At 68.8% G+C, this 57,062-nt stretch carries 51 protein-coding genes and 1 tRNA gene (1 of these 52 running past the window's edge); 29 read left to right on the top strand and 23 right to left on the bottom strand.

Features of this window, described 5'->3' with window-relative positions; translation table 11 throughout:
* Positions 1–1,003: the 5' portion of a Re/Si-specific NAD(P)(+) transhydrogenase subunit alpha gene (locus tag ABZ803_RS31980; RefSeq protein WP_357045068.1), read on the bottom strand. The gene continues 203 nt to the left of window position 1, outside the view; the window shows 1,003 of its 1,206 coding nt (coding positions 1–1,003); the start codon lies at positions 1,001–1,003; the stop codon falls past the left edge of the window.
* 407 nt (positions 1,004–1,410) lie between these two features.
* Here ABZ803_RS31980 and ABZ803_RS31975 point away from each other — a divergent pair, with 407 nt between their 5' ends.
* The 3 genes from ABZ803_RS31975 to ABZ803_RS31965 are packed head-to-tail and all read left to right on the top strand — an operon-like array spanning position 1,411 to position 3,365.
* Positions 1,411–1,872 (top strand): HIT family protein, encoded by a 462-nt coding sequence (locus ABZ803_RS31975; RefSeq protein ID WP_157114050.1) that lies wholly within the window; start codon positions 1,411–1,413, stop codon positions 1,870–1,872.
* A complete protein-coding gene (locus ABZ803_RS31970) occupies positions 1,869–2,705 on the top strand; it encodes a maleylpyruvate isomerase family mycothiol-dependent enzyme (RefSeq protein WP_357045066.1) in 837 nt (278 codons plus the stop codon). Before ABZ803_RS31975 ends, ABZ803_RS31970 begins: the two co-directional genes overlap by 4 nt.
* A gap of 6 nt (positions 2,706–2,711) precedes the next feature.
* On the top strand, positions 2,712–3,365 hold the full coding sequence (locus ABZ803_RS31965) for a Type 1 glutamine amidotransferase-like domain-containing protein (RefSeq protein ID WP_357045064.1): 654 nt from the start codon (positions 2,712–2,714) through the stop codon (positions 3,363–3,365).
* Between the two features lie 9 nt (positions 3,366–3,374).
* Here the strand turns inward: ABZ803_RS31965 and ABZ803_RS31960 are convergent, their stop codons facing one another.
* Together ABZ803_RS31960 and ABZ803_RS31955 are read right to left on the bottom strand one after the other, a co-directional pair.
* Entirely contained in the window at positions 3,375–3,857 is a 483-nt protein-coding gene (locus ABZ803_RS31960; RefSeq protein WP_357045173.1) for a GtrA family protein, read from the bottom strand.
* A gap of 87 nt (positions 3,858–3,944) precedes the next feature.
* Positions 3,945–4,274: a hypothetical protein gene (locus tag ABZ803_RS31955; protein ID WP_357045062.1), complete on the bottom strand. Its 330-nt coding sequence runs from the start codon at positions 4,272–4,274 to the stop codon at positions 3,945–3,947.
* Between the two features lie 224 nt (positions 4,275–4,498).
* Between ABZ803_RS31955 and ABZ803_RS31950 the strand changes: the two genes are divergently transcribed.
* Both ABZ803_RS31950 and ABZ803_RS31945 read left to right on the top strand, forming a co-directional pair.
* Positions 4,499–5,857, top strand: a complete 1,359-nt coding sequence (locus ABZ803_RS31950; protein ID WP_357045060.1) for an FAD-linked oxidase C-terminal domain-containing protein — start codon at positions 4,499–4,501, stop codon at positions 5,855–5,857.
* Positions 5,858–5,903: 46 nt separating this feature from the next.
* The gene (locus tag ABZ803_RS31945) at positions 5,904–6,188 is read left to right on the top strand and encodes a GNAT family N-acetyltransferase (RefSeq protein ID WP_062971064.1); all 285 of its coding nucleotides are present in this window, start codon (positions 5,904–5,906) and stop codon (positions 6,186–6,188) included.
* Between the two features lie 15 nt (positions 6,189–6,203).
* Here ABZ803_RS31945 and ABZ803_RS31940 read toward each other — a convergent pair whose 3' ends face one another.
* The 3 genes from ABZ803_RS31940 to ABZ803_RS31930 all read right to left on the bottom strand — a co-directional run bounded on the left by ABZ803_RS31940 (position 6,204) and on the right by ABZ803_RS31930 (position 8,190).
* Positions 6,204–6,344, bottom strand: a complete 141-nt coding sequence (locus ABZ803_RS31940) for a hypothetical protein (RefSeq protein WP_357045058.1) — start codon at positions 6,342–6,344, stop codon at positions 6,204–6,206.
* A 75-nt stretch (positions 6,345–6,419) separates the two neighbouring features.
* On the bottom strand, positions 6,420–6,986 hold the full coding sequence (locus ABZ803_RS31935) for a flavoprotein (protein ID WP_357045056.1): 567 nt from the start codon (positions 6,984–6,986) through the stop codon (positions 6,420–6,422).
* Positions 6,987–6,990: 4 nt separating this feature from the next.
* Entirely contained in the window at positions 6,991–8,190 is a 1,200-nt protein-coding gene (locus ABZ803_RS31930) for a helix-turn-helix domain-containing protein (RefSeq protein ID WP_357045054.1), read from the bottom strand.
* Between the two features lie 777 nt (positions 8,191–8,967).
* Between ABZ803_RS31930 and ABZ803_RS31925 the strand changes: the two genes are divergently transcribed.
* From ABZ803_RS31925 to ABZ803_RS31910, 4 genes are all read left to right on the top strand, one after another.
* Positions 8,968–9,282 (top strand): hypothetical protein, encoded by a 315-nt coding sequence (locus tag ABZ803_RS31925; RefSeq protein ID WP_357045052.1) that lies wholly within the window; start codon positions 8,968–8,970, stop codon positions 9,280–9,282.
* 557 nt (positions 9,283–9,839) lie between these two features.
* A complete protein-coding gene (locus ABZ803_RS31920; RefSeq protein WP_357045050.1) occupies positions 9,840–10,319 on the top strand; it encodes a hypothetical protein in 480 nt (159 codons plus the stop codon).
* Between the two features lie 23 nt (positions 10,320–10,342).
* On the top strand, positions 10,343–11,425 hold the full coding sequence (locus ABZ803_RS31915; protein ID WP_357045048.1) for a hypothetical protein: 1,083 nt from the start codon (positions 10,343–10,345) through the stop codon (positions 11,423–11,425).
* A 204-nt stretch (positions 11,426–11,629) separates the two neighbouring features.
* Positions 11,630–12,766, top strand: coding sequence for an epoxide hydrolase family protein (locus ABZ803_RS31910; RefSeq protein WP_357045046.1), 1,137 nt, complete (start codon positions 11,630–11,632; stop codon positions 12,764–12,766).
* A 215-nt stretch (positions 12,767–12,981) separates the two neighbouring features.
* Here ABZ803_RS31910 and ABZ803_RS31905 read toward each other — a convergent pair whose 3' ends face one another.
* The 4 genes from ABZ803_RS31905 to ABZ803_RS31890 all read right to left on the bottom strand — a co-directional run bounded on the left by ABZ803_RS31905 (position 12,982) and on the right by ABZ803_RS31890 (position 16,981).
* Entirely contained in the window at positions 12,982–14,139 is a 1,158-nt protein-coding gene (locus tag ABZ803_RS31905) for an acyl-CoA dehydrogenase (RefSeq protein ID WP_040865087.1), read from the bottom strand.
* A 163-nt stretch (positions 14,140–14,302) separates the two neighbouring features.
* Positions 14,303–14,965, bottom strand: a complete 663-nt coding sequence (locus tag ABZ803_RS31900) for a TetR family transcriptional regulator (protein ID WP_063051737.1) — start codon at positions 14,963–14,965, stop codon at positions 14,303–14,305.
* A gap of 335 nt (positions 14,966–15,300) precedes the next feature.
* The gene (purE, locus tag ABZ803_RS31895; RefSeq protein ID WP_357045044.1) at positions 15,301–15,816 is read right to left on the bottom strand and encodes a 5-(carboxyamino)imidazole ribonucleotide mutase; all 516 of its coding nucleotides are present in this window, start codon (positions 15,814–15,816) and stop codon (positions 15,301–15,303) included.
* Positions 15,809–16,981, bottom strand: coding sequence for a 5-(carboxyamino)imidazole ribonucleotide synthase (locus tag ABZ803_RS31890; protein WP_357045171.1), 1,173 nt, complete (start codon positions 16,979–16,981; stop codon positions 15,809–15,811). Before ABZ803_RS31890 ends, purE begins: the two co-directional genes overlap by 8 nt.
* A gap of 87 nt (positions 16,982–17,068) precedes the next feature.
* Between ABZ803_RS31890 and ABZ803_RS31885 the strand changes: the two genes are divergently transcribed.
* Positions 17,069–17,608: a GtrA family protein gene (locus tag ABZ803_RS31885; RefSeq protein WP_040865084.1), complete on the top strand. Its 540-nt coding sequence runs from the start codon at positions 17,069–17,071 to the stop codon at positions 17,606–17,608.
* Between the two features lies 1 nt (position 17,609).
* Here the strand turns inward: ABZ803_RS31885 and ABZ803_RS31880 are convergent, their stop codons facing one another.
* From ABZ803_RS31880 to ABZ803_RS31870, 3 genes are read right to left on the bottom strand one after another with little or no spacing between them, the layout of a single operon-like run.
* On the bottom strand, positions 17,610–18,914 hold the full coding sequence (locus ABZ803_RS31880) for a HAMP domain-containing sensor histidine kinase (protein ID WP_357045042.1): 1,305 nt from the start codon (positions 18,912–18,914) through the stop codon (positions 17,610–17,612).
* 1 nt (position 18,915) lies between these two features.
* Positions 18,916–19,593, bottom strand: a complete 678-nt coding sequence (locus ABZ803_RS31875; protein ID WP_357045040.1) for a response regulator transcription factor — start codon at positions 19,591–19,593, stop codon at positions 18,916–18,918.
* 17 nt (positions 19,594–19,610) lie between these two features.
* Positions 19,611–20,156, bottom strand: a complete 546-nt coding sequence (locus ABZ803_RS31870; RefSeq protein ID WP_357045038.1) for a PH domain-containing protein — start codon at positions 20,154–20,156, stop codon at positions 19,611–19,613.
* A gap of 159 nt (positions 20,157–20,315) precedes the next feature.
* Here ABZ803_RS31870 and ABZ803_RS31865 point away from each other — a divergent pair, with 159 nt between their 5' ends.
* Entirely contained in the window at positions 20,316–21,269 is a 954-nt protein-coding gene (locus ABZ803_RS31865; protein WP_357045036.1) for an acyl-ACP desaturase, read from the top strand.
* A gap of 61 nt (positions 21,270–21,330) precedes the next feature.
* Here ABZ803_RS31865 and ABZ803_RS31860 read toward each other — a convergent pair whose 3' ends face one another.
* Positions 21,331–22,137, bottom strand: coding sequence for a biotin--[acetyl-CoA-carboxylase] ligase (locus tag ABZ803_RS31860; protein ID WP_357045034.1), 807 nt, complete (start codon positions 22,135–22,137; stop codon positions 21,331–21,333).
* Positions 22,138–22,165: 28 nt separating this feature from the next.
* On the bottom strand, positions 22,166–22,357 hold the full coding sequence (locus ABZ803_RS31855) for a hypothetical protein (RefSeq protein WP_357045032.1): 192 nt from the start codon (positions 22,355–22,357) through the stop codon (positions 22,166–22,168).
* 204 nt (positions 22,358–22,561) lie between these two features.
* On the opposite strand from ABZ803_RS31855, the gene ABZ803_RS31850 reads away from it, so the two are divergent.
* The 3 genes from ABZ803_RS31850 to ABZ803_RS31840 all read left to right on the top strand — a co-directional run bounded on the left by ABZ803_RS31850 (position 22,562) and on the right by ABZ803_RS31840 (position 25,358).
* Positions 22,562–24,202 carry an acyl-CoA carboxylase subunit beta gene (locus tag ABZ803_RS31850; protein ID WP_357045030.1) on the top strand — a complete coding sequence of 547 codons (1,641 nt, stop codon included), beginning with the start codon at positions 22,562–22,564 and terminating at the stop codon, positions 24,200–24,202.
* A gap of 191 nt (positions 24,203–24,393) precedes the next feature.
* Positions 24,394–24,729 (top strand): acyl-CoA carboxylase subunit epsilon, encoded by a 336-nt coding sequence (locus ABZ803_RS31845; protein ID WP_062971085.1) that lies wholly within the window; start codon positions 24,394–24,396, stop codon positions 24,727–24,729.
* Positions 24,726–25,358: a Maf family nucleotide pyrophosphatase gene (locus tag ABZ803_RS31840; RefSeq protein ID WP_357045028.1), complete on the top strand. Its 633-nt coding sequence runs from the start codon at positions 24,726–24,728 to the stop codon at positions 25,356–25,358. Before ABZ803_RS31845 ends, ABZ803_RS31840 begins: the two co-directional genes overlap by 4 nt.
* On the opposite strand, the gene ABZ803_RS31835 is transcribed toward ABZ803_RS31840, so the two are convergent.
* Complete coding sequence (locus tag ABZ803_RS31835) at positions 25,287–26,063, bottom strand: transcriptional regulator (RefSeq protein WP_357045026.1); 777 nt, start codon at positions 26,061–26,063, stop codon at positions 25,287–25,289. The genes ABZ803_RS31840 and ABZ803_RS31835 overlap by 72 nt on opposite strands.
* Before the next feature lie 169 nt (positions 26,064–26,232).
* Here ABZ803_RS31835 and ABZ803_RS31830 point away from each other — a divergent pair, with 169 nt between their 5' ends.
* The 3 genes from ABZ803_RS31830 (at position 26,233) to ABZ803_RS31820 (ending at position 30,227) form a co-directional block, all read left to right on the top strand.
* Positions 26,233–27,153, top strand: coding sequence for a sulfurtransferase (locus tag ABZ803_RS31830; RefSeq protein ID WP_357045024.1), 921 nt, complete (start codon positions 26,233–26,235; stop codon positions 27,151–27,153).
* 197 nt (positions 27,154–27,350) lie between these two features.
* Positions 27,351–29,156, top strand: coding sequence for an acetyl/propionyl/methylcrotonyl-CoA carboxylase subunit alpha (locus ABZ803_RS31825; protein ID WP_357045022.1), 1,806 nt, complete (start codon positions 27,351–27,353; stop codon positions 29,154–29,156).
* Between the two features lie 132 nt (positions 29,157–29,288).
* A complete protein-coding gene (locus ABZ803_RS31820; protein ID WP_357045021.1) occupies positions 29,289–30,227 on the top strand; it encodes a patatin family protein in 939 nt (312 codons plus the stop codon).
* Between the two features lie 150 nt (positions 30,228–30,377).
* Here ABZ803_RS31820 and ABZ803_RS31815 read toward each other — a convergent pair whose 3' ends face one another.
* Positions 30,378–32,405: a protein kinase gene (locus ABZ803_RS31815; RefSeq protein WP_357045019.1), complete on the bottom strand. Its 2,028-nt coding sequence runs from the start codon at positions 32,403–32,405 to the stop codon at positions 30,378–30,380.
* Positions 32,406–32,579: 174 nt separating this feature from the next.
* Positions 32,580–33,971 (bottom strand): protein kinase, encoded by a 1,392-nt coding sequence (locus tag ABZ803_RS31810; protein ID WP_357045017.1) that lies wholly within the window; start codon positions 33,969–33,971, stop codon positions 32,580–32,582.
* A gap of 30 nt (positions 33,972–34,001) precedes the next feature.
* On the opposite strand from ABZ803_RS31810, the gene ABZ803_RS31805 reads away from it, so the two are divergent.
* Together ABZ803_RS31805 and ABZ803_RS31800 are read left to right on the top strand one after the other, a co-directional pair.
* Positions 34,002–34,175: a hypothetical protein gene (locus ABZ803_RS31805; RefSeq protein ID WP_357045015.1), complete on the top strand. Its 174-nt coding sequence runs from the start codon at positions 34,002–34,004 to the stop codon at positions 34,173–34,175.
* Positions 34,175–34,519: a hypothetical protein gene (locus ABZ803_RS31800; RefSeq protein WP_357045013.1), complete on the top strand. Its 345-nt coding sequence runs from the start codon at positions 34,175–34,177 to the stop codon at positions 34,517–34,519. The genes ABZ803_RS31805 and ABZ803_RS31800 overlap by 1 nt, the downstream gene beginning before the upstream one ends.
* 290 nt (positions 34,520–34,809) lie before the next feature.
* Here the strand turns inward: ABZ803_RS31800 and lat are convergent, their stop codons facing one another.
* Positions 34,810–36,144, bottom strand: coding sequence for an L-lysine 6-transaminase (gene lat, locus ABZ803_RS31795; protein WP_357045011.1), 1,335 nt, complete (start codon positions 36,142–36,144; stop codon positions 34,810–34,812).
* 64 nt (positions 36,145–36,208) lie between these two features.
* The gene (locus ABZ803_RS31790; protein ID WP_039796222.1) at positions 36,209–36,661 is read right to left on the bottom strand and encodes an Lrp/AsnC family transcriptional regulator; all 453 of its coding nucleotides are present in this window, start codon (positions 36,659–36,661) and stop codon (positions 36,209–36,211) included.
* A gap of 112 nt (positions 36,662–36,773) precedes the next feature.
* On the opposite strand from ABZ803_RS31790, the gene ABZ803_RS31785 reads away from it, so the two are divergent.
* The 4 genes from ABZ803_RS31785 to ABZ803_RS31770 all read left to right on the top strand — a co-directional run bounded on the left by ABZ803_RS31785 (position 36,774) and on the right by ABZ803_RS31770 (position 40,156).
* Positions 36,774–38,303 carry an aldehyde dehydrogenase family protein gene (locus ABZ803_RS31785; protein WP_357045009.1) on the top strand — a complete coding sequence of 510 codons (1,530 nt, stop codon included), beginning with the start codon at positions 36,774–36,776 and terminating at the stop codon, positions 38,301–38,303.
* Positions 38,304–38,377: 74 nt separating this feature from the next.
* Positions 38,378–38,451: transfer RNA gene (locus ABZ803_RS31780), tRNA-Met, on the top strand.
* A gap of 162 nt (positions 38,452–38,613) precedes the next feature.
* On the top strand, positions 38,614–39,135 hold the full coding sequence (locus ABZ803_RS31775) for a hypothetical protein (RefSeq protein ID WP_357045007.1): 522 nt from the start codon (positions 38,614–38,616) through the stop codon (positions 39,133–39,135).
* Positions 39,122–40,156, top strand: a complete 1,035-nt coding sequence (locus ABZ803_RS31770; protein WP_357045005.1) for a subtype B tannase — start codon at positions 39,122–39,124, stop codon at positions 40,154–40,156. The genes ABZ803_RS31775 and ABZ803_RS31770 overlap by 14 nt, the downstream gene beginning before the upstream one ends.
* Before the next feature lie 165 nt (positions 40,157–40,321).
* Here ABZ803_RS31770 and ABZ803_RS31765 read toward each other — a convergent pair whose 3' ends face one another.
* Complete coding sequence (locus ABZ803_RS31765; RefSeq protein ID WP_357045003.1) at positions 40,322–43,795, bottom strand: indolepyruvate ferredoxin oxidoreductase family protein; 3,474 nt, start codon at positions 43,793–43,795, stop codon at positions 40,322–40,324.
* 288 nt (positions 43,796–44,083) lie between these two features.
* Between ABZ803_RS31765 and ABZ803_RS31760 the strand changes: the two genes are divergently transcribed.
* Entirely contained in the window at positions 44,084–44,563 is a 480-nt protein-coding gene (locus ABZ803_RS31760) for a hypothetical protein (RefSeq protein ID WP_157114054.1), read from the top strand.
* A gap of 403 nt (positions 44,564–44,966) precedes the next feature.
* Complete coding sequence (locus ABZ803_RS31755; protein WP_357045169.1) at positions 44,967–46,121, top strand: lipase family protein; 1,155 nt, start codon at positions 44,967–44,969, stop codon at positions 46,119–46,121.
* A gap of 108 nt (positions 46,122–46,229) precedes the next feature.
* On the opposite strand, the gene ABZ803_RS31750 is transcribed toward ABZ803_RS31755, so the two are convergent.
* Positions 46,230–46,775 carry a histidine phosphatase family protein gene (locus ABZ803_RS31750; protein ID WP_040865068.1) on the bottom strand — a complete coding sequence of 182 codons (546 nt, stop codon included), beginning with the start codon at positions 46,773–46,775 and terminating at the stop codon, positions 46,230–46,232.
* Between the two features lie 107 nt (positions 46,776–46,882).
* On the opposite strand from ABZ803_RS31750, the gene ABZ803_RS31745 reads away from it, so the two are divergent.
* The 4 genes from ABZ803_RS31745 (at position 46,883) to ABZ803_RS31730 (ending at position 54,792) form a co-directional block, all read left to right on the top strand.
* Positions 46,883–51,805 carry an ATP-dependent helicase gene (locus ABZ803_RS31745; RefSeq protein WP_357045001.1) on the top strand — a complete coding sequence of 1,641 codons (4,923 nt, stop codon included), beginning with the start codon at positions 46,883–46,885 and terminating at the stop codon, positions 51,803–51,805.
* Positions 51,806–51,925: 120 nt separating this feature from the next.
* Positions 51,926–52,720: a DNA-formamidopyrimidine glycosylase family protein gene (locus ABZ803_RS31740; RefSeq protein WP_357044999.1), complete on the top strand. Its 795-nt coding sequence runs from the start codon at positions 51,926–51,928 to the stop codon at positions 52,718–52,720.
* A 75-nt stretch (positions 52,721–52,795) separates the two neighbouring features.
* Positions 52,796–54,157, top strand: coding sequence for a hydroxysqualene dehydroxylase HpnE (gene hpnE, locus ABZ803_RS31735; RefSeq protein ID WP_357044997.1), 1,362 nt, complete (start codon positions 52,796–52,798; stop codon positions 54,155–54,157).
* 59 nt (positions 54,158–54,216) lie between these two features.
* Entirely contained in the window at positions 54,217–54,792 is a 576-nt protein-coding gene (locus ABZ803_RS31730; protein ID WP_357045167.1) for a TetR family transcriptional regulator, read from the top strand.
* A 43-nt stretch (positions 54,793–54,835) separates the two neighbouring features.
* On the opposite strand, the gene ABZ803_RS31725 is transcribed toward ABZ803_RS31730, so the two are convergent.
* Positions 54,836–56,569, bottom strand: a complete 1,734-nt coding sequence (locus ABZ803_RS31725; RefSeq protein WP_357044995.1) for a glycerol-3-phosphate dehydrogenase/oxidase — start codon at positions 56,567–56,569, stop codon at positions 54,836–54,838.
* Between the last annotated feature and the right edge of the window lie 493 nt (positions 56,570–57,062).

The following is a 57,062-nucleotide window of genomic DNA, read 5'->3' as shown; positions in this document are numbered from 1 at the left end:
ACAGCTCCGAGGCGTGCTCGGGCATGGTGGCGGGCAGGTTCAACGGCGAGGCGATGGTCACCTCGTGCTTGACGACCGTCTGTCCGGGCTCGGTCAACTCGCAGTTGCCGCCGGTCTCCCCGGCCAGATCGACGATCACGCTACCGGGCTTCATGCCCTCGACCGCGGCGGCCGTCACCAAGCGCGGCGCGGGACGCCCCGGCACCAGCGCGGTGGTGATCACCACGTCGAAGCCCTTGATCGCGTCCTCCAAAGCCCGCTGCTGCTCGGCCTTCTCCTCGTCGGTGAGTTCGCGGGCGTATCCGCCCTCACCAGCGGCGTCGATCCCCAGATCCAGCCACTGCGCACCGACCGACCGCACCTGATCGGCGACCTCGGGCCGCACGTCGTACCCGGTGGTCCGGCCACCGAGGCGCTTCGCGGTCGCCAGCGCCTGCAAACCCGCCACGCCCACACCCAGCACCAGCACGGTCGCGGGCTTCACTGTGCCTGCGGCAGTGGTCAACATCGGGAAGAACCGAGTCGACTCCGACGCCGCCAGCAACACCGCCTTGTACCCCGCCACATTCGCCTGCGAGGACAACGCGTCCATCACCTGCGCGCGCGAGATCCGCGGAATCGCCTCCACCGCGAACGCTTGCACCCCCGCCGACTTCAGCGCGCCGATCTGATTCTCGGCGTTGCGCGGCGCGAGGAAACCGATCAGCGTCTGCCCCGACGACAGCTTGCCCACCTCGGCGTCACTGGGCGGGGCGACCTTCACCACCACATCCGCCGACCAGGGATCACCGATCGTCGCGCCCGCCTCCACATACGCTTCGTCGGGAATGAGCGCGCCCTGTCCGGCCCCGGACTCGACGACGACCTCCACGCCCTGCTTCACCAGGCTGGGGATGATCTTCGGCACCAATGCGACACGTCGCTCGCCCGCGTTCGATTCGCGAACGACACCGACACGCGCGCCGCGCGGCGATGGATCGCCTACGCTCTGCGTTGTCTCCACTTGTCAGACTTCCTTCTCTTACCGAGCTTCAGGCAACGGGTAGACGACCGGACGATGTTACCGTCGAGTAAGTTCGCCCAAATCCTCGCAACTGTACCCGGCCCGCCGTGAGCGTAGCTGAGATGCCCGTCACACACGCCGGGCGATTCGCGCCGGTGCGCCGGGGGTTCCCCGGTCGCCACGGAGCGAGCCGTCTTCCATCGAAGCCGTGGTCCACCGTTTTTCCTTCTCGCTCTGTGATCGTGGTCGCCGCAGGTGAACACGGCAAGACCGTACGTAAAAGTCTGTTACCAACCTCGAGGTGGGGGCTGATCGGAGGCCGGGCGTCCCGGTGAGCGGACGTGCGCGTCCTGCCGAACGACGCTCCGGGGTGTTCCGCTCGGCTCGTACGCCGTATGGTCCAGCGTGTGAACGACTGCGTCTTCTGTCGCATAGTGGCAGGCGAGGCGCCGGCGGCGAAGGTGTACGAGGACGACGCGCTCTGCGCGTTCCTCGACATCCGGCCGGTCGCCCGCGGGCACACGCTGGTCATACCGAAGCGGCACGCCGCCGAGTTGGAGGACCTCGACGCCGAACTCGGCGCGCGGATCTTCCGGGCCGGGCACCGGCTCGCACTGGCCGTCCGGCGCAGCAGCCTCGCCGCCGACGGCGCCAACCTGGTGCTCAACGACGGAACCGCCGCGTTCCAGACCGTGCCGCACGTCCACCTGCACGTGATCCCGCGCAGGCACGGCGACAAGCTACGGTTCGCCAAGGGATTCCTGCTGCGGCGCCCGCACGATCCGGTGACCACCGCCGCCGCCATCCGGGACGGCATCGCCGCATTGGACAACGAGGGCGAACGCCCGGAAAAGGAAATCGACGGATGACCGAGACGTTCGATCGGGCCACGCTGATCGACCTGCTGGCACAGCAATGGGACGCGATCGACGCGCTGGTCGCTCCGCTGGACGAGGACCGCTGGCGCACCCCGTCGTCGCTGCCCGGCTGGACCGTGTTCGACGTCCTCGCCCATATGGTCGGCACCGAGTCCTGGCTGCTGGGTGACCGCCCGCCCGCGCACGACCCCACCACCGCGAAGACCGATGTGCGCACGCTTCCCTACGTGCGCAACGAGACCGCGGTGCTCAACGAGATCTGGGTGGACCGGTTGCGTCCGCTGTCCGGCGCCCGGCTGCTCGAGTTCTATCGCGACGTCATCGCGCGCAGACGCGCCGCGCTCGCGGCCATGGGCGACGCCGAGTGGGAGAAGGAAACCATCTCGCCGATCGGGCAGGTGACCTACGGCAGGTTCATGCGGGTGCGGTTGTTCGACTGCTGGATGCACGAACTCGACATCGCCGACGCGCTCGGCGTGCCGGTGGAAGAGGGCGGGCCACGCGGCCGGCTCGCGTTCGCGGAGTTCGCGGGCAGCATTCCGCGCGTGGTGGCGAAGAAGGGCGAGGCGCCGGACGGCGCGCGGATCACCTTCGCGCTGACCGGCCCCCTGGCCAGGACCTTGCACATCGAGGTGGCGGGCCGGGCGCGCTACGTGGACGCGTTCGACGAACCCGCCACGGTAGAGATCGGCCTGGACTCGAGGCTTTTCGTGCGGCTCGGCGGCGGTCGGACGGACGCCGGGGAGCACCTGGACGAGATCACCATCCAGGGCGACGCCGAACTCGGGCAACGCATCGTGCGCCACCTGGCCTTCACCATCTGATCCGCGATGCGGCTGTTCCTGTCCAGCTATCGCTTCGGGGCGCACTACGACCGGCTCGCCGCGCTCGCGGGCCCACCCGGCCGGGTGGCGCTGATTCCGAATGCCTGCGACGCCTGGCCGCAGGTGTGGGCGGGCGCGGTGACCAGTGACATGGCGCCGCTGCGCAAGCTCGGCTACCGGCCCGAGGTGCTCGACCTGCGCGAGTACGCCGGTCGGGAAGCCGAGCTGGAACGGAAGTTGGCCGAATTCCCGCTGGTGTGGGTGCGCGGCGGCAACACCTTCGTGCTGCGCGCCCAGTTCGCCCGCAGCGGCGCGGACCGAGCGCTTCTCCGGCTGCTCGCCTCCGACGCGCTCGTCTACGCCGGTTACAGCGCCGGGGCCTGCGTGATGACACCGGACCTGCACGGCCTGGAGTCGGTGGACGATCCCGGCGAGGTCGCCCCGGCGTGCGGCATCGAACCGCGATGGGACGGATTGGGATTGGTCGACCGCCGGATCGTGCCGCACATCGCTTCGGCCACCGACCCCGACGGTGAGTGCACTCGGCTCGCCGCCCGCTACCGCGCCGGAGGCGTCGAGCACTGGGCCCTGACCGACGAGGACGCGATCGTCGTCGACGGCGCGCGCACCGAGGTGCTCATCGCTCCGGTGGTGTCGTGAGCGTCGTCTTCACCTCGCGTCCGGCGCGAGTTCGGGTTCCGGCTCGGCAACCCGGCGGAAGACCACCCAGCGCATCGCGCTGTACATGTAGACGGCTTCGCACGCGCCCGCCAGCAACCGGGACAGGTGGTACTCCAGCCCCAGCGCGGTGAGTCCGCTGCCGACGCCGAGGATGAACGCGAGGTAGTTGACCACGACCACCCCCACGTACACCGTGGCCTGCCTGCCGACCGGCGCGTGGGAATGGAAGTTGAACCTACGGTTCAGCACGAAGGCGAGTCCGAACGCGCACACGTACGCCACGGTCACCGACAACCACACCGGCAGATCGAACGAGCCGTGCAAGACGGTGAGCAGCGCCAAATCGACGGCGAAGGTGCCGCTGTTGATCAGCGCGAAGCCCAGGAAGGTCGGCGGGACGAGACGGTCCAGCCCCAACGGCAGCCGCTGCACGACCGCCTCGCACCAGCGGGTGAACCGGTCGGCGATCATATCGGCGGTCTCGGACAGCTCGTGCACGCGACCAGGCTGCCAGCGGCAGATGTCCGGCAGATGAGCGGGCGGCGACCACCCGGTGGATCAGCTGATCTGCGCCCGGCCGGGACCGTCCTCGGCCTGGTCCAAGCCGGCCCAAGCCGCCAGGCACCGCCGCCGCGCGACATCGTCCGCGTCCGCCAGCAGCGCCTCCAGCAACTCGCGGGGCTCGCGGCGCCAGAGGTCGGCCAGCTCGGCGAGGGCCTCCTTGCCGAAGACACCGGAGCGGTCCAGCGCGTTCAGCCACTCCTCGTGCTCGCCCGCGTGCACACGGCGCAGCACGTCCGGGTCGATGCCGCCCTCGACGAACTCGCTGGAGAACATCGCGGCGACCAGTTCCCGGCGACTGGGTTGTTCGCCCTGCATCCGTTCCATCCCTCCAAGTGGTACGCGGCGAACCGCATGGTCGGCCTGCGCCACGACACGGCGGCGCGGGAGAACTCGATGCCCCGAACACTAAGCCCCTGTGGGCATTCTGGTCTCCCGGCAGCGGTAATACCACTGTGGCGGGTGACATCACATTCCGGGGCTTCCGCCCGCCACATGCGCACGGGTCGGCCGATCAGCAAACCGCGGGCACGGGGAGCTAGCGTGAAGTTGTGGACCTGCATGACTTGATCGCCGCCCTCCCCGACGGCACGGTGCTCACCGACGCGGACCTGCTGGCGAGCTACCGCCAGGACTGGGCGCGGGATCCGGACGCCGGGACCGCCCTCGCCGTGGTGCGGGCGACCAGCACCCACGACGTGGCCGCCACGCTGCGATGGGCCAGCGCGCATCGTGTCCCGGTGATCCCGCGCGGAGCCGGATCCGGGCTGTCCGGGGGCGCCACCGCGGTCGACGGAGCGATCGTGCTCACCACCGAGCGGATGCGGGATATCACGGTCGACCCGGTCACCCGGACCGCCGTGGTGCAGCCGGGCCTGCTCAACGCCGAGGTCAAGCGCGCGGTCGCGGAGCACGGGCTGTGGTATCCGCCCGACCCGTCGTCGTTCGAGATCTGCTCGATCGGCGGTAACGCGGCGACGAACGCGGGCGGACTGTGCTGTGTGAAATACGGCGTGACAACCGATTACGTGCTCGGGATGCAGGTCGCGCTCGCCGACGGCACCGTCGTGCGGCTGGGCGGTCCGCGATTGAAGGACTCGGCCGGACTGTCGCTGACCAAGCTGTTCGTCGGCAGCGAGGGCACGCTCGGAGTGATCACGGAACTGACCCTGCGACTGCTGCCCGCGCAACCGCCGCAGAGCACGGTCGTCGCGAGCTTCCCCACGCTCACCGCCGCCACCGAGGCGATCCTGACCATCACCGGCGAACTGCGGCCCTCGATGCTCGAGTTCATGGACTCGGTGTCGATCAACGCCGTGGAGGACGAGCTGCGGATGGGATTGGACCGGCAGGCGGCCGCGCTGCTGGTCGCGCGCTCCGACGCACCCGGCGAATTCGCCAGGCGCGAGGCCGAGATCATGGCGGCGGCCTGCGAGAAAGCAGGCGCCACCGAGGTTTTCCACACCGAGGACCCCGCCGAGGGCGAGGCGTTCGCGGCCGCCCGGCGGCTGGCGATTCCCGCCGTGGAGAAGCTCGGTCCGCTGCTGCTCGAGGACGTCGGTGTGCCGCTGCCCCGGCTCGGCGACCTGGTGAGCGGCGTCGCCGAGATCGCCGAGCGCAACGCGGTGACGGTGTCGGTGATCGCGCACGCGGGCGACGGCAACACCCACCCGCTGATCGTGCACGACCCCTCCGACGCGGATCTCACCGAGCGGGCGCATCGCGCCTTCGGCGAGATCATGGACCTGGCCATCGCCCTCGGCGGCACCATCACCGGTGAACACGGCGTCGGCCGCTTGAAGAAGGCATGGCTGCCCGATCAGCTCGGCCCCGACGTGATGGCCCTGACCCGGCGCATCAAGGACGCCCTCGACCCGGACGGCATCCTCAATCCCGGCGCGATCCTGTGACCGCCGCGACGGAACATTCCCAGCCGACAAGGAGTTCTACCCCAACATGACGACCAGGCTCGAACACAACGTCGCCGATACCCGTTTCGAGATCTACATCGACGACACCCTCGCCGGGTACGCCGACTACGCCGAACGCGAAGACCCCAAGGTCCGCGACTTCCACCACACCATGACCTTCCCGGAGTTCCGGGGCCGCGGAGTAGCCGCCCAGGTCGTCGAATACGCCCTCGACGACTCCCGCAAGTCCGGATTCTCCGTCATCCCCACTTGCTGGTACGTGGAGAAGTACATCGCCGAACACCGCGAATACGCCGACTTGGTCTCCTGAGCAGCACCGAGCCGCTCAACCGCCGCTTGCCTCGAGCAAGCCTCGGATATCGATTTTCGTCATGCGGTGCACCGCGGTCAGGATCCGTTCGGCCCGCCCCGGTTCGGCGCCGTCCAGCAGCTCGCCCAGGGTTTCCGGGATGACCTGCCAGGTCACGCCGAAACGGTCGGTCAGCGAACCGCCCGGCCTTTCGGACCCGAAGTCGCCGGGGTCTGTTGGTCGGTAGCGCGGTCAGGACGTCCGCGACCACCTGTCCAGAAGGCTCTTCCATGCGAGCGCCCAGGGGAACTGGTCGAGGTACCGGTCTCCCGTTCCAGGGTCATGTTGGCGGTATACGTTGTCGCCGACCAGAACGGTTACACCCCATCGTTCGAGCTTGGCCATCGCTTCCTGTACAGCAGGGAATCTGATCTGTGCCCAGTTCGAGAAGGGCATTGCGACGATGGGCAGTTGCTTGCCGACGCCTTCGACCAGCAGACCCAGCGGCAAGGTGTCCGAGATCCCGGCGGCCCACTTGGCCAGCGAGTTACAGGTGATCGGAGCGACGATCATCGCGTCTGGGGGTGGCAGCACGTCCGGCGCGTCAGGGTCTTTGTACTCGCTGCGAACTGTGTGACCGGTCAGTGCAGCCAAGGCGGCAGCGTCAATGAATCGCAGACCATCCGGGGAGGCGATGACGCAGACGTCCCAGCCGTCACGTTGGGCCAACTCGACCAGTTTGCCGACATCGCGTGCAGCGGGTGAACCCGTCACGAGGGCGTACAGGACCGGGCTGCGGTGTTCGTTCGTCTCTTCCATCGGCTCAGCCCTTCACCCCGCACCACGCCGCGAAATTCGCCAAGCTGCTGGTGGTGCGCGCGTCACGCGCTGCCAATGCACGAACCGTCTCGTGAACTTGTGGGTGGTAGCGGGTCAACTGGGGCGCGATGCGTCGTGCCTGACTCAACGATTCCAACGCGCGCCGCCGGTCGCCGTGTAGCAGCCACGCCCGCGACAGATCGATCCAGTAGTGGCCGCTGCGGCTCGGTGCCGTGTCAGCCGGGAGGCGAATGCCGTCAGCTCTCGATACAGCCGTGGTGCCGTCACACAGTTCGACCGGTACCGCCACACGATGAATATCGACGTTTGCCGCACCGAACTTCGTTCCGTAATGGTTTGCTGCCTCATGTGACGGCACCGCTAGTTCACCCGCCGCGTGTAAGTGCTCGTCGGCAAGTTCACCGTCCCCACTTCGTGCCGCCAAGACCGAGGCCCGTAGGTGCAGAGCGCCGCGGACCGCTGATGAACTGGGGTCCTTCGGCGCCAGGTCGACGAGTGCCGCGGCCCGGTCGATGCTCCGCAGTCCTGCGTTGTACGACCCATCGAAGAGCAGAATCAAAGCGTGGTTCCACTCGCTGACTGCGGCGCGCAGCGGGTCTCCGCCGAGGGATGCCGCCCGCCTCGCGCGCTCATCCGCCAAGTGCGCCAAGTCGAGATGCCCTAGCCGATACAGGGCTACGACAGCGTAAGAGTAGGCAGCAGAGAGCAATTCGAACACTTCTGCGCGATCCGAGGCCGCGGCATCCTGACTGGCCCGATGCAAATGGCGTAACACGTCGGGTAAGGCCCGCACCGCTTCCGCGTGCTTCGTTCGTCGGTCGAACTCTTTGATCTCAGCGACCGCCGCTCGAAGCTCGACCAGCCCTCGAACAGCGGTATCGATATCCGGATCGTCACCTTCTACCAACGCCTGCCGAAGCCCTGGCACACCCGACTGCTCTGAGTCCGGTGCAGCATTACGCGACCAGTACGGCTGTTCCGTAAGGTCGATCACGCTGACACCCAACGCCGCCGCAACCGCAGCGATAAGCGACGGGCTAGCCGGCCGGGTGCCACGCTCCACCTTCTGCAACAACGATGACGACACACGCGCCCGCCGTGCCAGCGACACTTGCGTGACACCATGTGTTTTACGCACCTCGGCAATCCGGACACCGATGGCTGTTCTCGACTCGCCGGTCATATGCCCAGCGTCCAACGCTGAGAACCCCCACGTCAACCAAACTCGGCAGTGTGCCGATTTTGTGCAAGTTCCGGCGGACGATCTCCGCCACCCTCGACTCAGCCCCGACGCCGGGTGCCGCCGGTTCCTCATCCCGGCCCTGCTGGTCGCCCGATGATGGGCGGCCGGCGGTTGGGCCTCGGCGTCGGGTGCACACCAATGCATCGAGCAGGGGAGCCGATTGTGGATTCATCGAAACACGCTGGGCACACACCATTGTCGTTGTGCCACTTCTACCGGCACGTCTGTGACCTGCCCGCCGAAGTCCACCCACCGCATCTAGGCCGCATCACGCTACGCGCAGGGCGGGTCTGTGGATTGATGATGCCCGCGTTCATCGGCTCAGAAGTCAAAGCATGGATGCACCGCACGGGTCAGCCATCCGGACCGGTACTGACGCATCCGCGTTCGCAGCGCTGGACCTTCCTCACGGAGCCGGACTTACCGGAGGACATTCGATTGTTCGCGGAGATGTCGCGACTGAGCGTGTCGATCCTTCGTGCCGGAGAGATCGCGTTGCCCGGTCCCGGACAGCGCCCCGGTTTGTTCCGGGCGTGGGTGCAGCCTCCCCGTGATTCCTATCGGCCGCCGGGGCGGGTTGTGGTCGAGGCGATCCGGGGATGCGCCGCCCAGCGCTCCAGGCAGCGTCGGGCGGTGAGGGCGTATGCCTGACACGACCACGGTGCCGTACGGGTGTGGTCCCGCGTGCCAGCCCGTGCAGCCGCCGCAGGCCGGTCGGTGATTGGGGACCAGGACGCCGAGCGCGCCGAGGCCGAACTCGACGTCCTCACCGACGTGATCGGCACCCTCGTGGCGGCCACCGCGGATGCGTTGCGGGACGGGATGAGCCATACCACCCGTGTTCGCGTAATGGCGGTGGTCGTCTATGCACTGATCAGCAGCGCCCGCACTGCCGCCGGACCGCACACCGGCCGCTTGTACGCCGCACCGCTGCTCGATCCGATCATCGACAACATCCCCGCCGCCGATGACATCACCCTTCTGGATCTGTTGATTCCCGCGGTCATCGGCCATCACCTCAACAACACCTGAACCACCCAGACCGCCCCAGCGCACCGCGCCCCTTGGTCCCCCTTTGCAACCCACGGGAAGGGAGAAGGCTGCGCGGACGGGAGTCCGCATAGGTGCACCCAACCGAACCCGTCCGCGGGCCTTGCTCAAACCGCCGAACTCATTGCACTACAGCAGCATTCACGTACAGGTGAACCGATCATGGAAGGCCCGCATGCAACCCGAACCAGCCGAACCCATCCACTCCTTGCACGGCATGACCTCACCTCTGCCGGACGAACTCGGCGTGCAGCCGATCGCGCGAATGCGCGGCCACAACCTGCGTTACGCGGCATGCTTGACTGCGGCCCTGGTATTCGTAGAAGACGAAAGTATCCACCGTTGCACCGACGATGTAGCCATCGCCAGCGGTGCGACTGATCGACTGCCCCGGATGCCGTGCGAGCGGCTGCACGTCGAGCGACGATGCGACACCCCGGCCTCCGCACACCATTTGCCCGGCGACACGTACCGACGTGACACTGTAGTGCTCGAAAACCGCGATATGAGACAGCTCGCACGAGGGGAAGGCTTCGCCAGTGGACGACGACCAGATGGGTTTTGATATCGAATTCGATGCCGCAACGGAGGCGTACTTGGATTGGGTTGCGCCGGAGCGCATGGAATCGGCCATTCGGAAATTCTTGTCCGACACGGTTCCCGGAGTCGCTGCTTACACCGATGCATGGTGGAAACCGCCGTTGACGTTGCAAGTTTTGGAAGCGGCACGGGATCGTTTCCGTGACCGCAATAAGTTCATTTCGCCGGAGAATCGGGAGGCCGCAGATCAATTCGTTCGGTTCTTGGGGGAAGCTTGCGTGCGGCGGCATGCCGGGATGACATGGACGAATAGCCCGGACTCTGGTGCGCCTTTATATTCCGATTTCGGACCCGCTGTGCACTTCTCTGACAGTGGTCTCGGCTGCGAGCTGATATCACTGGCGGAAGAGTTGTTCATGGAGAATTTCGGCCCCGAAGGAGTCGAATACAGCATTCGCATGGCCGGTAGACCTGCCTGATTCGACCGTTATGGGGGGCGACAGTGCCCGATGAGTACGATGCCATCCGGCGACGATTGACCAACTACGAAAAGGGCCTGTACTTCGAACTGGGAAGAGCGCAGATCCGAGGCGAGACTCGCGAACGCGGTTGGGTGCGTCAATTCGCAATCAGAATCGGAAAGAGCGTACGCGTACTGGATTCCGCACGCACCCAGGGCAGGGGCGCAAACGGTGTCGAACGAAAATCAGGCCGTGTCAACGAGCGGGAAACACTCAGGCAACTGAAGACTGAACGCGCGGCGCTTCAGGCAGGAATACTTACCCAAAGCCGATGGGAGACCGTTTCCGGGGAAACGGTGCCACGCTCCGTCCTCGAATACATGCGTGAAATAGCCCAGGAATTCCCGGGCAGGTTTCAGCACGAAGTAATCTCGAGGCCGGATGCACTTCGCGCGATGCAACTCGGGCGGTCGCTGGTATCTCGACAATTGGAGCTGATCCGACCGTATGAGTTGAATCGAGCCGACCGGGCGCGGGAACGGTTGGCGAAGATCCGCATGATTGTGCGGTCGCAAGAGCGAGCCGAGAAGTTTCGGAAGGCGCAGCAGTTCCGGGAGGCCGCTGCGCGAGGCCGCGCGGATGCGCCGCAGCAGGTCGAACGCGACCGGCAGGCCCGAGTAGAGGTCGAGCGAGCCAGCCAAGCACGCCAGACTCCGGAAACCGAACGGGCACGGATCGAACGGGAAGCCGCCGAACGGGTGGCGCAGGAACTCCCGGCGCCCACCCAGCATCAGGAACGCGAAACCACCTACACCGCAGAACAAGCGGCCCGAGAAGCAGCCGACGCCGCCGGCGTGGAACGCGAAGCAGCCGAGGCACGCGCAGCAGCAGCCGAGAAGGAACGGGAAGCGGCGTTCAAGGAGTTGGACGAGGCACGCAATGCGGCGTTCAAGGAGCTGGACGAGAAAGGCCGACTGTCAGAGGTCGAAAGACTTCTGTGGCTGGGGCAAGCGCATCACCCGCAGGCAGCGGTGCGGCAGCCCCCTGGTCACGCGCCGAGCGTGGCGCGTGGCGGCACCGGACACGGACAGGACCGCGCACGCGGGTTATCCCGCGAACAATAGCCATCCGCGCTCGATCGCCTCACCGGGTGGTCGGTCCGTGATCGGGGATGGGCTTCGGGTCTGCCGTGCGAACGGCTGCGCTACACCCCTGACATCGTGAGACGTCGCACGGGTCGACAGCACGACACCCGGCAATTGAAACGGAATGCTCCGTTCTGTACAGTTCAAACAGAACGAAGCATTCCATTCCAATAGGAGCCATTCATGAGCACCATCAAGCCCTTCCGGGTCGACATTCCGCAGACCCAGCTCGACGATCTGGCCGAGCGTCTGCGCCGCTCCCTGTGGCCGAGCGAACTGCCCGGCGTGGGGGACTCCTATGGCGTCCCCGGGGATCGGGTGCGCGGCCTGGCTGAGTACTGGCTGGAGACCTTCGACTGGCGGGCGCTCGAGGCGAAGCTGAACGCCTACCCGCAGTTCACCACTGAGATCGATGGCGAGAACATCTACTTTCTGCACATCCGGTCAGCGCGCGCGGACGCGCTGCCAGTGGTGTTGACCCACGGCTGGCCCGGATCAGTGCTCGAGTTCCTCGACGTCATCGAGTCGCTGACCGCGCCGGAGTCCGCTGACCATCCCGCCTTCCACCTCGTGATTCCGGCGCTGCCCGGCATGGGCTTCTCCGGCCCCACGCACAGCACCGGCTGGACCATGCGGCGCGTCGCCAAAGCCTGGATCGAGCTGATGGATCGGCTCGGCTACCAGCGCTTCGGTGCGATCGGCAACGACGGCGGCTCGATGGTCTCCCCCGAGATCGGTCGTCTTGCGCCGGATCGGGTAGTGGGTGTCCATGTGACACAGCTGTTTTCGTTCCCGTCCGGCGATCCGGCCGAATTCGTCGGCCTCTCGCCGGAGGATCTGGCGGCACTCGAACACCTGAAGTGGTTCCAGGACAACAAGATGGCTTTCAACATCCTGTGCAGCCAGCAGCCGCAGACGCTGGCCTACGCGCTCTGCGATTCGCCGATCGGCCTGCTGGGTTGGAACGCACAGCTTTTCGGTGAGAGTCTGGACGCCGATTTCGTCATCGGCAACGTCGCCCTCTACTGGCTGACCGGCACCGCGGGCTCCTCGATCCGGTACTACTACGAGGAGGCGCACAGCACCGACCGCCCGACCGGCTCGACCACGACCCCCACCGCACTCGCCATGTTCAAGGGCGATTTCCAGTCGATCCGCCGGTTCGCCGAGCGTGACCACAGCAATATCGTCAGTTGGAACTCCTACGACGCAGGCTCGGCGATCGGCGGCCCGAACGATGCCGCAGGCCATTTCGCCGCGCACGAGCCACCCGAACTGCTCGTCGGCGACATCCGGCGGTTCTTCGCCGCAGTCGGCTGAAGTCCCGCAAGGCGTGACAGTCTCTCGGCAGCATCATCACTGTCACTCGTTTCGACGACGAGGCAGCACGTGTGGAGACCGGTTGATGTTCAGCGACAACCGGGCGCGGAATGCGATCGATAGAATGTTCGGGCGGCCTGTGCTGCTCGACGGCCTGGAGACGGCCTGAGATGCGATTTCAAGCGCGCCCGAACTTCCGGCGATCTACAAAAACATCACTTGAGCAGGGCGCGGCTCATCACCAGGCGCTGGATCTGGTTGGTGCCCTCGTAGATCTGGGTGATCTTCGCGTCACGCATCATGCGCTCCACCGGGAAGTCGGTGGTGTAGCCCGCGCCGCCGAACAGCTGGACGGCGTTGGTGGTGACCTCCATGGCGACGTCGGAGGCGAAGCACTTGGCGGCGGCGGAGATGAAGCCGAGGTTCTGCTCGCCGCGCTCGGCGCGTGCGGCCGAGGTGTAGACCATGAGGCGGGCGGCCTCGATCTTCATCGCCATGTCGGCGAGCATGAACTGGGTGTTCTGGAAGTCGGCGATCGACTTGCCGAACTGCTTACGGTCCTTGGTGTAGGCGATGGCCGCGTCCAGCGCGCCCTGGGCCAGGCCGACGGCCTGCGCGCCGATGGTGGGGCGGGTGTGGTCGAGGGTCTGCAGCGCGGTCTTGAAGCCGGTGCCCGGCTCACCGACGATGCGGTCACCCGGCACCCGGCAGTTCTCGAAGTACAGCTCGGCGGTGGGCGAGCCCTTGATGCCCAGCTTGTGTTCCAGCGGGCCGACCACGAAGCCCTCGTCGTCCTTGTGCACCAGGAAGGCCGAGATGCCGTTGGCGCCCTTCTCCGCGTCGGTCACCGCCATCACGGTGTACCAGGAGGACTTGCCGCCGTTGGTGATCCAGCACTTGGAGCCGTTGATGATCCAGTCGTCACCCTCCTGCTTGGCCCGGGTGCGCATGCCTGCCGCGTCGGAGCCCGCCTCGCGCTCGGACAGCGCGTAGGAGGCCATCTCGCCATTGACGATGTCCGGCAGCACCTTGTGCTTCAGCTCCTCGGAGCCGTTCAGGATCAGGCCCATGGTGCCGAGCTTGTTGACCGCGGGGATCAGCGAGGACGAACCGCAGACGCGCGCGACCTCCTCGATCACGATGCAGGTGGCCACCGAGTCGGCCCCCTGGCCGCCGTAGGCCTCCGGCACGTGCACGGCGTTGAAGCCGGAGGCGTTCAGCGCGGTCAGCGCCTCCTCCGGGAAGCGGGAGTTGCCGTCGACGTCCTTGGCGTGCGGAGCGATCTCCTTCTCGGCGAGAGCGCGGATCGCGGCGCGCAGCTCATCGTGGAAGTCCTCGAGCTTGAACAGGTCGAAATCGGGGTTTCCCGCCATCGGGCTTCACTCCTGGTCGTCGGTGGTGATCGCCGCTTTCCGCCGAGAAAGCAACGCGTCGGCACTCAGTGCCATATATGAGTCGAGTATACCCACATGGACGCGTATCACATGGGAAGATGACGTGGCACTCAGTGTCAGATTGGTCGCACTCAGGGCCACGTCACAGGGTGCCGAGCTTGCGGACCAGCAGGTCCGCTATCTGCCTGGGCGCGGCATCGCGCGGGAACACGGCGACGACCAGTTCGTCGGGGTTCACGGCACGGCCGGCGCCTCGCGGGATCGCGGCCAGCTCCAACCGCAGGTCGGCGGCGCCCGCGTCCGACTCGCCGCGCACCATCCGGCGCAGCAGGTAGTTGTGCGTCGCCGTCACGGCGGCGGCGAACTGCACCCGCGCCAGATCCGGGACATCGGGCAGCCGCTCGCGCAGGTAGTCGGTGAACAACCGTTCGTAACGGAACACCGTGACGATCTCGCGCTCCCGCAACGCGGGCACCCGCCGCACCACCTGATACCGCCGCGCCGCGATCTCCCGCCACTGCGTGAAGCGCTCGAACACCTGCACCACCGCCGCGCACACCGCCTCCCACGGATCCTCGCGCGACGCGGACAGGAACTGCTCGGCCTGCGCCAGCTGAGACTCGTGATCGGCGAAGATCACGTCCTCCTTGGACCGGAACTGCCGGAAGAACGTGCGCCGCGAGATCCCCGCCGCCTCGGCGATCTCATCGACCGTCGTCGCCTCGTACCCCTTCTCGGCGAACAACCGCAGCGCCTGATCCACCACGGTGAGCCGAAAATGCGCGGTGTCGTCGCCTCCCCGCATCCGAGCGATATCCCCTGTAGTCACGACCTCACACCGTAGTCAGCAACCGAAACCCCCAGTTCTCCGCGCCGGAGATTCCGCCATTCGCCGCAGTGCCCTCGCCCGTCGAACTCACCACGCGTCAGGCGGCAGACATGGTGAACCTGCGTGGCCCTGGCGCCCTCGGTGTCCTCGCCCAGCAACCGGGGCGCGCCCGTCCAGCCGGACTGCTCGAACCACGCGAGCAGGCCGTGCACGAACTCGGCATGGGGACCGGGATGGCGGCGAACGGTGTCACCGACTCGCACCACGAAATTTACGGAACCCCCGCGCAAGGGGATCTCCGGCACGGTGTGTCAGCCCAAGAGCTTCGTACGCAGTGCGTCGTCCTTTTCCAGCACCATCTGCTCGAGTCCGGCCTGGAACTGTTCCATGCGGGTGCGCAGGGCCGGGTCGTGGGCGGCGAGGATGCGGGTGGCGAGCAGGCCGGCGTTGCGGGCGCCGCCGATGGAGACGGTGGCGACGGGCACGCCCGCGGGCATCTGCACGATGGACAGCAGCGAGTCCATCCCGTCGAGGTACTTGAGCGGGACCGGCACGCCGATCACCGGCAGCGGCGTGGCGGAGGCGACCATACCGGGCAGGTGAGCCGCGCCGCCCGCGCCCGCGATGATGACCTTCAACCCTCGACCGGCGGCGTCACGCGCGTAGTCGAGCATGCGCTGTGGAGTGCGGTGCGCCGAGACGACGCCCACCTCGAAGCGGATCCCGAATTCCGCCAGCGCCTCCGCGGCGGCCTCCATCGTCGGCCAGTCGGAGTCGCTGCCCATGATCAGGCCGACGGCCGGGCCGATGGCCACTTGTTCACTCATGCGGATCCCATCCGTCGGTCCAGATCGCGTGCGACATCCAGTGCGCCGCCCGCTCGGCCTTCTCCCGAACCTCGGCAACGTCGTCGCCGAGGATGTTGACGTGCCCGATCTTGCGGTCGGGACGCTCGCCCTTCCCGTACAGGTGCACCTTCGCCTCCGGGAGCCGCGCGAACAGGTGGTGCAGCCGCTCGTCCATCGACATCTCCGGGGCCTGCGGCGCGCCGAGGATGTTGGCCATCACGGTCACCGGCGCCAGCGGCGCGGTGTCGCCCAGCGGGTAGTCGAGCACGGCGCGCAGATGCTGTTCGAACTGCCCGGTGCGGGCGCCGTCCATCCCCCAGTGCCCGGAGTTGTGCGGGCGCATGGCCAGCTCGTTCACCAGCAGGTCGCCGTCGGTGGTCTCGAACAGTTCCACCGCCATGACGCCGACCACGCCGAGTTCCTTCGCGAGGTTCAACGCCATCGTCTCCGCCGCGGCGGCCGTGTCCTCCGGCAGCTCGGGCGCGGGCGCGATGACGACCGCGCACTGACCCTTGCGCTGCACCGTCTCCACCACCGGCCAGGTCGCCGCCTGCCCGAACGGCGAACGGGCCACCATCGCCGACAGCTCGCGCTTCAGGGCGATCCTCGCCTCCGCCAGCAGCTGGACACCGTACGCGAGCTGGTCGGTGACGATCGCCGCGGCCTCGTCGGCGGACTCGGGCATCCACACACCGCGTCCGTCGTACCCGCCGCGCACCGCCTTCAGCACGATCCGCCAGCCGTGCTCGTCGCCGAAGCGCACCGCGTCGGCGACCGAGGTCACCGGCGTGAACGCGGGCACGGGCAGCCCGAGCCCACTCAGCTTGCTGCGCATCGCCAGCTTGTCCTGCGCGTAGACCAGCGCCTGCGGCGGCGGCTGCACGTTGACGCCCTCGGCGACCAGCGCCTCCAGGTGCTCGGTGGGCACGTGCTCGTGGTCGAAGGTCAGCGCGTGCGACCCGACCGCCGCCTTGCGCAGCGCGCCCAGGTCGGTGTGGCTGCCGAGCACCACCTCCGGGCTCACCTGGGCAGCCGGGTCCTCGGGGTTCTCCGCGAGTACGCGCAGCCGCTGGCCCAGCGCGATCGCCGCCTGATGCGTCATGCGCGCCAACTGTCCGCCACCGATCATGGTGACGGTGGGCATTGCCGATGGATCGAAGGAACGTGCGCTCACGTCGGACAATATTGTCATGGCCGGCTCGAATGGTCGGTACCGGTACACTCCGGTCTTGTGTCATTCGTCGAAGACGTGGTCAGCGTCCTTCCCAAGCCGCTGCAAGATATCGCGTACCGGCATCGGGAGTTGATCAAATTCGCGATCGTCGGGGCGACCACGTTCGTGATCGACAGCGGCATCTTCTACGGACTCAAGTGGACGGTACTCGCGGAGAAACCGGTCACGGCCAAGATCATTTCCGGCGTCATCGCCGTGATCGCGTCCTACATCCTGAACCGGGAATGGTCGTTCAAGAATCGCGGCGGGCGCGAACGCCATCACGAGGCGCTGCTGTTCTTCGCCGTCAGCGGCGTCGGCGTGGTCCTGGCCTTCACCCCGCTGTGGATCTCCAGCTACGTCTTCGACCTGCGCCAGCCCAACGTGAGCTTCACGGTCGAGAACATCGCCGACTTCATCAGCGCCTTCATCATCGGCAATCTGCTGCAGATGGCCTTCCGCTTCTGGTCGATGCGCCGCTGGGTCTTCCCGGACGAGATGAAAGAACTCGAAGCGGAGTTCGTCGACCTCGTGGAAGAGGAACTCGGCCGCGGCTGAGTCAGCGCGGCTCGGCCACCACCGCGTTCGCCGGACGGGCCTTCGAGGCCCCGAGGAACACCGCGAACAGCGCGGGCCTGCGCCGTTGCAATTCCAGGCGTCCGCCGTCCGCCTCGACCAACGCCCGCGCCAGCGCGAGGCCGACTCCGGTGGAACCGCCCGCGGAGAAGCCCCGGTCGAAGATGTGCGGCGCCAGCTCGTCACGAACGCCGTGCCCCTCGTCGGCCACCTCAACGCAGACCAGCGGCTCACGGCCGACCCCCGGCCGCACCGAGCGCACCGACACCGTGCAGGTCCCACCCCCGTGCATGAGCGCGTTGTCCACCAGTACCGCGACCGCCTCGCGCAGCCGCGAACCCGTGATCGGGGCGCGCAGCGATTCGTCGCCGGTGAGCGTCAGCGTCCGGCCCGTCTCGGTGAACGGGTGGGTCCATTCGGCCACCACACCGCGCAACTCGTCCATCACCGGCACCGGATCCCGATCGGCCGCGTCCTCGTCCCTGGAGGCGCGGACCAGATCGTCGATCGCGTCGGTGAGGCGGTCGACCTGCGCCATCGCCTCCTCGGCCTCGTGCACCACTTCCGGATCGGGATGCGCGGACAGCTCGTCGAGACGCAGCCGCACCGCGGTCAGCCTGCTGCGCAGCTGATGTGACACATCCGCCACCAGGGCGTGTTCGCGCTGGAGCCGTCCGGCGATCTCCACGGTCGCCGAGTCGAGCACGTCGGAGACGCGGTCCAGTTCCGCGATGCCGTGCCTGCGCGGATCGGGGCGGAAATCGCCCATCGCCAGCCGCGCCGCGCGCGCCGCGACGTCCCGCAGCGGATCGGCCACCCGCCGCGCGGTGACCACCGCGACCGAGACCGCCGCGCCGAGCGAGGCGAGCACCGCCAGCGCGACCACCGCGACCGCCTGGCGCTGCATGGCGTGCATCGGCGCCGAGGGCACCTCCAGGCGCAGCGACGCGGACTTGCCCGTGGACAGCGACTCGACCAGCGGGTCCGGCACCTGGGCCACCCCGACGTCTCGCCGGGAGGCGTTGTCCTGCTGCGACGGGTAGACGATGGTGAGCTTCCCGTTCTCCGGCACCAGCGGCGCCACCGACCGGATGTCCAGCTCGCCGGGCACCGTGCCGTCGCGCTCCTGCGCGATGATCTCCGCGGCGATCCGGTCCAGCCGGTTCTGCAGGTCGTTGCGCGTGATGTCCTCCACCCACAACCACGCCGTGTAGATCAGCGGCACGCCGAGCACCACCGTGGTGAGGGTCAGCACGGTGAGCATGGAACGCAGGATCCGGCGGCGCACGTCAGTCGGTGTTCAGCCGGAAGCCGACCCCGCGCACGGTGACGATGCGCCGTTCGGCCATGGGGCCCTCGTCGCCGATCTTGCGGCGCAACCAGGACATGTGCATGTCCAACGTCTTGGAACCGCGCAGCTCCGCGTCGCCCCACACCTCGCGCAGGATGGTCTCGCGCGCCACCACCTGACCCGCCCGATCGATCAGCACCTTGAGCAACTCGTATTCCTTATTGGCCAAACCGATTTCGACTCCGTTGACCAGCACGCGCCGCGCCGCGGGCTCCAGGCGGATCCCCCCGACCTCGACCGTGTCGTCACCGATTCCGCTGCGCCGCAACAACGCTCGCACGCGCGCCAGCAGCTCGGCGAGGCGGAACGGCTTGCCGACGTAGTCGTCGGCGCCCGCGTCCAGCCCCACCACGAAATCCACCTCGTCGGTGCGCGCGGTGAGCATCAGCACGGCCAGATCCGCGCCGCGAGCGCGCACCTGACGGCATACCTCCAGCCCGTCCATGCCGGGCAGGCCGAGATCGAGGATGAGCAGGTCATGGCCGCCTTCCAGGGCTCGTTGCAGCACGGCCGGGCCGAAACTCTCGACGGTCACCGTGTAGCCCTCGCGGCCGAGCGCGCGGGACAGCGGGGCCGCGATGGCGTCGTCGTCCTCGGCCAGCAGTACAGCGGTCATACGCCCAGGTTACGGGCTCACCGGTAGCTGCGACGGTCGTCGCGGCGCTCGTCGCGGCCGTCGCGATGGCGTTCGACCTCGAACACCTGGTGGTAGAGCAGCGCGTGTACCTGCTGGACCGACGGGATGTCGTCGTATTCCAGCGGCTCCGAGGAGGACGACTCGATGATCAGCGTCCCGGTGCCGAGCAGCCGATCGAAGAGTCCGTGCCGGAACTGCACGCTGGAGATCCGGCTCATCGGGATGTCGATGCCGCTGTGGGTGAGCACGCCCTGACGTACCAGCACCCGCCGATCGGTGATGATGAAATGCGTCGACTTCCATCGGATAACCGGTGCGGCACAACGCCATAGCAGGATGACCAGATACACCACGAGCACCGTGACGAGCAGCGCCGAGGCGGTGGTGCCCGTGGCCTTCTGCGAGACGAGTCCCCCTGCGAAACCGGCGAGCGCGGTGGCCACGATGAGCGTCACGATCGGCCAGAAGAGCATTTTCCAATGCGGGTGGCGATGCAGCAGCAGCTGTTCCTCGGGCGCCAGCACATCCTCCGGATAACCCATGTCAGGAACACTACCGCCTGAAGATGCCGGAACGGCTGACACCGCAGCGCGTCATGCTGCACAATCGGCACCCTGCGTGTGACTATTCCGCGCAGTGGCTCTCTGTATCGCGCAACGCCCGGCTCACCATCATCGTCGATTCCGACCGTGGAGGAACGCGTGACCAAAGACCTGACCCCGCTGCAAATCCTGGCCGAACTCGAGCCCGTCGCCGAAGAGAATGTGGATCGGCACCTGTCCATGGCGAAAGACTGGAACCCGCACGATTACGTGCCGTGGAGCCAGGGCCGCAATTTCGCCGCACTGGGCGGCGTCGACTGGGAGCCGGAGCAATCGCACCTCAGCGAGGTCGCCCGGGTCGCCATGATCACCAATCTGCTCACCGAGGACAATTTGCCCTCCTATCACCGGGAGATCGCGCAGAACTTCTCCGAGGACGGTCCGTGGGGCACCTGGGTCGACCGGTGGACCGCCGAGGAGAATCGCCACGGCATCGCCATGCGGGACTACTTGGTCGTCACCCGCGCCGTCGACCCGGTCGCCCTGGAACAGGCGCGGATGATCCACATGAGCAACGGCGTCCAGTCCCCGGAGGGGTGGGGCGGATTCCTGGCGAGCGTCGCGTACGTCACCTTCCAGGAGCTGGCCACCCGTGTGTCTCACCGCAATACGGGCAAGGCGTGCAACGACCCCGTGGCCGACCGCCTGCTCCAGCGCATCTCCGCCGACGAGAACCTGCACATGATCTTCTATCGCTCGGTGTGCGGCGCCGCGCTCGACCTGGTCCCCGACCAAGCGCTGCCCGCGATCGCCAGGATCGTGCGGAATTTCCTGATGCCCGGCGCCGGGATGCCGAATTTCCGCCGCTACGGCGTGCTGATGGCCAAGCACGGCATCTACGATCTGCGCCAGCATCTGGAGGAGGTGCTCCAGCCGGTGCTCAAGCAGTGGAACGTCTTCGAACGCTCCGATTACGGGCCGCGCGGCGAGCAGGCGCGCGATGAACTGGGCGCGTTCCTGGAGAAGCTGGGCAAGGACGTGATCAAGTTCGAGGAGCAGCGCGATCGCGCCCTCGCCCGGGATGCCTCGCGCGGCGTCGCTCAGCGCGTCTGAGGCACGCCGCCGCGCGTTGCCGGCGGCGCGGCGCCCGCCACGCCGCCGGGCGCTCCGGCGCTCAGTACTGGGCGCGCAGATGCGTGACGTCGCCGGCGGATACCGCTTGCCCGCCGATGAGCAGGCGGCCGTACTCGTCGACGCCCTCGGCGACGCCGGTCAGCGTCCGGTCCCCGGGCAGCTCGGCACGGACCTCGGCGCCGATCGTGGCGCACCGCTCGCGATAAGCGGCGGCCAGTTCGTCGATCGCCCAGTCCGCGTCGCGCCACGCGGTGAAGCGGCGGGCGAACTCGGTCAGCAGGGATCGCACGAGCACCGTGCGATCGGTCTGCCGCGCGCCGGCGATGGTGAGCGAGGTGGCGTGCGGCACCGGCAGTTCCTCTTCGGTCAGGCTCACGTTGAGTCCGAGCCCGATCACCACGGCAGGCGCGCCGCCCTCCACGCTCGCCGCCACCTCGGCCAGGATGCCCGCCACCTTGCGGCTCCCGATCAGCACGTCGTTGGGCCATTTGAGGTCCGCGGGCACGCCCGCCGCGGTCCGCAGCGCGTCGACCACGGCCACGCCGGTCAGCAGTGCCAGCCAGGCGAGGGAGGCCGGGCCGATCCCGGGCAACCGCACAAGCAGCGACATCGCCAGCTGCGCCCGCGGCGGGCTGACCCAGGTGCGCGCGTGCCTACCGCGACCCTGCACCTGGGTCTCCGCCAGCAGAACCACGCGGTCGGCGGCCGGATCTGCCGCCAGCGCGATCAGATCCGCGTTCGTGGACCCGGTCGACTCGACCACATCGATCCGCGTGAAGAACGACAGCTCGGGCGACTCGACGGCACTGCGCCGCAACTGCTCTGCATCCAACGGTGGCCTCTGCACACCGGCAGGCTACTCGTCGTGCCGGGCGCTACCCGACCAGGTCGTACGAGGAGACGATCGGGTCGCGCGCCGCCGCGCCCATCCCGTCGCCGTCCTCCCGCTCGCCTTCGGCCGCCTCGGCCCACACCTCGGGCTCGCCGTACTTCGGCGCCTCCTCGGCGGTCCGTGTCCACGCCGTCTCGGCCGCGTACTCCGCGCGAGCTCTACCCCATTCCCACATGACGCGCTCCTCCCCCGCTCGGAAATCCGTCGCCCTCAGGCTAGGTGGGCAGGGCCGGTCGGCGATACTCATTTTCCGCCTTCCGGACTCGGCTACCGACCAGGAAGTTTGCCTGGGAAAATTGATCTAGCTGCGGTTTTCTACTCGCCGGTAGCCCGGTCTTGGTTAGAAAGTAAACGCTGGTACTGGTTACACTCCGATGCCATGACGAGTGTCCAGCAGCAGCCCGCATCAGGTCCGGCGGGCTCCCCCGATATCCACACCACCGCCGGGAAGCTGGCTGACCTGCGGAATCGGCTGGAAGAGGCCAAGCACCCGATGGGCGAGGCCGCGGTCGACAAGGTGCACGCGAAGGGCAAGATGACCGCCCGCGAGCGCATCCTCGCACTGCTGGACGAAGGGTCCTTCGTCGAACTCGACGCCCTGGCCCGCCACCGCAGCGTCAACTTCGGCCTGGAGAACAACCGCCCGCTCGGCGACGGCGTGGTGACCGGTTACGGCACCATCGACGGACGCGACGTCTGCATCTTCAGCCAGGACGTCACGGTGTTCGGCGGCAGCCTCGGCGAGGTCTACGGCGAGAAGATCGTCAAGGTGATGGATCTGGCGCTGAAGACCGGCCGCCCGCTGATCGGCATCAACGAGGGCGCGGGCGCCCGCATCCAGGAGGGCGTGGTCTCGCTCGGTCTCTACGGCGAGATCTTCCACCGCAACATCCAGGCCTCCGGCGTGATCCCGCAGATCTCGCTGATCATGGGCCCGGCCGCCGGTGGTCACGTGTACTCCCCCGCGCTGACCGACTTCGTCGTCATGGTCGACGGCACCAGCCAGATGTTCGTCACCGGCCCGGACGTCATCAAGACGGTCACCGGTGAGGACGTCACCATGGAGGACCTGGGCGGCGCGCACACGCACATGACCAAGTCCGGTGTGGCGCACTACGTCGCCTCCGGCGAGCAGGACGCCCTGGACTACGTCAAGGACCTGCTGTCCTACCTGCCGAGCAACAACCGCGCCGAGGCGCCGCGCTTCCCGGCCACCGACCCGATCGACGGCGCGATCGAGGACTCGCTCACCGACGAGGACCTCGAGCTGGACACGATCATCCCGGACTCGCCGAACCAGCCCTACGACATGCACGAGGTGATCCGGCGTCTGCTCGACGACGACGAGTTCCTCGAGGTGCAGGCCGAGCGCGCGATGAACATCATCGTCGGCTTCGGCCGGGTCGACGGCCGCAGCGTGGGCATCGTGGCCAACCAGCCCACCCAGTTCGCGGGCTGCCTGGACATCGACGCCTCGGAGAAGGCCGCGCGCTTCGTGCGCACTTGCGACGCGTTCAACATCCCGATCATCACCCTGGTCGACGTGCCCGGCTTCCTGCCCGGTACCGGACAGGAATACAACGGCATCATCCGGCGCGGCGCGAAGCTGCTCTACGCCTACGGTGAGGCCACTGTGGGCAAAATCACCATCATCACCCGCAAGGCCTACGGCGGCGCCTACGACGTCATGGGTTCCAAGCACATGGGCGCCGATGTGAACCTCGCCTGGCCGACCGCTCAGATCGCCGTCATGGGCGCTTCCGGCGCCGTCGGGTTCGTCTACCGCAAGCAGCTGCAGCAGGCCGCCAAAGAGGGCGGAGACGTCGATGCGCTGCGGCTCGAGCTCCAGAACGAGTACGAGGACACGCTCGTGAACCCGTACGTCGCCGCCGAGCGCGGATACGTGGACGCGGTCATCCCGCCCTCGCACACCCGCGGCCAAATCGTGTCCGCGCTGCGACTGCTCGAACGCAAGATGGTGACCCTTCCGCCGAAGAAACACGGCAACATCCCGCTGTGATCGAGCGATACGCTCGATAGGCCGCGCACAAAGGGTGGCATCGGCCTCGGTAACACTTACTCTGGCGGGTACCGGCTTGTTGCAGAGACGCAATGAGTGCATCCGAGGACGAATGCTTCATCCGTAGCTAGTCGGAAAACGGGAATAGCCTGATCAGTCCGCTGATAGAGGCGAAGAGAGGACCTGGCACTGTGACGACCGTGGCAGAAGAAGATGTGTTGAGCGCCGTCGAACTGGATCTCACAGTCGACCCGATCGCAGACGAGACCGGTGCCTCCACCGGCTCCGACGCGGCAGCGCTATCCGCCGAGGCCACCGCTGAGCCGTTCTTCCGTGTCGTGAAGGGCTCGCCGAGCGACGAAGAACTCGCCGCGCTGGTGTGCGTGCTGTCCGCCGTGGCGAACAGCGCCGCGCCCACCGGCCCCGCCGGGCCGCCCGATATGTGGGGCCACCCGACGCTGATGCATCGCGGCTCTTCGCCGTTCTCCCCGTACGCCTTCCCGCAGCTGTCCCACTTGCGCGGGTGACGCGGCTGATCCTGGCTTCCGCGTCCCCGGCCCGCCGGGAGGTTCTCCGCTCGGCGGGCATCGACCCGATCGTCCGTGTCTCCGCCGTGGACGAGGACGCGGTCGCCGCCGCCCTTCCCGAGGACACGCCACCACGCGCGGTCGTGGTGGAACTGGCGCGCGCCAAAGCGGCCGCCGTGGCCGCGGACATTCCGGAGCTGGCCGCCGACTGCGTTGTGGTGGCCTGCGATTCGATGCTGCTCGTCGACGGCGAATTGCAGGGCAAGCCGCACACCGCTGAGGTCGCTCGCGCGCGGTGGGGCGACATGGCCGGGCGCAGCGCGGATCTGGTCACCGGTCACTGCGTGATGCGGATGCGGGATGGGCGGATCACCGCCGAGGCGGTCGATTGCAGCAGCACCACCGTGCACTTCGCCAAGCCGGAGCCGGACGAGCTGGACGCCTACATCGCGACCGGCGAGCCGCTCGAGGTGGCGGGCGCGTTCACCCTCGACGGGCTGGGCGGCTGGTTCGTCGATCGCATCGACGGCGACCCGTCCAGCGTCATCGGCATCGGGCTACCACTGCTGCGCCGACTGCTTGGCGATGTTGGGATCAGCGTTACGCAGCTGTGGGGCCACACGGCCTGACGGTGCGGTGAACGCCTCGGCGTCCCCGCCCGGGGACACCGGCGCCGCGTCCTGGGCCTCGGCGCGCTGTGCCGCGATGAGTTCGAGCCGGGCCACGCACAGCTCCGGTTCGACGAACGGGTGCATCCGCACGTCGATCGTCCCGTGCGCGCCGCCCCGGTCGATCACCTCTTCGAGCAGGCCGAGGTGTACGCCGCACACCACCTCGGAGTGCGTCCGCGCCAGTTCACGCAGCGGGCAGGCCGTCAGACGGATCAGCACCTTGCCCTCGGTCTCCGAAGACGGGTCGCGTTCGGGCGCGAAGCCCAGTTCCGACATCAACGTCATCGTGAGGTCCTTGGCGTCCTCCAGCGACTCCACCCGGTGGTCACCCACGTCGAGTCTGCTGCCCCAGGCGTGGCCCGCCGCGATCGCGGCCTCGGATCTGCGCCGCGCGTCCGGGCCGAGCTGATCGGCGAGCACCTGCGCCAGGTCCTGATAACCCACCGATCGCTGCACCGCGCTGTATCCGATGCGCGGCCGCCCACGGCCGCGCGGCGGCTGCTGGAACTGCCGGACGAGGGATTCCCTGGTGAGCACATCGAGATGGAAGCGAACCGTGGTGACGTGCTGTCCGGTGATTCTGGCCAGTTCCTGGGCGTCGAGAGGCTCGCTGGCGCCACGTAGGATCGCGAGCAGTCGCCGCCGCGGCCAAGAATCGGACATAGCTCACCCCTCCTCCCGGGAGACTTTATCGGATGTAGGTGCCCTTTATTCGGCCCTCATCCGATTTGTGATCTGAAACGAGAGTCACTGTCGCCTCACCCCTACCATCGCTGTGAGGCCTCGAACCGCTGTCACCACCGTCCACCCATGCGTGAAGGAACCGAACACCGTGCCCGTCGCTCCGGACCCTCATCCCTCACTCGGTTCCTACGCACACCCTCACCGACTAGTAACCACGGAGTGGCTGTCGGCAAACATAGGCGCGCGGGGACTCGAGATCATCGAGGCCAACGAGGACACGCTGCTGTACGACATCGGGCACGTTCCGGGCGCCACCAAACTGGATTGGCGAAGCGATCTGAACGATCCGGTCACGCGCGACTATATCGACGGAACCCGCTTCACCGAACTCATGCGCGCCAAAGGGATAGATCGTGACGACACTGTCGTGATCTACGGGGATCGCGGAAACATCCAAGCGGCGCACACGGCGTGGGTATTCACCCTGTTCGGGCACGAGGACGTGCGGCTGCTCGACGGCGGACGCGCGGCCTGGATCTCCGAGGGGCGCGACACGACGTTCGAACCCGGCCGTCCGGTGCGCAGCGCTTACCCGGCTGTGCGCCGGGACGACAGCACCTTCCGTGCCTTCCGCGAGGACGTGCTCACCCACCTGGGCAAACCGGTGATCGACGTACGCTCGGCCGAGGAATACTCGGGCACGCGCGTGCTCGACGACCCGGCCACGGCCCAGGACGCGGCGTTGCGCGGCGGCCACATTCCCAGCGCGTCGAACATCCCCTGGACCGAGACGTTGGCCGCCGACGGGAGATTCCGCGCGCGCGCCGAACTCGACGACGTCTACCGCGCGTCGGCCGGCCAGGACGAGGTGATCGTCTACAGTCGAGTCGGCGCGCGATCCAGCCACAGCTGGTTCGTCCTGACCTACCTGCTCGGGCGCGACGGCGTACGCAACTACGACGGCTCATGGACCGAGTGGGGAAACTCGGTGCGGATGCCGATCGCCAAGGGGGACGAACCGGGCGAAGTGCCAGCACGCGGCGGTTCTCGGCGCACCAGGAGCAGGTGAGTCGGGTGCGGTCCCAAACGCGGACCGCGTACGTTGTGATCCGCGACCTACTGTTGAGTAGGGCTAGCCGAGTTCGGCGTCTGTTGGCAGACTGCCTACACTCGCCCGAGACGTAAACAAGTCGATTATGGGAGCGGAGGCTGCACAGCGACCCCACCCCCGGCGAAGCGACCAGAAGAATGCACACAGGAGGCTCAGTGCCCAGCCATGCCAGCGCGCGGATCACAAAGGTACTCGTAGCTAACCGAGGCGAGATCGCCGTGCGCGTGATCCGGGCGGCCAAGGACGCCGGCATCGGCAGCGTCGCGGTCTACGCAGAGCCGGACGCGGACGCCCCGTTCGTCAAGCTCGCCGACGAGGCCTTCGCCCTGGGCGGGCAGACCTCGGCCGAGTCATACCTCGTGTTCGACAAGATCCTCGACGCCGCAGCCAAGTCCGGCGCCGACGCCATCCACCCCGGTTACGGCTTCCTGTCGGAGAACGCCGACTTCGCCCAGGCCGTCATCGACGCCGGGCTGATCTGGATCGGCCCCTCCCCCCAATCCATCCGCGACCTCGGCGACAAGGTCACCGCGCGGCACATCGCCGAGCGCGCGAAGGCGCCGATGGCCGCGGGCACCAAGGACCCGGTCAAGGACGCGACCGAGGTCGTCGAATTCGCGAAGAAGTACGGTGTGCCGGTCGCCATCAAGGCGGCCTTCGGTGGCGGTGGCCGCGGCATGAAGGTCGCGCACTCCATCGAGGAGATCCCGGAGCTGTACGACTCGGCCGTCCGCGAGGCCACCGCCGCCTTCGGCCGCGGCGAGTGCTTCGTCGAGCAGTACCTGGACAAGGCCCGCCACGTCGAGGCGCAGGTCATCGCCGACAAGCACGGCAACATCATCGTCGCGGGCACCCGCGACTGCTCGTTGCAGCGGCGCTTCCAGAAGCTCGTCGAGGAGGCCCCCGCGCCGTTCCTGTCCGACGAGGTGCGCGCGAAGATCCACGCCTCCGCCAAGGCCATCTGCAAGGAAGCCGGCTACTACGGCGCGGGCACCGTCGAGTACCTGGTGCAGGGCGAGACCGTCTCCTTCCTCGAGGTGAACACCCGGCTGCAGGTCGAGCACCCGGTCACCGAGGAGACCGCGGGCATCGACCTGGTGCGCCAGCAGTTCCGCATCGCCAACGGCGAGAAGCTGGAGATCACCGAGGACCCGACGCCGCGCGGCCACTCCTTCGAGTTCCGCATCAACGGCGAGGACGCGGGCCGCGGCTTCCTGCCCGCTCCCGGCCCGGTCACCGTGTACTCCGAGCCCACCGGCCCCGGTGTGCGCGTGGACTCCGGCGTGGTGGCCGGCAGCGTGATCGGCGGGCAGTTCGACTCGATGCTGGCCAAGCTGATCGTCACCGGCGAGAACCGCACGCAGGCACTGGAGCGCGCGCGCCGCGCGCTGGCCGAGTTCGAGGTCGACGGCCTGGCCACGGTCATCCCGTTCCACCGGGCGATCGTCGAGGACCCGGCGTTCATCGGTGACGGCGAGAAGTTCGACGTCTACACCAAGTGGATCGAAAACGAGTGGGTCAACACCGTCGAGCCGTTCACCGGTGCGGGCGCCCCGGCCGACGAGGACGAGGATGCGCCGCGGCAGAAGGTCGTCGTCGAGGTCGGCGGACGCCGGGTCGAGGTGTCGCTGCCGGGTAACTTCACCGTCGGCGCCGGTGCGGCCGGTGCTGCGGGCAACGGTGCCGGCGTGATCCGCAAGAAGCCCAAGCCGCGCAAGCGTGGCGGCGCGGGCGGCGGCGCGGCCTCCGGTGACGCGGTCACCGCTCCGATGCAGGGCACCGTCGTCAAGGTCGCGGTGGAAGAGGGCCAGTCGGTCGAGGCGGGCGACCTGATCGTGGTGCTCGAGGCCATGAAGATGGAGAACCCGGTCAACGCGCACAAGGCGGGTGTGGTCACCGGTCTGTCCGTCGAGACGGGCGCGGCGATCACGCAGGGCACGGTTCTCGCAGAGATCAAGTAGCAACGTCACGGAGCGGGCGCTGGACCACGAGGTCCGCGCCCGCTTCGCTGTTCACGCGGCGGTCCCTCCGCCGTCACGCGAGCTGCCTCCGCTGGACCCGAAACGCACACCGACGTGTCGTATCGTGTTGCGGTGACCAGCTCGACAAGCCTCTCCCCCGTCGCGGAGGTGATCCGCGCGCGGCGCGCCACGGCCGGCCGCGCCGACGGTCACCGCCTGGTGCTGGTGGTAGAGGGCGGCGGCAGCCGGGGCGTGTACTCCAGCGGCATGGTGTCGGCGCTCGAGGAACTCGGGCTCGCAGGGGTATTCGACGCCGTATACGGCACGTCGGCGGGCGCGATCAACGGCGCCTGGCTGCTGTGCGGGCGCGCGATCCCCGGCATGCGCTCCTGGACCGATCCGGAGATCATGCGCCGCGCCGTCGACCCGGCCCGGCTCCTGCGTGGACGTCCGGCGTTCGATCTGCGGTATCTCGTGCACCAGGTGTACGACGGCGTCGAACCGATGGATTTCGACGCGATCCTGGCCAACTCCACGACCTTCCATCCGATCGCCACCGATATCCGGACCGGGCAGGCGGTCGATCTGCATCCACACATCACCGACAAGCGGACGCTCATGCGTGCGCTGCGCGCGTCGGCGGGCCTGCCCATCCTGGCCGGGCCCCCGGTCGCCCTGGGCAGTTCGGCCTACTTCGACGGCGGCCTCTCGGAGACCGTGCCGATTCGCACCGCGGTCCGCGCGGGCGCCACCCATGCCTTGGTCCTGCGCACCCGGAGAGTGGACGAACGGCGACCGCCCGCCTCGCGCCTGCACCAGATCATCGGCGGCGGCTATCTGCGCGCCGTGGCCCCCGGCGCGTACCGGGCCTGGCTCGAACGCCCGCGGCAACAAGACCTGGAGGACCGAGCCCTCGCCGAACTCGGCGACTCCGTGCTCCAGATCCACCCGCCCGTCGGCTCTCCGGACGTGGACAGCGCCGCCCGCGACACCGCACTGCTCGCCAGGGCCCTGCAAATCGGCCGCACAGCCGTGCTCGGCGCGCTCTCCGCCGTCATCCCAGCCGCCTGACCGACTTCGGCCCGCTGCCGCCCCGGCGGGCGCACAAACCATCCGGGATCGGTGATTCACCGCGGGTCAGCTCAACGGCGCGGCGCGGTGGTGACGCGCTGAGGGCGGGCGGGTCGTGGATGTCTTCTCGATGCGGCTGCGCGGAGGCGTTCAGGCGATGTGGACTCGCACGCCGCCGGAGAGGACGAAGTCGTGCAGTTCCAAGTGGTCGGGGGTCGCCGTCCGGGGCAGGTCGAATACGAGTTGGGTGGTGGCGGACTGCCCGGGGCGCAGCTCGAAGGAGTAGCCGAGGCGCTGTTGGGTGTTCTGCCACATGGTGGCGGTGGCGTTGTGGTCGAAGGGCGTGTTCTGCGCGTCCAGCAGGCGTTGGCCCATCGGCAGGAACCACTTCGTCTCGTCGGAGATATTCCGCACGGCCAGCGTGACGATCAGGAACGAGCCCGTGGCCCGCTGCAATCCGACTCGTGCCACACCCGTGTCGACGTTGGTCACGACGAACTCGAATTTGCCGTCGCGCACGGGACTGCCCGCCGGTGCCACGGCGGCCGGATCGGACCCGCGGTCGTCCCCGGGTGGCCCGGGGTTCTCCACCGCCACCGCCGAGGGCGGCAAGGTGGGCGCGGGCGCGCCGGAATCACCGGCCCTGGTTCCCGCGGCGATCAACGCGACACAGCCCGCCGCGAACGCGAACGGGGCGAGGAATACCACGATCAGCGCGCCGATCATCTTCGAAAGAAGACTCCGGCGACGACGCGGCCGACGACGCGGGACCGGGACGCCCGGGCGACGCTGCGCGACCGGCGGGCCCGGGCGCTGCACCGCTGGGAAGACCTTTCGCGCAGGCGCACGATACGGCGACGCGACCGGGCCGGGCTTCGAGGGCAGCACGCGAGCGAGCAACCGTTCCTGCCAACCCGGCTGTGCGCCCCGGGCAGGGCCGGCGGGATACGATCCGCGCCCGGGGGCTGGATACGGCTGTCCTGCAACGGGATTATCGGCGGATACGGGCGGACGCTGCGCACCGGCGTATCCGCGCAACGACGAGCCCTGAGTCGGAACATGCGGAACCGGTCCAGGATCGGGCGCGACTGTCGACCAGTCGAGCTTGGTGGCCACAAGGGTCGGTGCAGGGCCCGGGTTCGGCAGGACTTCGGTCGGGACAGGCGTTCGCCGTGGCCGCTCGGGGTCCACGGATTCCGATGCGGCTGCGGCCGCTTTCGAGTCCGTTCGCGGCGAAAGCGCAGCTGGACCAGCGACTCCGGAGCGGTGTGAAGATCCCGGGGCCGGTACGGAATCCGAACGGGTCGGCGGCTTCGTCGCCGGGCGATCCGATCCGGACGGTGGCACGGCTACCGGCTCCGGAGCGGACGCGCCGATCGCGGCTCGCGCGGCAGCGGCGAATTCTCCTGCGGTCGGGAATCTTTCGCTCGGTTCCTTGGCCAGACCGCGAGCGATGACGGCGTCCAACGCGGCGGGGACGGCGGCGCACATCGAACCGGCGCGTGGGGGCGGCGCCATCAGGTGGGCGTGCATCTGCTGCGCGGGATCGGTATCGCCGTAGAGCCGCGCACCGGTGAGGCATTCGTAGAGCACGCAGGCCAGCGAGTAGACATCAGCGCGTCCGTCCGTCTTTCCGCTGAACCGCTCCGGGGCCATGTACGCGAGGGTGCCGATCGCCATGCCGGTGGCGGTCACGGCCGTCTGTCCGAGTCCGTGCGCGATGCCGAAGTCGATCAGATAGGTGAAGCCACTGGGATGCACGACGATGTTCGACGGTTTGACGTCGCGGTGCACCAGCCCGGCCCGGTGCGCCACATCGAGCGCGGCGGCGACGTGGCCGATGACGCCGATCGCGACGGCCGGTGGCATCGGGCCCTCGGCCACCAGCTTGCCTGCCAGGTCGGCGCCCTCGACGAATTGCATGTCGATGTAGAGCCGGCCGTCGATCTCGCCGAATCGGTGGATCCGCGGCACGTGCGGGTCGTGCAACCGCGCCACGGCTTCGGCTTCCCGCTCGAACCGCTTACGGTATCCGGGCGCGGCCGCGAGGTCGGCGGGCAGGAGTTTCAACGCCACCCGTCGTGCCGCCACCATGTCGTACGCCAGCCAGACCTGCCCCATGCCGCCCTTGCCGAGCGGTCGCTCCAGCCGGTAACCCCCGAATCGCACCTCCCCCATCGCGAACCTCCAGTCACCGTTGACAGCTGGTCGACCCGGCCTCCACCTGCGGCGCGGACAACGGAAATCAGCAGCTCACCGCGCCGATACCGAAGAAGTGGCCTCTTTCGGAGCGTAACCGCCCCCTGCGTCACGCACCACTGTGTGCTCGACGACAATCCGGCAACGGCCCGCCTACTTGCCCGGCTTGGCCTTGGGCTTGCCGTTGCCGTTGCCGTTGCCCGGATTCGCGTGACCGGGCTTGCCCCGGCCGGGCTTGTCGTCCGAGGCGGGCTGTCCGGGCTGGTTCGAGTCGTCGACATTTTCCGCGGCGACACCGCCCGCGGCAGGCGCTGCCGGAAGCCAGCTCGACCCGCCCCCCGCCAACGGAGTGCAGGTCAGCACGAGGCCGTCAACGGTGACGCTGTGCACGTCCACCACCGGGTCGCACGGCTGACCCGCGCCGGGCAGGACCAGGATGGGCGCCGAAATGGGCACCGGCGCCCGCGTGGCCGGTACATGCGACGGCGGCGCGGACGCTTCCTGCTTCGGAGACGGGGCGGGAGCGGAGGCCGGTCCCGCGTCGGCCGCGTCCGGGCCCCCGAGCCACAGCGACCCGGCGACCAGCGCGACGAGCGCCGCGAAAGCCATCAGCGCCAGACGCGATCCGGAAGACGTTCGCGCTCCGGGCGTGGCGCCGGTCCGGACGACCCCACGCGGCGGCGGGAGCACGAAGGTCGGCACCGACGACGCGAGCTCGACCGTGGTGGCGTCCTGGCCCGTCAGGGCCGCGTACGCGGCCGAGGCCAGTTCACCGGCGCTGGACCAGCGCAGGGCGGGGTCTTTCGCCATGCCGCGTGCGATCACCGCGTCCAGTGCGGGCGGCAAGGCCGGATTCAGCGCGGAGGCGAGCGGAGGGGTTTGCATCAAGTGGGCGCGCAACATGCGCGGCGGGTCGCCGTCGTCGAACGGCCTTCGCCCGGTGAGGCACTCGTACAGCACGCAGGCCAGCGAATATTGATCGGACTGGGGTACCGCCGACCCGTCGAACCGCTCCGGCGCCATGTAGGCCAGCGTGCCCACCACGTTGCCGGTGGCGGTGATCGCGGGCTGGTCGCTGCGCTGCGCGGTGCCGAAGTCGATCAGGTAGGCGGTGCCGTCGGGCGTCACCATGATGTTGGACGGCTTCACGTCGCGGTGCACCAGGCCCGCACGATGGGCGATGTCGAGCGCGCCGGCCGTCTGCACGACGATATCGATCGCGCGTTCGGGTTCCAGCCGCCCCGCCCGCCGCAGTAGCGCGGCCACGTCGGAGCCTTCGATGAACTCCATATCGATGTACAGGCGGCCGTCGAGTTCGCCGAATGAATGGATCGGCACCAGGTGCGGCCCGCGCACTTGGGCGGCGAGCCGAGCCTCCCTGGTGAATCGCTGCCGGAATTTGGGGTCCGCCGCGTACGCGGTGGTCAGTACCTTCAACGCGACGGCACGGTCGGCGGTGGTGTCGTGCGCGAGCCAGACCTCGCCCATGCCGCCGCTGCCTAGCAGCCGATCGAGGCGGTAGTGGCCGAACCACAGCTCGCCCATGTCGTAGCACCTCCCGCTAGCCTCTTCCTCATGACCGAGCTACCCGAAATCAGCCTGAATACCGCGAAACGCGCGAAAACGGCGGCGCGGTCATCCGATCATGTCGCAGCGAGGCCGGTCGGCGTCGCGGAATTCGGCGGAGTGGTGACGGACGCGCTGGTCGCCGCGGCGGGCTACGGGCGCGGCGCGAGGGGCGAACGCTGATGGAGCCGATCGAGATCAACGCGGGCGCCTGGTATCTGCGCGCTTTGCGCGCCGACGACCGCATCGATGACCGCCCTGCCCTGGCCGAGGGCGGCATCACCGAACCGGACTATGTGGCCCGGCGCAGTGCGGGCTGGGCGGAGGAGACGCATTTCTCCTGGGCGGTCTGCGAACCGACCACGGCCGAGTTGGTCGCGGAGATCGGCGTGACGCCGACGAGTGAGGGCACCGCGGCGGTGACGGGGTGGGCACGCCGGGGCTACGAAGCGGCCCTGGATGCCGGGCTGACGTCCGTCCGCCGTTTCGTCGAGGGGGGTTTGGGCCTGCGTCCGGTCACCCCCTGACCACTCGACGACCGATGTGCTCGGGCCAGGTCAGCGCATCATGCCGGGGTGCCCGTCGGGTAACGGCCGGATGCTGAGCTCGTGCGGACCTTACGCGCCAGAGGATTCCGGGTGATCCGACAGCACCGGAACGGAGACGACGAGTGGGGCGCGCACCACCGGTACATCCGCTGTCGGTTCGAGGGTCGCACCTTCTCGGAGTGTGGTGACGACTTGGATGCGAGCCCGAGAGGTGGATCCGGGATTCCGGCGCAGGTGCACCGGAATACCCGGAGCCTCCCGTTCGCGGGCTATTCCAGACCGGCCAGGACCCGGTCCAGGGCGTCGACGGCCTCGTCCAACTCGGCGCCGGTGACCGTCAACGGAGGACGGAACCGGATGCCCCGCTCGCCGGTTCCGAGGATCAGCACCCGCTCCCGCTCGCGCAACGCGGTGAGCACCTCGTCGCGCAGCCGGGACGACGAGAGCGTGATCGCGCACATCAGGCCGCGCCCGCGCGGTTCGCTGACATCGGGGTGCCGGGCGGCGAGCGCGCCCAGCCGTTCGAGCAGGTGCGCCCCCAGCGGCCGGGAGCGTTCGATCAGTTCGTCCCGCTCGAGCACCTCCAGGACGCGCCTGCTGCGCACCATGTCGGCGAGGTTGCCGCCCCAGGTCGAGTTGAGCCGGGAGCTGACCGCGAACACGTTGTCGGGCACCTCGTCCACGCGGCCACCCGCCATGACGCCGCACACCTGGGTCCGCTTGCCGAAAGCGACCACGTCCGGCGCCAGGCCGAGTTGCTGGTAGGCCCAAGCCGTTCCGGTCATGCCGACGCCGGTCTGCACCTCGTCCAACACGAACAGCGCGTCGTGCTCGTGACACAGCTGCTGCACGGCTTGCAGGAACTGCGCGCGCAGATGCCGGTCGCCGCCCTCGCCCTGGATCGGCTCGGCGATGAAACACGCTATGTCGTGCGGGTTTTCCTCGAATGCCCGACGCGCCTGCGCGAGCGCGCACGCCTCGGCCTCCTCGATGTCGAAGGCGTCGGTGACGTAAGGGGACTTGATGCGCGGCCAGTCGAACTTCGGAAAGCGCGCGGTCTTCACCGGATCGGTGTTGGTGAGCGACATGGTGTACCCGCTGCGGCCGTGGAACGCGCCGGTCAGGTGCAGCACCTTGGTGCCGAGTTCCGGTGCGCGGCCCTGGGATTCGTTGTGCCTGCTCTTCCAGTCGAACGCGATCTTGAGGGCGTTCTCCACGGCGAGGGCGCCGCCGTCGATGAAGAACAGGTGCGGTAGCCGCGGATCGCCGAGCACCCGCACGAACGTCTCGACGAAGCGGGCCATCTCGACGGTGTAGATGTCGGAGTTGCTCGGTTTGTTCACCGCCGCGGCGGTGAGTTCGGCCAGGAACCGCGGGTCCTCTGCGAGGGCGGGGTGGTTCATGCCCAGCGCGTTGGAGGCGAAGAAACCGAACATGTCGAGGTAGGGGCTGCCGTCGCGTTCGTCGACGAGGCGGCAGCCACGGGAACGGTTGAGGTCGAGCACCAGGTCGAAGCCGTCGGCCAGGATGCTCGCCGACAAGATCTCATGGACCCGGGCGGCGGGGGTGACCGCCGGGCGGGTGCGTTCCAGTTCGATGGTCACGCCCTGAGGGTACGTAAAAATTTACGGAACCTCTATGACTATCCGTATTAATTACACAGAATCGCTACCTGTCATAGAATGTCTGCAAGATGATGGTGCTCCGGGTGCGCACGTTGGCGGTGGCTCTGATCTCTTGGAGCAACTGCTCGAGGTGCCGCGGAGACGCCACACGCACCAGCAGGATGTAGCTTTCCTCCCCGGCCACCGAGTGGCACGCCTCGATGCCGGGGATGTGCTGCAACACCGCGGGCGCGTCATCGGGTTGCGACGGATCGAGAGGAGTGATCGCGACGAATGCCGACAGCAGTTGACCGAGTGCTTCGGGATCGACGTGTGCGGTATACCCGCGGATCACACCGCGCGCCTCTAATCGGCGGACCCGGGACTGCACCGCGGACACCGACAAACTCGCCTTCTCGGCCAGGTTGGACAGAGTCGCCCGTCCGTCGGCCATCAGTTCACGAATCAGCAGGCGATCGATGTCATCGAGTACGGGTCTTGCCGGTGTATCCGCCATCAGCGAAGGCTAACTCAGGCGGCCCGCCTCGTGTCCGAAACCTGACCTCCATCCTCCCACTCCATGGGACGAACACGCCGCGACGCGGCCGAAAGGTACGGCGGTACAACAGATGACCGAGGTACTCGACGCTCAGACCACCCGCCGGCTCGCCGTCCGCGCGGAGGCGGTGCTGCGCCGATTCGGTGCGCTGCCAGCGGAACCCGGCGATCTCCCCGCGCGCACTCCGATCACCGGAGGACAGCTGACCTCCCTGCGGTCCAGCTCGCCGGACGAGGTCGATGCCGCCATCGGCCGCGCCGCTACCGCCTTCCGGGGCTGGCGCGGCGTTCCCGCTCCCGTCCGGGCCGGTGTCGTGCGCAGGCTGGGGCAGCTGCTCACCACACACAAGAGCGACCTGGCCGAGCTGGTGACGCTGGAGGCGGGCAAGATCCCCGCCGAGGCGGCGGGCGAAGTGCAGGAGATGATCGACATCTGCGAATTCGCCGTCGGCCTGTCCCGGCAGCTGTACGGCCACACCATGCCCTCGGAACGTCCCGGTCACCGGTTGATGGAGACCTGGCATCCGCTCGGCGTGGTCGGGGTGATCTCGGCGTTCAACTTCCCGGTGGCGGTCTGGGCGTGGAACACGGCCATCGCGCTGGTCTGCGGCGATACCGTGGTCTGGAAACCGTCGGAGACGACGCCGCTGACGGCGCTGGCCTGTCACGCCCTGCTCCGGCGCGCGACCGGCGAGGTCGGCGCGGATCCCGAGATCCATCAACTGATCCAGGGCGGGAGCGAGGCGGGCTCCCGGCTCGTCGACGACAGCCGGGTCGCGCTGGTGAGCGCCACCGGGTCGGTGCGGATGGGCCGGTTGGTGGCCCCGCGGGTGGCCGAGCGGCTCGGGCGCTGCCTGCTGGAACTGGGCGGCAACAACGGCGCGATCGTCACCGCGTCCGCCGATCTCGACCTCGCGGCGCGGGCCATCGTGTTCGCGGCGGCGGGCACGGCCGGGCAGCGGTGCACCACGCTGCGGCGGCTGATCGTGCACCGGGACGTGGCGGGCCCGCTGCTGGACCGGCTGGAGCGGGCGTATCGGCAACTGCCCGTCGGCAACCCCTTCGACGACGGGGTGCTGGTCGGGCCGCTGATCGACGGCAAGGCCCACACCGGAATGCGCGCGGCGCTGGACAAGGCGGTGACCGACGGCGGCGAGCTGGTGTGCGGCGGCGAACGCGTCGATGGATTCGGCGAGGACGCCTACTACGTGCGGCCCGCCATCGTGCGCATGCCCGCCCAGACCGCGGTGGTGCGGGAGGAGACCTTCGCACCCATCCTCTACGTACTCACCTACGACGACTTCGATCGCGCGATCGCCCTGCACAACGAAGTGCCGCAGGGTCTTTCGTCCGCGATCTTCACCACCGACCAGCGCGAGGCCGAACGTTTCCTCGCCGCCGACGGATCCGACTGCGGCATCGCGAATGTCAACATCGGCACCTCCGGCGCGGAGATCGGCGGCGCCTTCGGTGGTGAGAAGCAGACCGGCGGCGGACGCGAATCCGGTTCGGACGCCTGGAAGGCCTACATGCGCCGAGCCACCAACACCGTCAACTACTCCACCGAACTGCCCCTCGCCCAGGGCATCGAGTTCGGCTGAACCACTCGCCGCACCCGCTCCCACCAGGCGATTGGGTTGTTCGCACCACCCTGTGTAGTGTTGTCCTTACCCGACGCGGGGTGGAGCAGCTCGGTAGCTCGCTGGGCTCATAACCCAGAGGTCGCAGGTTCAAATCCTGTCCCCGCTACTACAGGCCCGGCTCGGACGGTTCACACCGCCTGAGCCGGGTTTTTTCTTGCGGTAGCTGTTCGATGGCCGAATCTGGTCCCAGCGCCGCGCGCAGCGGCATGTATTCGCGCGAGTGGGCCTCTACGCCGATATTCTTCGATCTCGTCTTTCCGATCACCAGGTGATTCGTTCCGTCGAGAGTTCCACCAACGCCGTCGCGGTCCGCGACGCCCGTGGTCTGCCACGAACGCGAAGGAGAGCTGTGCAGCGCAGAGCGATGCTCAAGGGGTGTGCGGCGGCGATCGCCGTGCCGATGTTCGCCACCGGCTGCGATGTGCTGGACGGCAGCGCGAAAGCGGTGGACGAGTTGGCCTTCGATCCCGGCGCGTTCACGGTGGAGACGAAGACCGTCGCCACCTTCGAGCGCGACAAGAAGGTCATTTACCAGTTCTACGAGAGCGTTGTGTACGTGGCGAAGCCGGTGGACAAGACCCACCAGAGCTTGAGCGTCAGCGTGCCCGTCGAGATCGACGGCGCGAGCGTCGACGCGAGCAAGGCTCCCATCCTCTTCACCAACTCCGTCGCGGGATACCTCGCGTCGGCGGTGACCAGCCGCGAACCGGACGACGGCGATCGGACCAGGAAGCGACCTCGCGCTGGCGGCGGGCTATGTCGTCGTGGAACCCGGTGTGCGCGGCCGTGACCTGGTGGCCCCGGATGGCACGTACTTCGGCGTGGCGCCCGGCGCGATCGTGGATCTGAAGGCCGCGGTCCGGTACCTACGGCACAACTCCGGCCGCGTGCCGGGAGACACCGACCGGATCGTGGCCACGGGGGTCAGCGCGGGAGGCGCGCTGTCCGCGCTGCTCGCGGTGTCCGGGGACAGCCGGATGTACGACCGGTATCTCGCCGAACTCGGCGCGGCGGAGGCGAGTGATGTCGTCTTCGCCGCCGCCCCTTACTGCCCGGTCACCGATCTCGAACACGCGGACATGGCCTACGAGTGGAATTGGGGCGCCAATCCCCTGCGTTCCGGCGAACTGGATGCCGCGGCCTCGCGAGAACTGAGCACGGCGTTCCCTGACTACCAGGCGTCGCTGGCACTGCACGGCAGGAACGGATTCGGACCCCTCACGGCCGGCAATTACGGCGACTACCTGGTGCGCACCTACCTCGAACCGGCGGCGACCGCGTACCTGACCGCGCTGTCGTACGCCGACCGCTCCAGCTACCTGGCGACAAACCCCTGGATCACGTGGTCGGGCGATCGCGCCGGATTCACCTGGCCGGGCTTCCTCTCGCACGTCGGCGCACGGCAGAAGGGCGTGCCCGCGTTCGACGCCTTCGACCTGTCCTCGCCCGAGAACAACGAGTTCGGCGCGGGAACCGTCAAGGCCAGGCACTTCACCCCGTTCGGCCTGCGGCGGGCGACCGGTGACCCCGGCGCGCAACTCGACACCGACCTGCCCGAGAAAATCAGCATGATGAACCCTATGTTCTTTCTCCGGCAGCGGAATTCCGGCCGGGCGAAGCACTGGCGGATCCGCGTCGGCACCAAGGACACCGATACGTCGCTGGCGATCGTCGGCAATCTCGCCGCGAGCCTGGAGAACCTGGGCGACGAGGTCGACGCCGCGATGTACTGGGACGCCGGGCACGGCAGCAACGAAGACCCGGAGGATTTCATCGCGTGGATCGGCAAGGTGACCGGCTACGCCGGGTGAGGCGGCACACCGAGGCAGCGCCGTGTGCCCCGGCACCGGTGACCGCGGCAGCGAAGTCTGCGGCCGATGATCAGCGGACGTCCGTTGCCGCGGCTTACGGCACCGAGCCACCGGAATTCCCCGGCGACTGTGGCAGGAATCGGTGGCCGGCCGGGCGGCGCACCGCTAGCAGCGCGGCGCCTCGATACCGAGCTCATGCAGGCGTTCGGCGTAGAGCGCGACGTTGGCGAGCTTGATGTCCTCGTACCCGCGCACGACGTCGGCGAGAGCCGCTGCCCGCACGGCGCGGTCGTAGCCCGCCGGGTCCAACATCGCCCCCAAATCCGTCACCATCGCGGTGTAGTGCGTGCGCAGCTCGCGTTCCACGCGGCGCACGCGCGCGTAACCGAACGGGTCGAACGCCGTGCCGCGCAGCCGCTTTCCCTTCGCCAGCAATCGGAGCGCGAAGTGACTGCCCGGCCGCATGCCGATCTTCTTCTTCCGTCCCAGCGCGCGCAGCACCGGTGGGTGCAGCCGGTAGGTGAGGTTCGCCCCCTCGGGCACCTGCGTGGCGACCTCCGCCAGGAAGGCCGGGTCGGTGAGCCGCCGTGCCACCTCGTACTCGTCTTTGTACGCGGTGAACTTGTACAGTCCACGCGCCACCTGCTCGCTGAACTCGGTACGGTCGGTCACCCGGCGCTCGGCGGCCCAGATACGTTGCACCGTGCGGACGTAGGCGCGTGCCACCGCCACGCTCTGGAAACCGATCAGTTCCGCAGCCCGCAGCTCGACCAGGCGCCGGGTCTCTCCCGTCGCGGTGAATCCCTCGAACAGGTCCGCCGGAACCGGCACCGGGGCCGGTTCGGCCGCGCGGCGAGTCGTCGCGGCGGCGAACTGCGCCGGCCGTGCGATCGCCACCCGCCCCCAGCGGAACGCCGCGAGATTCGCCGCCACGGCCACTCCGTTGATCTCGATGGCCTCCTCGATCGCGGTACGCGGCAGCCGCAGGCCGCCGAGCTGGTAGGCGGCGCCGATCAGCAGGAAGTTCGCGGCGGAGGTGTCGCCGAAGAGGACCTCCGCGGCGGCCAGCGCGTCGAAGGACCGCACCGACCGCGAGACCTGCTCCAGCCGCAGCAACAGCGCCGCCTCGTCGGGATAGGCGACCGACTTGTCGTAGACCATGTCGCCGGTCGGCGTCTTGCTGGTGGAGGCGACCGACACGGTCGTCGTGGCGCACCCGTAGGCCAGATTCTTGGTATCGGTGGCGGCCAGCAGGTCGAAGGCCACGATGCAATCGGCCGAAGCGGGGGCGAGCCGGTTGGCGGGCTCCAGCGCGTCCGCGGCGAAGCGCAGGTGCGACACCACGGGTCCGGCCTTCTGGCTCATCCCGATCTGGTCCAGGCTCGCCACCTCGTACCCGGCCCGCATCGCGGCGGTCGCCAGCACCTGGTTCACGGTGACGATGCCGGTGCCGCCGATACCGGCGAGAAAGACGTTCTGCGTGGTCGTCGGCGGTTCGTGCGGCAGATCCGGCAGCCGCGGCGGCTGCGGCCGCCTGCTCGTGCCGCGCTCCTTCCGTTTCGCCGGATCGGGCAACTCGACCGTGACGAACGAAGGGCAATCGCCGTTCAAGCAGCTGTAGTCGGTGTTGCACGAGGTCTGGTCGATTCGCGTCTTGCGCCCGAACTCGGTGTCCACCGGCTGCACCGACAGGCAGTTGCTCTGGACGCCGCAGTCACCGCAGCCTTCGCACACCGCTTCGTTGATCACCACCCGGGTGCGGCGCACCGGCAGGGCGCCGCGCTTACGCTGCCTCCGCGCGTCGGCAGCGCAGTGCTGGTCGTAGATCAGCACCGTGACGCCGGGGACCTCGCGCAGGGCGCGCTGTGCCTCGTCGAGGCGGTCCCGGTGCCACAACTGGGTGCCGGGAGCCAGGTCGCGCTTGCGGTAACGCCCGGGCTCGTCGGCGCAGACGATGATCCTTCGGACGCCTTCGACGGCGAGCTTGTGGGTGAGCATCGGCACCGTGAGCGCGCCCTCGGCATGCTGCGCGCCGGTCATCGCGACCACGTCGTTGTGCAGCAGCTTGAAGGTGATGTTCACACCCGCGGCGACGCACGCCTGCACGGCGAGCTGGCCGGAGTGGAAATAGGTGCCGTCGCCGATGTTCTGGAACAGATGCGGCACATCGGTGAACGGGGCTTGGCCGATCCATTGCGCGCCCTCGCCACCCATCTGGGTCAGCCCGGTGACTTTGCTGTCGGTCCGGCCGGACATGGTCACCAAGGTGTGACACCCGATGCCGCCGCCCGCCAGCGAGCCTTCCGGGACGGCCGTCGACCGGTTGTGCGGGCAACCGCTACAGAAGTAGGCGGCGCGCTTGGCGGGCAGCACCGATAACGACAGCGACTGCGGCAGTGGTCGTTTCAAGGTGAGGTTGCCGTCGAGTAGGCGGCGCAGCGGTGCGGCGATGCGCCCGGAGGTGAGTTCGCCGTCTGCGCCGAACAGCGGGCGGCCCGCGTGGTCGCGCTTGCCGACGATCTCGGGCGCGCCAGCGATGCCGTACAGGATGTCGCGGATCTGGGTCTCGACGAAGGACGTCTTGTCCTCGACGACTATCAGCCGGGTGAGCCCGGTGGCGAACTCCCGGACGCGATCGGGCGCGATCGGATACGGCATCCCGATGCGCAGCAGCCGGATTCCCGCGGCGTGCAGTGCGTCGTCGTCCGCGCCGAGGTCGAGCAACGCTTGACGGACCGCGTCGAAGGTGGTCCCGGTGGCGGCGATGCCGATCGTGGCGTGAGACGGGTGGACCTCGATCACGTCCAGTCCGTTGCGGGTGCTGTAGGCGCGCACCAGCTCCCAGCGGGGACCGTAGAGATCCGCCTCGGCGAGCAGACTGTCGGCCGGAGCGGCCATCGGACGCTGCCGGTACTGGAAGGGCTTGCCCTCCCAATCGATTTCGGGCACCACGAGGTCGATGTCGCCCACCGAACCGTCGACGGTCCAGGCGCCGTCGGCGACATCGGCGACGATCTTCAGCGCCACCAGGCAGCCCGAGGCGCGCGACAGCGCCACCCCGTGCAGGCCCATGGTGATGATCTCGCGGGCGTTGCGCGGGAACAGCACGGGGATGTTCATCGCCGCCAGCGAGCGCTCGCTCACCGCGGGCACGGTGGACGACTTGGCCGCCGGGTCGTCGCCGACCAGCAGCAAGACGCCGCCGCGCGGATTCGCGCCGTACATGTTGGCGTGCCGCAGAGCGTCGGTCGCGCGGTCCAGACCGGGACCTTTGCCATACCAGACACCGACAACGCCGTCATGGGTCGCGGCGCCCGCGGGCAGATCGGCCTGGCTGCCCCACACGGAGGTGGCGGCCAGTTCCTCGTTCAATCCCGGGACGAACGAGATGTCGTGCTCGGCGAGGACGTCCGGCATGCCGGCCAGCATCTTGTCGACGCCGCCGAGCGGGCTGCCCTGGTACCCGGAGACGAACGTCCCCACCCGCCGCCCGGCGCGCAGATCACGCACGTGCTGCTCGACCAGCTGCCGCGCGATGGCCTGGACACCGGTGAGGACAACGGTCCCCGAGCCGACGCGGTAACGGTCGGCAAGGTCGTAGGGAGCTGCGATCAGATCGCGGTCGGCGAGCTCGGTCATACAGATCCACCCGTCCGCTCGGCGCCGGTCCGGCGGCCTCGCATCGTTGAGCACTTGTTGCCGATATCGTGTCCCTGAAGATCTGAACGCACAACCTCTACCGCAGAGACTGAGCATTCTGCTCAATTCTTGGACCTTCAGATGGGCACATCCTCAGCACAGTGCCAGCTTCATGTGACGGTGAACACATCCACGCGTCCGGGCATTCGATCGCCTTCGGCGGGCCGAGCCGGTGCCGCCCCGCGTTTCCTCCGCCGCCCCAGCGCCCACCTGTGTGAAGGTGGAAAGATGGCGATACTGAGGAGGGGCGCGGCGATCGTCGCCGCCTCGATGTTCGGGATGCTGACCGCGTGCGGGCAGCACGTGGACCCGGCCGCCCCCTCCACGCCGGAGCGAACCGCGGAAGAGGCGGCGGGAACGCGCGCCGATCCGGGTCCCCGGAGAATCGCGGGCGGCACGATGATCGTCGTCCCGCATGCCGCGGACCTGGAGCCCACGTCGGCGATGCCCTTCTCGGAGTACGACATCGAAGACGGGACGAACAAGCTCGCGATCCACATCCCGGGCCCGGTCGGCTGTCCGAGCATCGGATTCACCGCGCGCGTGGAAGAATCGGCCGATCGGGTGAACGTGCGGCTGCTGCGCGGCCTGCATCGCGGCATGCCGCCGTGCCAGGGCGCGAACCCGGAGCAGAAGCGCGAATACGGCGTGGTCGTTGTCGACCTGCAACGCCCGCTGGGCGAACGAACGGTACTCAGCTTCGCATGAGCCGCGCGAGAGGCCGGTTCGATGTGCGGCCGGGGCAGGCCGCCTCCTTTAGTGATCTTGTGGAATGGCGGCCCACGGGCTTTGTGACATGTCCGATTCACGCCTTCCGATGCGACGCCCCGATCGGTGGGGCGCTATCTTTCGCACGGATGGTGCCGCCTTCGCGGCTACCGGCGGTCCCGGAGTCGAAGGAGGTGCGGCAGTCCGTCATGATCGACTCAGGGTCGTTCCGGCGGCGGTTCCTTCTGCTCTGTCCCGCGGCGAACGTTCGCTGCGGTTTTTCGCATAGTGCCGGTCCGTCCGAAGCACCGACGCCGCGGCGTGCCCGCGGGGCGGTGGGTCGGTGACGGCTGACTTTCGAAGGAAACCCGTGTTCAGAGTTCCGTCCAGGATTGCGGTCCTGCTGGTGAGCCTCGTCTCGCTCGGCCTGCTCGGCCTGCCGGCAACGGCTCAGCCTCTCTATCCCACCCCCGATCCCGATCCCTTCTACACCGCGCCGCCCGACCTGGAGGCACTCGCCCCCGGTGACGTCGTGCGCAGCCGCAGGATCGACACCGGTCTCTACGTCGGGACCGAGGGCTGGCAGGTGGCATTCCGTTCCACCACTTCACAAGGCAAGCCCGTCATGGGCATCACAACGGTGCTGCTGCCCGCCGGGGTCAAGAATCCGCCGCTGGTCTCCTATCAGGCGCTGATCAATTCGCTCGGCACCCAGTGCAATCCGTCGCGCTCGCTGTTCAACGGCGAGTTGCAGGACGCGGTCGGCGCGATGCTGCCCATCGGACGCGGATGGGCGATCTCGCTGCCGGACTACCTGGGCCCCACCTCCGCCTACGGTGCCGCGCGCCTGGCGGGCATGATGACCCTCGACAGTGTGAAGGCCGTCCGCAAGGTCGCCGCTCTCGGTCTGTCCGACTCCCCCGTGGCCATCGCGGGTTACTCCGGCGGCGGCATGGCCACCTCGTGGGCCGCCGCGATGCAACCCACCTACGCACCGGAGCTGAAGCTCACCGCCGCCGTGGCCGGTGGTATCCCCGCCGACCTGGAGGAGATGGCGATGTCGCTCGGCTTCGCGCCGCACCCCGGATTCGGCCTCGCCTTCGCCGCCGCCATGGGACTGGAGCGGGAGTACCCGGACCGGCTGCCGATCTCCGATCAGCTCAACGAGAACGGTCTGTGGTTCCGGGAATTCACGCATGACGCCTGCCGCCGGTTCCTGCTCTTCCACGGCGCTTTCCGCAGCGCGGAGCAGATGGCGGCGTCCAAGAGCCTGATGGACAGCCCCGAGGCGCACGCCGTCCTGCGGGAGAACAGCCTGCGGTACTTCGATGGGGTGCCGACCGCGCCTACCTACCTCTGGCAGGGCCGCTTCGACGAGATGACCTTCTACCAACCCGTCGCCGAGGTCGCCGACCGGTACTGCAAGGCGGGTGCGCCGGTGACGTTCCACACCGTCGACATCTCCGAGCACATGACCGCGGCCGCCGCCGGATTCGCCGACGCGTGGAACTACGTGGAGGCCAGGTTCCGCGGCGAACCCGCACCGACCAACTGCTGAACCCAGATGAGAAACGGCCCGGGAGATGTTCTCCCGGGCCGTTTCTCGTCGGTCTGCCAATGGAGCGCCCACAGCCCGGATGGTCCCGCATGCCATCGCGTTCGGGCATCAGGCGGTGAAGTGCAGCGTCCATTCCCCGCGGTAGTGCAGGCGGGTGACGCTGCCGGGCGGGATATCGATGCGCCAGAACGATTTCGGCGGGGCGTCCAGCGTCACCAGCAGCGCGGCCCGTACCACGGCGGGGTGGGTGACCGCGATCGTGGACACCGACTGCGCGGCCACCTCGGCCATCCACAACCTGGTCCGTTCGATCACGTCCAGCACGGATTCGCCGCCGTGCCCGCGGAACGCCGGGTCGGTGAGCCAGGCGTACAGCTCGTCCTGGGGTACCGACATCAGTTCGCCGCCGCGCCAGGCGCCTGCGTCCAGGTCGCGCAGCCGGTTGTCCTCCTCGCCGGGCAAACCCAGCAGCGCGGCGGTCTCCACCGTCCGGCGCTCCGGGCCGGTGAACACCCGCGCGGCCGTGAGCGGTCCGCACTCGGCCATCGCACGCCTGCCCGCCTCGGTGAGCGATTCGTCCACCGGGAAGCGTGCCTTGCGCATCGCCTCGGTCATTCCGTGGCTCACCAGGTCGAGTCTGAGCACTTTCTGCACCTGTGGAAGCGTACGGCCCGGCGTCGGCGGCCGTTGTTCGATTGCTCGCGCTTCGCTCGCGAAACGGTACGGGCGTGCTTGTCGGTGTCCGGGTGCACACTGAAGCCATGGCCCAGTTCTCCCGCGCGACCCAGGAGTGGTTCGACGGCGCGTTCCCCGCGCCGACCGCCGCGCAACTCGGGGCGTGGAAGGCGATCGCGGCGGGTGAGCACACGTTGGTCGTCGCGCCGACCGGGTCGGGGAAGACGCTCTCGGCGTTCCTCTGGGCGATAGACCAGTTGGCCGCCCGGGAACAGCGGCCCGAGCGGGCCGGCACCTCGGTGCTGTACGTGTCCCCGCTCAAGGCGCTCGCGGTGGACGTGGAACGCAATCTGCGGGCGCCGCTGGTCGGCGTCACACAGACCGCCAAGCGCCTGGGACTGGAGCCGCCGGAGATCACCGTCGGCGTCCGTTCCGGCGACACCAGCGCCTCCGATCGGCGGTCCATGCTGCGCACCCCGCCGGACATCCTGATCACCACGCCGGAGTCGCTGTTCCTCATGCTGACCTCGGCGGCCCGCGACACGCTGCGCGACGTCGGCACGGTGATCGTGGACGAGGTGCACGCGATCGCCGGTTCCAAGCGCGGTTCGCACCTGGCACTGTCCCTGGCCAGGCTCGACCTGCTGACCGAGCGGCCCGCCCAGCGCATCGGGCTGTCGGCGACGGTGCGGCCACCGGAGGAAGTGGGGCGGTTCCTGGTCGGCAACGCGCCGATCACCCTGGTCGCGCCCCCGGCGCCGAAGACGTTCGACCTGTCGGTGCGGGTGCCGGTGGCGGACATGACCGAACCGGGCGACTCCGACCAGCCGGGCTCGATCTGGCCGCACGTGGACGAGGCGATCGTCGAACTGGTGCTGGAGCACCGGTCCTCGATCGTCTTCGCGAACTCGCGCAGGCTCGCCGAGCGGCTCACCGCCCGTTTGAACGAGGCCTACGCGGCACGGCTCGGCGAACCGGTGGAGACCGAGCACAAGCCGCCCGCCCAGCTCGGCCCGTCCACCGAGGTGATCCACGGCGCCGGGCCCCTGCTGGCGCGAGCGCACCACGGGTCGGTCAGCAAGGAGCAGCGGGCGCTGATCGAAGACGATCTCAAGAGCGGGCGGCTGCGCTGCGTGGTCGCGACCAGCAGCCTGGAACTCGGCATCGACATGGGCGCGGTCGACCTGGTGGTCCAGGTGGAGGCGCCGCCCTCGGTGGCCAGCGGATTGCAGCGGATCGGGCGGGCCGGGCATCAGGTCGGCGAGATCTCGCGCGGGGTGATCTTCCCGAAGCACCGCACCGACGTCATCCATTGCGCGGTGGCGTCGCAGCGGATGACATCCGGGCAGATCGAGGCGATCCAGATCCCGGCGCACCCGCTGGACATCCTGGCGCAGCAGACCGTGGCCGCCTGCGCGCTGGATTCGATCGACGTCGACGGGTGGTTCGACGTCGTGCGCAGCACCGGGAGTTACGCGGCGCTGCCGCGCTCGGCCTACGAGTCGGTGCTGGACCTGCTCTCCGGGCGGTATCCGTCCGACGAGTTCGCCGAGTTGCGTCCCCGGCTGGTCTGGGACCGTGACGCGGGCACGCTCACCGGGCGGCCCGGCGCGCAGCGGCTGGCCGTGACCTCCGGCGGAGCGATCCCCGACCGCGGCATGTTCGCGGTGTACATGGTGGGTGAGAAGGCGTCCCGGGTCGGCGAACTCGACGAGGAGATGGTCTACGAGTCACGGGTCGGCGACGTGTTCGCGCTCGGGGCGACGAGCTGGCGGATCGAGGAGATCACCTTCGATCGGGTGCTGGTGACGCCCGCGTTCGGGCAGCCGGGGCGGTTGCCGTTCTGGCACGGTGACGGACTCGGGCGGCCCGCCGAACTCGGCGCGGCGCTCGGCGAGTTCGTCCGCACGGTGGCGCGCGAGCGCGGCGCCGAACCGGCCGGGCAGGCGAGCACGAGGAAAAGCTCGCGACGCGACGGCGGTGCGACGAAAACGCCTCGTGCGCAGGAACAACGGGGACACGACGGGGACGAGCCCGCGGTTGGACGCACGCGGGGCGAGTTCGCCGATCCGATGCCGGAGAGCGTCGCACGGCTCATGGGCACCGCCGGTCTGGACGACAACGCGACCACGAATCTGCTCACCCTGCTCGACGAGCAGCGCACCGCGACCGGGCACCTGCCCACCGACCGCACCCTGGTGGTGGAGCGGTTCCGCGACGAACTCGGCGACTGGCGGCTGGTGCTGCACTCGCCCTACGGCCTCCCGGTGCACGCGCCGTGGGCGCTGGCCATCGGAGCGCGGCTGCGCGAACGGTTCGGCGTGGACGCCGCGCCGAACGCTTCCGACGACGGCATCGTCGTGCGGCTGCCCGATACCACCGACGATCCGCCCGGCGCCGAACTGTTCGTCTTCGAGTCCGACGAGATCGACGACATCGTCACCGAGCAGGTAGGCGGATCGGCGCTGTTCGCCTCCCGGTTCCGCGAATGCGCCGCGCGAGCGTTGCTGCTGCCGCGCCGTGATCCGGGCAAGCGAGCCCCGCTGTGGCAGCAGCGGCAGCGCTCGGCCCAACTGCTCGACGTGGCGCGCAAGTTCCCCGAGTTCCCGATCCTGTTGGAGACGGTGCGCGAATGCCTGCGCGACGTCTACGACCTGCCGTCGCTGCGCGACCTGCTCGGCCGGGTGGGGCGGCGCCAGATACGGCTGGTCGAGGTGGAGACGGCGACGCCGTCCCCGTTCGCCAACGCCCTGCTGTTCGACTACATCGGGCAGTTCATGTACGACGGTGACAGCCCGCTGGCCGAGCGGCGCGCCGCCGCGCTCTCGCTCGATTCCGGGCTGCTCGCCGAACTGCTCGGCCGGGTGGAGCTGCGCGAACTGCTCGACGCCGCGGTCATCGAGCAGACCGAGCGGGAACTGCAACGGCTCACCCCGGAGCGGCACGCACGGGACGCCGAGGGCCTGGCGGATCTGCTGCGCCTGCTCGGACCGCTGACCGCCGCCGAGGCCGCCGAACGCTCCGACGAGGACCCCACCGCCTGGTTCGAGAGCCTGGTAGCCGCGCGCCGGGCCCTGGCTGTTTCCTTCGCGGGTCGCGGCTGGTGGGTCGCGGTGGAGGACGCGGCCCGGCTGCGGGACGCGCTCGGGGTTCCGCTGCCGATCGGCACGCCCGCGGCGTTCATCGAGCCGGTGGCCGATCCGCTCGGCGATCTGGTGGGCCGCTACGCCCGCACGCACGGCCCGTTCGGCACGGAGGCGGTGGCGGCCCGCTTCGGGCTGGGCACCGCGGTCGCCGCCGGCGCGCTGCAACGCCTGGCCGCCGAAAAACGGGTGGTGGAAGGTGAATTCACCCCCGGAGCAGCCGGGGCCGAATGGTGTGACGCGCAAGTGTTGCGCCGGCTGCGCCGCCGGTCGCTGGCCGCGGCGCGGCACGAGGTCGAGCCGGTCTCGACCGCCGCGTTCGGGCGGTTCCTCCCGTCCTGGCAGCACATCGGCAGCGGCGAGCTGCGCGGCGTCGACGGCGTGGCTGCCGTGGTGGAACAGCTAGCGGGCGTGCCGATTCCGGCCTCCGCCTGGGAATTGCTCATCCTGCCCGCGCGGGTGCCCGGCTACACCCCCGCCATGCTCGACGAACTCATGGCGACCGGCGAGGTGATCTGGTCCGGGCACGGCGCCATCACCGCCAAGGACGGCTGGATCGCCCTGCACCTGGCCGAGCAGGCGCCGTTCACCCTCGCACCGCCGGACGAACTCGATCCGACGGAGGCCCAAGCGCGCCTGCTCAACGCCCTGGGCGCGACGTTCGTACCGTGGACGCCGCCCGGCCCGGCGCAGGGCGTCCCGGATCGAGCGCCGGTGTCGTTGGACGAGCCGGATGTGCCGTCCGGCAGCGCGGGCGACGGTCGCGGCGCGCACGGCCGATCCGGCGACACGGACGGCCACACCGGCGGCGGCACCGCACCGATCGGATACGGGACCGACAACGGTCGGCCCGCGCCGGTCGACTCGGCATACGCGTCCGGTTCGGGGCATCCGACCTCCGGGGCCCCCGCGGAACGACTGATCCCGGTGCCGCAGGGCGGCGGCGCGTACTTCTTCCGGCAGCTCTCGGACGCCACCGGTCTGCTCGATGACGCCGCGGCGGCCTCCGCACTGTGGGAATTGGTCTGGGCGGGCGTGGTTTCCGGCGACACTTTCGCTCCGGTGCGGGCGCTGCTGTCCGGCACGACGCGGACCACGACGGCCCACCGCACGCCCCGGCGCGCGCCACGGGGCCGGGCCTACCTGCCCCGGCCGAGCATGCCGACCCGTTCCGGTCCGCCCTCGGTCGCCGGACGATGGTCACTGCTGCCGGAGCGGGTGTCGGACAACACCGTGCGCGCGCACGCTACGGCGGATCTGCTTCTGGAGCGATACGGCGTGCTGACCAGGGGCTCGGTGCAGAACGAGGGCGTACCGGGCGGGTTCGCGCTGATGTACCGCGTGCTCACCGAATTCGAGGATCGCGGCCGCTGCCGCCGCGGCTATTTCGTCGACTCGCTCGGCGGCGCCCAGTTCTCCACCACCGACGTGGTCGACCGGCTGCGTTCCTTCGACGCCGAACGCGCCCGCCCCGAATCCAGGCAACCGACCGGCACGGTGCTGGCGCTGGCCGCGTGCGATCCCGCGAATCCGTACGGCGCCGCGCTGGCCTGGCCGAAGAGCGACGTCGAGGGCGGGCATCGGCCCGGACGCAAGGCCGGGGCGCTGGTCGTGCTCGTCGACGGCGAACTGGTCCTGTATCTGGAGCGGGGCGGCAAGACCCTGCTCACCTTCACCGAGGATCCCGACGCGCGCCGTGGCGCCGCCGGAGCGCTCGCCGACCTGGTCCGGCTCCGCCGGGTGGACGCGCTGGTCATCGACCGCGTCAACGGAGACACCGTGCACGGCAACACGTTCGCCGAATTCCTCACCGAAGCGGGTTTCTCCGCCACCCCGCGCGGTCTACGTCTGCGCGGCCGCCCGTGAACGCGCTCTCCGGCACCGACTCGAGGTTGCGGGAAGGCCCGCCCATGCGAGTTCGCGGAGGCGAGCGAAAAGGGTTCCGTCCCTCCATCGGTGGGCGCGGTCCCGGGCGGGAGCTGCCCTATGCCCGAGGGTGACACCGTCTTCCTGGCCGCGAAACGGCTCCGCGCCGCGTTGGCGGGAAAGGAATTGACCCGCAGTGATTTCCGGGTGCCGCGATACGCCACGGTCGATCTGCGCGGACAAGTGGTCGAGAGCGTCGGCAGTTACGGAAAACACCTGTTCATCCGCACGCCTATCGTGAGCATTCACACGCACCTGAAGATGGAGGGCAGCTGGCGCGTGTTCCACTGCGGACAGCGCTGGACCAGACCCAGGGTTGCCGCGCGGGTCGTGTTGAGCACCACGGATATCGAGGCCGTCGGCTTCTCGCTGGGCAAGGTCGAGGTGGTCCGGGTGCGCGACGAGCACCGCATCGTCGATCACCTCGGGCCCGACCTGCTCGGTCCCGAGTGGGATGCGGCCGAAGCCGTCCGGCGACTGGAGCGATATCCCGATCAACCCATCGGCGTCGCCCTGCTCGACCAGCGCAATCTGGCCGGTATCGGCAACGTCTTCCGCAGCGAGGTCTGCTTCCTGCGCCGCGTCCATCCCGCGACCAGGGTCGGGGATGTCCCGGACCTGCTGGCCGTGGTCAACGAGGCACACCGCATCCTGACCGAAGCGGTCCGAAAGCCGCCGCGACGGCCGCTGGCCTACGGCCGCACGCACCGCCCGTGCCAGCGCTGCGGCACCCCGCTGGTCGCCGACCTGCTCGGTGACACCGCACCCGAGTACGACCGCGTGGTGCAACGCGAACGGGGCATCTTCTTCTGCCCGCAGTGCCAACCCGTCCCGAGTGAGCCCGGGGCAGCGTGAAAACCACCTCCGCCCTTGACGAGTCACCGCCCGCCCACATAACTTACAACTTGTAAGTTAAGACGGGAGAGCACCATGAGCGACCCACGGCGATACGTGGTGATCGGCGGCGGCCTGGCCGGGCTCGCGTCAGCGGTCTGGCTGGCGGAGGCGGGCAAGCAGGTGACCCTCCTGGAGCGCAGAGGACAGCTCGGCGGACGCACCCACGCCATGCGGGCCGAGGCGGTGGACGACCCGCCGGACAACGGCCAGCACGTGATCGCCAGTGGATACGACCACCTGTTCCGCTATCTCACGAGCGTCGGCACCCGGCAGTACATCGCCTTTCCGCACGGCGCCACGCTGCGCTGGCCCGACGGTCGCAGCGTCACGATGCGCACCACGGGAATCGCCGCTGTGCGCACGCTGTTCGGCGCGCATCCCGACGCGAATCCGCTGGAACGCGCGCGGGCCGCGGTCGCCACCCTCCGCCTCGGCTGGCAGTGCCTCAACCAGCCCGCCGACCTGCCCGACCTCACCACCGAGCAATGGTTCGACCGGGTCGGCATGCCCGCGAAAGCGCGTGAGGCGCTGTGGGATTGGCTGGCGCTCGGCATCGCGGCCGAGCCGGTGCAGCAGGAGTCGGCGAAGGTGTTCGCCGATGTGATGGCCACCGGCATCCGGCTGGGCCTGCGGCACCGCCGAGCCGTCGGCATCGGTTACCCCACCACCGATCTGGACACGCTGTATGTCACCGGGGCGCTGCGCGTCTTCGAGAAGCACGGTGTGCAAGTGCGCTACCGCGCCGTGGCCCGCCGCATTCACATCTCGGACGGGGAAGTCACCGCCGTCGCACTGGCCGACGGCACCACGATCCCGGCCGACGCGGTGGTCTGCGCGGTGCCCAACTCGAACATCGGGGGCCTGCTCGACGAACTCCCCGAGCACGCCGAGATCTATGCGGCCGCGGACAAACTGGGGTACACGCCGATCGTCAGCACCAACCTCTACCTCGATCGCCCGCTGGGCACCACGGCCGAGTTCGAGGCCCTGATCGGCGGCACCGGCGTCATCGACGAGGTCTTCGATCGGCAGCGGATGACCGGACGCAGTACCGCGAAAGCCTGGCTGTATTGCCTGACCACCAGTGGCGCCTACGAACAGATCCACAAGACCAGCGACGAGATCGTCGACGAGCAGATGGCGCTGCTGCGCCGCTACTACCCGGCGGCGCGCGCCGCGAACGTCGTGCAGGCGCAGGTCGTACGCATGCCGAAAGCCACCTTCTCGCAGGTGGTCGGCACCCACGCGTTGCGTCCGGAGCAACGGACCTCGGTGCCGAGCTTGGTGCTCGCGGGCGACTGGACCGCCACCGACTGGTCGGCGACGATGGAGAGCGCGGTGCAGAGTGCGGCGCGGGCGGTCGATCTCCTGCTCGAGCTACGGTCGACCGCGTGACCACCGATCGCTCCACGGCCGAGCGCGCGAGTACCGAGCCCGCGCGGCCGAAGCGCCGGATGTCCGCCGCCGACCGCCGTACCCACCTGCTGGACGTGGCGCGCGACATCGTCGCCACCGAGGGCTTCGGCGCGGTGAGCATCGATCGGGTGGCGCGCGCGGCGCGGGTGGCCCGTGCGCTGGTATACCAGCAGTTCACCGATCTGTCCGGGCTGACGGCGGCACTGCTGGATCGTGAGTCGGCCATCGCGTTCGCCGGTGTGCGCAGCGTGGACTGGGACCACGGCGACGTGGACCGTGTCGGCCGCGGGATCCTCGCCTACCTGCACGCCGCGCCGACCAGCTGGCGCATCATCCTCAGCCCGTTCGACGGCGGTCCGCCCGAACTGCGTGAGCGGCTCGCGCTCGGCCGCGCCTACGCCAGGGCGATCGGCGCGCGCCACCTGTCCCGCTATCTCGGGGTCACCGTGGATCCGAACGGCCCGACGGAGCGAATCCTGTTGGCCGCCATGGAGGAACTGGCCCGCCTGCACCTCATCGACCCGATCGGGTACCCGGACGAACTGGTGCTGCGCTATCTGCGCTCCCTGGTCGACTGGGCGATGCGGATGGAAGCGCCCGTCGGCGAGAACTGACCGCACTCCGCGGGGCGACCGTCCACCGGGCATACCGGCGGGCTCACCCTTCGGACGGCACCGGCTCCAGAATCTCGGGGCGCGGCTCCGGGGCCGCGATCCGCAGGGCATCGGCGGAGGCGTCGTCCGGTTGGGTCTGCGAATGGACCTCCGCGTCGACCCGCGCCTGATAGGTCTGGACCTCTCGGTCGATCTCCTCGTCGTCCCAGCCCAGGATGGGTGCGATCAGCTGGGCCACCTGCTCGGCACAATTGGCCCCGCGATGCGGATACTCGATCGAGATCCTGGTCCGCCGGGCCAGGACGTCGTCCAGGTGCAGGGCGCCCTCGGCCGCCGCCGCGTAGACCGCCTCCACCTGTAGATAGGATGGCGCGTCCGTAATCGGCTGCAGGAGTTCGGGTTTGTCGGCGGCGAAGGCCATGACCTCCTCGATGAGCGACCCGTAGCGGTCCAGCAGGTGCTTGATCCGGTACGGATGCACGCCGAAGGTCTCGGCCAGCTGCACGGTCTGGTTGACCAGCGCGAAATACCCGTCGGCGCCGAGCAGCGGCACCTTCGCGGTGACCGACGGCGAGACCCGGGCCGGAATGTCCTCAGCCACTTCGTCCACCGCGTCGTAGGCCATCACGCGATAGGTGGTGTACTTGCCACCCGCGATGCCGACCAGACCGGGTGCGACCCGGGCGACCGCGTGCTCGCGCGACAGCTTGGACGTCTCGTCGCTCTCCCCCGCCAGCAGCGGGCGCAGCCCGGCGTACACGCCGTCGATGTCGTCGGGGGTGAGCGGCGTGACCAGCACCTCGTTCACCCGCTCCAGCAGGTAGTCGATATCGGCCTTGGTCGCGGCCGGATGGGCCAGGTCGAGATTCCAGTCCGTGTCGGTGGTGCCGATGATCCAGTGCGCGCCCCAGGGGATGACGAACAGCACCGAAGTCGCGGTGCGCAGGATGATCGCGGTGTCGCTGACGATCCGGTCCCTGGGCACCACGATGTGCACGCCTTTCGAAGCCCGCACGTGGAACCGGCCCCGCTGGTGCGACAGGGCTTGGACTTCGTCGGTCCACACGCCGGTCGCGTTGATCACCACATGCCCACGGACCTCGCCGGTACGCCCGTCCTCGGTGTCGCGCACCTTCACCCCGACCACCCGGTCCGCCTCGCGCAGGAACCCGACCACCTGGGTGGACGTGCGGATCACCGCGCCGTAGTGCGCGGCCGTGCGCGCCACCATCATGGTGTGGCGCGCGTCGTCGACGACTGTGTCGTAGTAGGCGACACCGCCGATCAGCGAGTCGCGCCGCAGCCCCGGCGCCAGCCGCAGAGCGCCCGCGCGGGTCAGATGCTGTTGACCCGGTACCGATTTGGCGCCACCCATGGTGTCGTAGAGGACCAGGCCGGCGGCCACATACGGTCGCTCCCAGACCCGGTGGGTCAGCGGGTACAGGAACCGCAGCGGCTTCACCAGGTGTGGTGCCAGGGTGGACAGCGTGAGCTCGCGTTCCCGCAGCGCCTCGCGCACCAATCCGAACTCCAGCTGTTCCAGATATCGCAGCCCGCCGTGGAACATCTTCGACGACCGGCTGGAGGTGCCCGACCCGAGATCGCGGGCCTCGACCAGGGCGACCTGCAACCCCCTCGTCGCCGCGTCCAACGCGATGCCGGCCCCCACCACGCCACCGCCGACGACGACCACATCGAAATGATCCTTGCCGAAGCGCTCCCAGGCCACCCTGCGCTGCTCCGGCCCGAGGGCCTGCGAATCCGGTTTCTTGGCCATGCTCGACTCCTCCAGCCGACGCGGATGTGTCCGATCGAGCGTTCAGGTCCAGGCTAGGCGAACCGCCACGGATCGAGCGCCCGCGCCCCGGTTCGTGTCGCCCCGGCCTACTCGCCGGTAACAAGACCCACCCTAGTCGAGCGGCAAGTTGTCCCCCACCGCCCGGTGAGGCAGGCCACACCGCACGGCGCTCACCGCCTTCTCGAGTCGGCCACCGCAAGTCGCATGCACCATTGCCATGCGCTGAGCATGCGTCGTTCGCGGCCCGGCTCGCGTTCCACTGGCGGCCGTGTAGGCGCCGAAGAAACAAGCAGCGGTAACGCCCGAGACGACCACAGGCCACAACGAACCGCGCGCACAATGCCCAAACCTCGCGCCCCCACGCGCCCAGCGCACCCCAACTCCCGGTTTCGAGCGAAGCGAGACCGAGCATGCGCCGTTCGCGGCCCGGCTCGCGTTTGCGCGGCCGTCGCGTAGGCGACGAAGGAGCAAG

Origin of the sequence: Nocardia sp. NPDC047648 (genome assembly GCF_040642815.1) — a bacterium.
GTDB lineage: Bacteria > Actinomycetota > Actinomycetes > Mycobacteriales > Mycobacteriaceae > Nocardia > Nocardia gamkensis.
Note: the sequence above shows the minus strand (reverse complement) of the source record. Positions and strands in the feature narration are given on the sequence as shown.

Excerpts from the sequence above, each read along its gene's own strand:
- ABZ803_RS31910 (WP_357045046.1), top strand. The coding sequence starts at position 11,630 with ATGAGCACCATCAAGCCCTTCCGGGTCGACATTCCGCAGACCCAGCTC.
- purE (WP_357045044.1), bottom strand. The coding sequence starts at position 15,816 with ATGAGTGAACAAGTGGCCATCGGCCCGGCCGTCGGCCTGATCATGGGC.
- ABZ803_RS31835 (WP_357045026.1), bottom strand. The coding sequence starts at position 26,063 with ATGTCCGATTCTTGGCCGCGGCGGCGACTGCTCGCGATCCTACGTGGC.
- ABZ803_RS31805 (WP_357045015.1), top strand. The coding sequence starts at position 34,002 with ATGACCGAGCTACCCGAAATCAGCCTGAATACCGCGAAACGCGCGAAA.
- ABZ803_RS31900 (WP_063051737.1), bottom strand. The coding sequence starts at position 14,965 with ATGCGGGGAGGCGACGACACCGCGCATTTTCGGCTCACCGTGGTGGAT.
- ABZ803_RS31730 (WP_357045167.1), top strand. The coding sequence starts at position 54,217 with ATGTCCGCCGCCGACCGCCGTACCCACCTGCTGGACGTGGCGCGCGAC.
- ABZ803_RS31945 (WP_062971064.1), top strand. The coding sequence starts at position 5,904 with ATGACGACCAGGCTCGAACACAACGTCGCCGATACCCGTTTCGAGATC.
- ABZ803_RS31765 (WP_357045003.1), bottom strand. The coding sequence starts at position 43,795 with ATGACCGAGCTCGCCGACCGCGATCTGATCGCAGCTCCCTACGACCTT.
- ABZ803_RS31935 (WP_357045056.1), bottom strand. The coding sequence starts at position 6,986 with ATGGAAGAGACGAACGAACACCGCAGCCCGGTCCTGTACGCCCTCGTG.
- ABZ803_RS31800 (WP_357045013.1), top strand. The coding sequence starts at position 34,175 with ATGGAGCCGATCGAGATCAACGCGGGCGCCTGGTATCTGCGCGCTTTG.
- ABZ803_RS31850 (WP_357045030.1), top strand. The coding sequence starts at position 22,562 with ATGACGAGTGTCCAGCAGCAGCCCGCATCAGGTCCGGCGGGCTCCCCC.
- ABZ803_RS31930 (WP_357045054.1), bottom strand. The coding sequence starts at position 8,190 with ATGACCGGCGAGTCGAGAACAGCCATCGGTGTCCGGATTGCCGAGGTG.
- ABZ803_RS31870 (WP_357045038.1), bottom strand. The coding sequence starts at position 20,156 with ATGGGTTATCCGGAGGATGTGCTGGCGCCCGAGGAACAGCTGCTGCTG.
- ABZ803_RS31740 (WP_357044999.1), top strand. The coding sequence starts at position 51,926 with ATGCCCGAGGGTGACACCGTCTTCCTGGCCGCGAAACGGCTCCGCGCC.
- hpnE (WP_357044997.1), top strand. The coding sequence starts at position 52,796 with ATGAGCGACCCACGGCGATACGTGGTGATCGGCGGCGGCCTGGCCGGG.
- ABZ803_RS31725 (WP_357044995.1), bottom strand. The coding sequence starts at position 56,569 with ATGGCCAAGAAACCGGATTCGCAGGCCCTCGGGCCGGAGCAGCGCAGG.
- ABZ803_RS31760 (WP_157114054.1), top strand. The coding sequence starts at position 44,084 with ATGGCGATACTGAGGAGGGGCGCGGCGATCGTCGCCGCCTCGATGTTC.
- ABZ803_RS31785 (WP_357045009.1), top strand. The coding sequence starts at position 36,774 with ATGACCGAGGTACTCGACGCTCAGACCACCCGCCGGCTCGCCGTCCGC.
- ABZ803_RS31810 (WP_357045017.1), bottom strand. The coding sequence starts at position 33,971 with ATGGGCGAGCTGTGGTTCGGCCACTACCGCCTCGATCGGCTGCTAGGC.
- ABZ803_RS31960 (WP_357045173.1), bottom strand. The coding sequence starts at position 3,857 with ATGATCGCCGACCGGTTCACCCGCTGGTGCGAGGCGGTCGTGCAGCGG.
- ABZ803_RS31855 (WP_357045032.1), bottom strand. The coding sequence starts at position 22,357 with ATGTGGGAATGGGGTAGAGCTCGCGCGGAGTACGCGGCCGAGACGGCG.
- ABZ803_RS31890 (WP_357045171.1), bottom strand. The coding sequence starts at position 16,981 with ATGCCCACCGTCACCATGATCGGTGGCGGACAGTTGGCGCGCATGACG.
- ABZ803_RS31790 (WP_039796222.1), bottom strand. The coding sequence starts at position 36,661 with ATGGCGGATACACCGGCAAGACCCGTACTCGATGACATCGATCGCCTG.
- ABZ803_RS31970 (WP_357045066.1), top strand. The coding sequence starts at position 1,869 with ATGACCGAGACGTTCGATCGGGCCACGCTGATCGACCTGCTGGCACAG.
- ABZ803_RS31875 (WP_357045040.1), bottom strand. The coding sequence starts at position 19,593 with ATGACCGCTGTACTGCTGGCCGAGGACGACGACGCCATCGCGGCCCCG.
- ABZ803_RS31815 (WP_357045019.1), bottom strand. The coding sequence starts at position 32,405 with ATGGGGGAGGTGCGATTCGGGGGTTACCGGCTGGAGCGACCGCTCGGC.
- ABZ803_RS31965 (WP_357045064.1), top strand. The coding sequence starts at position 2,712 with ATGCGGCTGTTCCTGTCCAGCTATCGCTTCGGGGCGCACTACGACCGG.
- ABZ803_RS31905 (WP_040865087.1), bottom strand. The coding sequence starts at position 14,139 with ATGGCGGGAAACCCCGATTTCGACCTGTTCAAGCTCGAGGACTTCCAC.
- ABZ803_RS31745 (WP_357045001.1), top strand. The coding sequence starts at position 46,883 with ATGGCCCAGTTCTCCCGCGCGACCCAGGAGTGGTTCGACGGCGCGTTC.
- ABZ803_RS31955 (WP_357045062.1), bottom strand. The coding sequence starts at position 4,274 with ATGGAACGGATGCAGGGCGAACAACCCAGTCGCCGGGAACTGGTCGCC.